The organism is Variovorax ginsengisoli (genome assembly GCF_030811835.1).
Taxonomy (GTDB): domain Bacteria; phylum Pseudomonadota; class Gammaproteobacteria; order Burkholderiales; family Burkholderiaceae_C; genus Variovorax; species Variovorax ginsengisoli_C.
The window spans coordinates 1-57,671 of sequence record NZ_JAUSRO010000015.1 but is presented as its reverse complement, the minus strand read 5'-3'; the positions used below and the strand labels follow the sequence as shown (position 1 = coordinate 57,671).

General features: G+C 63.2%; 54 protein-coding genes and 2 tRNA genes (1 of these 56 running past the window's edge). 5 read left to right on the top strand and 51 right to left on the bottom strand.

Going from position 1 to position 57,671, the window contains the following annotated elements:
- The 23 genes from mhpA to J2W36_RS20905 all read right to left on the bottom strand — a co-directional run.
- Positions 1-957 carry the 5' portion of a bifunctional 3-(3-hydroxy-phenyl)propionate/3-hydroxycinnamic acid hydroxylase MhpA gene (gene mhpA, locus J2W36_RS21015; protein ID WP_307691719.1) on the bottom strand. It extends 525 nt beyond the left edge of the window, so the window shows 957 of its 1,482 coding nt (coding positions 1-957); it begins with the start codon at positions 955-957; its stop codon lies beyond the left edge, outside the window.
- Between the two features lie 2 nt (positions 958-959).
- The gene (locus J2W36_RS21010; protein ID WP_307691718.1) at positions 960-1,493 is read right to left on the bottom strand and encodes a VOC family protein; all 534 of its coding nucleotides are present in this window, start codon (positions 1,491-1,493) and stop codon (positions 960-962) included.
- Between the two features lie 12 nt (positions 1,494-1,505).
- On the bottom strand, positions 1,506-2,081 hold the full coding sequence (locus J2W36_RS21005) for a carboxymuconolactone decarboxylase family protein (RefSeq protein ID WP_307691717.1): 576 nt from the start codon (positions 2,079-2,081) through the stop codon (positions 1,506-1,508).
- Between the two features lie 2 nt (positions 2,082-2,083).
- Positions 2,084-2,914, bottom strand: coding sequence for an SDR family NAD(P)-dependent oxidoreductase (locus J2W36_RS21000; RefSeq protein WP_307691716.1), 831 nt, complete (start codon positions 2,912-2,914; stop codon positions 2,084-2,086).
- Positions 2,915-2,929: 15 nt separating this feature from the next.
- Positions 2,930-3,640, bottom strand: coding sequence for a dienelactone hydrolase family protein (locus tag J2W36_RS20995; RefSeq protein WP_307691715.1), 711 nt, complete (start codon positions 3,638-3,640; stop codon positions 2,930-2,932).
- The gene (locus J2W36_RS20990; RefSeq protein WP_307691714.1) at positions 3,637-4,386 is read right to left on the bottom strand and encodes a carboxymuconolactone decarboxylase family protein; all 750 of its coding nucleotides are present in this window, start codon (positions 4,384-4,386) and stop codon (positions 3,637-3,639) included. Before J2W36_RS20990 ends, J2W36_RS20995 begins: the two co-directional genes overlap by 4 nt.
- 11 nt (positions 4,387-4,397) lie before the next feature.
- The gene (locus tag J2W36_RS20985) at positions 4,398-5,651 is read right to left on the bottom strand and encodes an acyl-CoA dehydrogenase family protein (RefSeq protein WP_307691826.1); all 1,254 of its coding nucleotides are present in this window, start codon (positions 5,649-5,651) and stop codon (positions 4,398-4,400) included.
- Complete coding sequence (locus J2W36_RS20980) at positions 5,651-6,913, bottom strand: acyl-CoA dehydrogenase family protein (RefSeq protein WP_307691713.1); 1,263 nt, start codon at positions 6,911-6,913, stop codon at positions 5,651-5,653. Before J2W36_RS20980 ends, J2W36_RS20985 begins: the two co-directional genes overlap by 1 nt.
- 268 nt (positions 6,914-7,181) lie before the next feature.
- Complete coding sequence (locus tag J2W36_RS20975; protein ID WP_307691712.1) at positions 7,182-7,967, bottom strand: helix-turn-helix domain-containing protein; 786 nt, start codon at positions 7,965-7,967, stop codon at positions 7,182-7,184.
- A gap of 214 nt (positions 7,968-8,181) precedes the next feature.
- Positions 8,182-8,685 (bottom strand): flavin reductase, encoded by a 504-nt coding sequence (locus J2W36_RS20970; protein ID WP_307691711.1) that lies wholly within the window; start codon positions 8,683-8,685, stop codon positions 8,182-8,184.
- Between the two features lie 512 nt (positions 8,686-9,197).
- Positions 9,198-9,629 carry an SRPBCC family protein gene (locus J2W36_RS20965; protein ID WP_307691710.1) on the bottom strand — a complete coding sequence of 144 codons (432 nt, stop codon included), beginning with the start codon at positions 9,627-9,629 and terminating at the stop codon, positions 9,198-9,200.
- Positions 9,630-9,944: 315 nt separating this feature from the next.
- A complete protein-coding gene (locus tag J2W36_RS20960; RefSeq protein WP_307691709.1) occupies positions 9,945-10,475 on the bottom strand; it encodes a carboxymuconolactone decarboxylase family protein in 531 nt (176 codons plus the stop codon).
- Positions 10,472-11,770, bottom strand: a complete 1,299-nt coding sequence (locus tag J2W36_RS20955) for an MFS transporter (protein ID WP_307691708.1) — start codon at positions 11,768-11,770, stop codon at positions 10,472-10,474. Before J2W36_RS20955 ends, J2W36_RS20960 begins: the two co-directional genes overlap by 4 nt.
- A gap of 134 nt (positions 11,771-11,904) precedes the next feature.
- Complete coding sequence (locus J2W36_RS20950) at positions 11,905-13,176, bottom strand: MFS transporter (RefSeq protein ID WP_370869365.1); 1,272 nt, start codon at positions 13,174-13,176, stop codon at positions 11,905-11,907.
- Between the two features lie 313 nt (positions 13,177-13,489).
- The gene (locus tag J2W36_RS20945) at positions 13,490-14,137 is read right to left on the bottom strand and encodes an NADPH-dependent F420 reductase (RefSeq protein WP_307691707.1); all 648 of its coding nucleotides are present in this window, start codon (positions 14,135-14,137) and stop codon (positions 13,490-13,492) included.
- A gap of 40 nt (positions 14,138-14,177) precedes the next feature.
- Positions 14,178-15,029, bottom strand: coding sequence for a fumarylacetoacetate hydrolase family protein (locus J2W36_RS20940; RefSeq protein ID WP_307691706.1), 852 nt, complete (start codon positions 15,027-15,029; stop codon positions 14,178-14,180).
- A 229-nt stretch (positions 15,030-15,258) separates the two neighbouring features.
- Complete coding sequence (locus J2W36_RS20935) at positions 15,259-16,662, bottom strand: 3-oxoacid CoA-transferase (protein ID WP_307691705.1); 1,404 nt, start codon at positions 16,660-16,662, stop codon at positions 15,259-15,261.
- Positions 16,659-17,087, bottom strand: a complete 429-nt coding sequence (locus J2W36_RS20930) for a Zn-ribbon domain-containing OB-fold protein (RefSeq protein ID WP_307691704.1) — start codon at positions 17,085-17,087, stop codon at positions 16,659-16,661. Before J2W36_RS20930 ends, J2W36_RS20935 begins: the two co-directional genes overlap by 4 nt.
- A complete protein-coding gene (locus tag J2W36_RS20925; protein WP_307691703.1) occupies positions 17,084-18,238 on the bottom strand; it encodes a thiolase family protein in 1,155 nt (384 codons plus the stop codon). Before J2W36_RS20925 ends, J2W36_RS20930 begins: the two co-directional genes overlap by 4 nt.
- A 102-nt stretch (positions 18,239-18,340) precedes the next feature.
- Positions 18,341-19,573: an MFS transporter gene (locus J2W36_RS20920; protein WP_307691702.1), complete on the bottom strand. Its 1,233-nt coding sequence runs from the start codon at positions 19,571-19,573 to the stop codon at positions 18,341-18,343.
- 40 nt (positions 19,574-19,613) lie between these two features.
- Positions 19,614-20,390: a helix-turn-helix domain-containing protein gene (locus tag J2W36_RS20915; protein WP_307691701.1), complete on the bottom strand. Its 777-nt coding sequence runs from the start codon at positions 20,388-20,390 to the stop codon at positions 19,614-19,616.
- A gap of 159 nt (positions 20,391-20,549) precedes the next feature.
- Positions 20,550-22,088, bottom strand: a complete 1,539-nt coding sequence (locus J2W36_RS20910; RefSeq protein ID WP_307691700.1) for a carbohydrate porin — start codon at positions 22,086-22,088, stop codon at positions 20,550-20,552.
- Between the two features lie 62 nt (positions 22,089-22,150).
- Positions 22,151-23,593 carry an MmgE/PrpD family protein gene (locus J2W36_RS20905; protein WP_307691699.1) on the bottom strand — a complete coding sequence of 481 codons (1,443 nt, stop codon included), beginning with the start codon at positions 23,591-23,593 and terminating at the stop codon, positions 22,151-22,153.
- A 499-nt stretch (positions 23,594-24,092) separates the two neighbouring features.
- Between J2W36_RS20905 and J2W36_RS20900 the strand changes: the two genes are divergently transcribed.
- Complete coding sequence (locus tag J2W36_RS20900) at positions 24,093-25,022, top strand: fumarylacetoacetate hydrolase family protein (protein ID WP_307691698.1); 930 nt, start codon at positions 24,093-24,095, stop codon at positions 25,020-25,022.
- A gap of 72 nt (positions 25,023-25,094) precedes the next feature.
- On the opposite strand, the gene J2W36_RS20895 is transcribed toward J2W36_RS20900, so the two are convergent.
- Positions 25,095-25,289: a hypothetical protein gene (locus J2W36_RS20895; protein WP_307691697.1), complete on the bottom strand. Its 195-nt coding sequence runs from the start codon at positions 25,287-25,289 to the stop codon at positions 25,095-25,097.
- Between the two features lie 202 nt (positions 25,290-25,491).
- Between J2W36_RS20895 and J2W36_RS20890 the strand changes: the two genes are divergently transcribed.
- Positions 25,492-26,256, top strand: coding sequence for an IclR family transcriptional regulator (locus tag J2W36_RS20890; protein ID WP_307691696.1), 765 nt, complete (start codon positions 25,492-25,494; stop codon positions 26,254-26,256).
- Between the two features lie 95 nt (positions 26,257-26,351).
- On the opposite strand, the gene J2W36_RS20885 is transcribed toward J2W36_RS20890, so the two are convergent.
- Entirely contained in the window at positions 26,352-27,275 is a 924-nt protein-coding gene (locus J2W36_RS20885; protein WP_307691695.1) for a LysR family transcriptional regulator, read from the bottom strand.
- Between the two features lie 98 nt (positions 27,276-27,373).
- On the opposite strand from J2W36_RS20885, the gene J2W36_RS20880 reads away from it, so the two are divergent.
- The 3 genes from J2W36_RS20880 to J2W36_RS20870 are packed head-to-tail and all read left to right on the top strand — an operon-like array spanning position 27,374 to position 30,042.
- Entirely contained in the window at positions 27,374-28,354 is a 981-nt protein-coding gene (locus J2W36_RS20880; protein WP_307691694.1) for a Bug family tripartite tricarboxylate transporter substrate binding protein, read from the top strand.
- 9 nt (positions 28,355-28,363) lie between these two features.
- The gene (locus J2W36_RS20875) at positions 28,364-28,612 is read left to right on the top strand and encodes a hypothetical protein (RefSeq protein WP_307691693.1); all 249 of its coding nucleotides are present in this window, start codon (positions 28,364-28,366) and stop codon (positions 28,610-28,612) included.
- Positions 28,609-30,042, top strand: a complete 1,434-nt coding sequence (locus J2W36_RS20870; RefSeq protein WP_307691692.1) for an amidase — start codon at positions 28,609-28,611, stop codon at positions 30,040-30,042. The genes J2W36_RS20875 and J2W36_RS20870 overlap by 4 nt, the downstream gene beginning before the upstream one ends.
- Before the next feature lie 55 nt (positions 30,043-30,097).
- On the opposite strand, the gene J2W36_RS20865 is transcribed toward J2W36_RS20870, so the two are convergent.
- The 26 genes from J2W36_RS20865 to J2W36_RS20740 form a co-directional block, all read right to left on the bottom strand.
- Positions 30,098-30,808 carry a GntR family transcriptional regulator gene (locus tag J2W36_RS20865; RefSeq protein WP_307691691.1) on the bottom strand — a complete coding sequence of 237 codons (711 nt, stop codon included), beginning with the start codon at positions 30,806-30,808 and terminating at the stop codon, positions 30,098-30,100.
- Positions 30,805-31,734: an allantoinase PuuE gene (locus J2W36_RS20860; protein ID WP_307691690.1), complete on the bottom strand. Its 930-nt coding sequence runs from the start codon at positions 31,732-31,734 to the stop codon at positions 30,805-30,807. Before J2W36_RS20860 ends, J2W36_RS20865 begins: the two co-directional genes overlap by 4 nt.
- 9 nt (positions 31,735-31,743) lie before the next feature.
- Positions 31,744-32,616 carry an HpcH/HpaI aldolase/citrate lyase family protein gene (locus tag J2W36_RS20855; protein WP_307691689.1) on the bottom strand — a complete coding sequence of 291 codons (873 nt, stop codon included), beginning with the start codon at positions 32,614-32,616 and terminating at the stop codon, positions 31,744-31,746.
- A 12-nt stretch (positions 32,617-32,628) separates the two neighbouring features.
- Positions 32,629-33,324: a cysteine hydrolase family protein gene (locus J2W36_RS20850; RefSeq protein WP_307691688.1), complete on the bottom strand. Its 696-nt coding sequence runs from the start codon at positions 33,322-33,324 to the stop codon at positions 32,629-32,631.
- A gap of 38 nt (positions 33,325-33,362) precedes the next feature.
- Complete coding sequence (locus J2W36_RS20845; protein ID WP_307691687.1) at positions 33,363-34,538, bottom strand: CaiB/BaiF CoA transferase family protein; 1,176 nt, start codon at positions 34,536-34,538, stop codon at positions 33,363-33,365.
- Between the two features lie 47 nt (positions 34,539-34,585).
- Positions 34,586-35,296 (bottom strand): ABC transporter ATP-binding protein, encoded by a 711-nt coding sequence (locus J2W36_RS20840; RefSeq protein ID WP_307691686.1) that lies wholly within the window; start codon positions 35,294-35,296, stop codon positions 34,586-34,588.
- A complete protein-coding gene (locus J2W36_RS20835) occupies positions 35,293-36,042 on the bottom strand; it encodes an ABC transporter ATP-binding protein (protein ID WP_307691685.1) in 750 nt (249 codons plus the stop codon). The genes J2W36_RS20840 and J2W36_RS20835 overlap by 4 nt, the downstream gene beginning before the upstream one ends.
- Positions 36,039-36,911 carry a branched-chain amino acid ABC transporter permease gene (locus J2W36_RS20830; protein WP_307691684.1) on the bottom strand — a complete coding sequence of 291 codons (873 nt, stop codon included), beginning with the start codon at positions 36,909-36,911 and terminating at the stop codon, positions 36,039-36,041. Before J2W36_RS20830 ends, J2W36_RS20835 begins: the two co-directional genes overlap by 4 nt.
- Positions 36,908-37,795 carry a branched-chain amino acid ABC transporter permease gene (locus tag J2W36_RS20825; RefSeq protein WP_307691683.1) on the bottom strand — a complete coding sequence of 296 codons (888 nt, stop codon included), beginning with the start codon at positions 37,793-37,795 and terminating at the stop codon, positions 36,908-36,910. Before J2W36_RS20825 ends, J2W36_RS20830 begins: the two co-directional genes overlap by 4 nt.
- A gap of 16 nt (positions 37,796-37,811) precedes the next feature.
- Positions 37,812-39,068, bottom strand: a complete 1,257-nt coding sequence (locus tag J2W36_RS20820) for an ABC transporter substrate-binding protein (protein WP_307691682.1) — start codon at positions 39,066-39,068, stop codon at positions 37,812-37,814.
- A 341-nt stretch (positions 39,069-39,409) separates the two neighbouring features.
- Positions 39,410-39,485 (bottom strand) — tRNA-Phe (locus J2W36_RS20815).
- A 53-nt stretch (positions 39,486-39,538) separates the two neighbouring features.
- Positions 39,539-40,237, bottom strand: a complete 699-nt coding sequence (locus J2W36_RS20810; protein WP_307691681.1) for a response regulator — start codon at positions 40,235-40,237, stop codon at positions 39,539-39,541.
- A gap of 59 nt (positions 40,238-40,296) precedes the next feature.
- Positions 40,297-42,621: a sensor histidine kinase gene (locus tag J2W36_RS20805; RefSeq protein WP_307691680.1), complete on the bottom strand. Its 2,325-nt coding sequence runs from the start codon at positions 42,619-42,621 to the stop codon at positions 40,297-40,299.
- Positions 42,618-43,184 carry a DUF4390 domain-containing protein gene (locus J2W36_RS20800; protein ID WP_370869364.1) on the bottom strand — a complete coding sequence of 189 codons (567 nt, stop codon included), beginning with the start codon at positions 43,182-43,184 and terminating at the stop codon, positions 42,618-42,620. The genes J2W36_RS20805 and J2W36_RS20800 overlap by 4 nt, the downstream gene beginning before the upstream one ends.
- Positions 43,185-43,257: 73 nt before the next feature.
- Positions 43,258-44,586: a 16S rRNA (cytosine(967)-C(5))-methyltransferase RsmB gene (gene rsmB, locus J2W36_RS20795; RefSeq protein ID WP_307691824.1), complete on the bottom strand. Its 1,329-nt coding sequence runs from the start codon at positions 44,584-44,586 to the stop codon at positions 43,258-43,260.
- 59 nt (positions 44,587-44,645) lie between these two features.
- On the bottom strand, positions 44,646-45,182 hold the full coding sequence (locus J2W36_RS20790) for a LemA family protein (RefSeq protein WP_307691678.1): 537 nt from the start codon (positions 45,180-45,182) through the stop codon (positions 44,646-44,648).
- 96 nt (positions 45,183-45,278) lie between these two features.
- Positions 45,279-49,508: a DNA-directed RNA polymerase subunit beta' gene (gene rpoC, locus J2W36_RS20785; RefSeq protein WP_307691677.1), complete on the bottom strand. Its 4,230-nt coding sequence runs from the start codon at positions 49,506-49,508 to the stop codon at positions 45,279-45,281.
- Between the two features lie 20 nt (positions 49,509-49,528).
- Positions 49,529-53,653 (bottom strand): DNA-directed RNA polymerase subunit beta, encoded by a 4,125-nt coding sequence (gene rpoB / locus J2W36_RS20780; protein WP_307691676.1) that lies wholly within the window; start codon positions 53,651-53,653, stop codon positions 49,529-49,531.
- 250 nt (positions 53,654-53,903) lie between these two features.
- Positions 53,904-54,278, bottom strand: a complete 375-nt coding sequence (rplL, locus tag J2W36_RS20775) for a 50S ribosomal protein L7/L12 (protein WP_307691675.1) — start codon at positions 54,276-54,278, stop codon at positions 53,904-53,906.
- Positions 54,279-54,320: 42 nt separating this feature from the next.
- Positions 54,321-54,851: a 50S ribosomal protein L10 gene (gene rplJ / locus J2W36_RS20770; RefSeq protein WP_307691674.1), complete on the bottom strand. Its 531-nt coding sequence runs from the start codon at positions 54,849-54,851 to the stop codon at positions 54,321-54,323.
- A 253-nt stretch (positions 54,852-55,104) separates the two neighbouring features.
- Positions 55,105-55,803 carry a 50S ribosomal protein L1 gene (rplA, locus tag J2W36_RS20765; protein WP_307691673.1) on the bottom strand — a complete coding sequence of 233 codons (699 nt, stop codon included), beginning with the start codon at positions 55,801-55,803 and terminating at the stop codon, positions 55,105-55,107.
- Positions 55,804-56,235: a 50S ribosomal protein L11 gene (gene rplK, locus J2W36_RS20760; protein WP_183024332.1), complete on the bottom strand. Its 432-nt coding sequence runs from the start codon at positions 56,233-56,235 to the stop codon at positions 55,804-55,806. It abuts the gene before it with no gap.
- Positions 56,236-56,368: 133 nt separating this feature from the next.
- Entirely contained in the window at positions 56,369-56,965 is a 597-nt protein-coding gene (gene nusG / locus J2W36_RS20755) for a transcription termination/antitermination protein NusG (protein WP_307691672.1), read from the bottom strand.
- Positions 56,965-57,348 (bottom strand): preprotein translocase subunit SecE, encoded by a 384-nt coding sequence (gene secE / locus J2W36_RS20750; RefSeq protein ID WP_307691671.1) that lies wholly within the window; start codon positions 57,346-57,348, stop codon positions 56,965-56,967. The genes nusG and secE overlap by 1 nt, the downstream gene beginning before the upstream one ends.
- Before the next feature lie 132 nt (positions 57,349-57,480).
- Positions 57,481-57,556, bottom strand: a tRNA-Trp gene (locus J2W36_RS20745).
- A gap of 18 nt (positions 57,557-57,574) precedes the next feature.
- The coding region (locus tag J2W36_RS20740) for an EF-Tu C-terminal domain-related protein (RefSeq protein ID WP_503169905.1) at positions 57,575-57,671 on the bottom strand (97 nt) is incomplete at its 5' end.

Here is a 57,671-nt window from a genome sequence, read left to right as displayed (position 1 = left end):
CCACTGAAGCTTCCACGCAAGATTGGCAGCATCGCGAACGCCCGCGCACAACCCCTGTCCGAGAAACGGCGGCGTCTGGTGCGCAGCGTCACCAGCAAGAAGAAGGCGACCACGGCGCCAGCACTCGGCGAGCGCAGCGCGAAAGGTATAGACGACAGATCGCTCGATACGCGCCTGCTGCGGTGTCAGCCACCGCTTGAGTTTCGGCCATACGTTGTCCGGCTCGGCGAAGGTCGCGGCGTCATCGCCGGGCATCAGCTTGATTTCCCAGCGGTGCCGGCCACCCACACATTCAATGCTGGTGATGGGCCGCGCGGGGTCGCAATACTGCACGGTCCCCGATGGCAGCGAAGGCACCGGTTCGGTGAGCAGCGCATCCACCACCAGCCACTGCGCCGGGTCTGCGAGCACCTCCACAGCAGAGCCCATCAAGGCGCGAACACGTGAATTCGCACCGTCGCAGCCCACGACATAGCGCGCATGCACTTCGCCACTTGTGCCGTCTGCCGTTCGGGTGTAGCCAGCGACGACCTGGTCCTCGTCCTCACGGAGCCCATTGAGCTCACAACCTGCGAGCACCACATGCCCTGGAAAGCGCCCCACGCCACTGCGCAGGATCATCTCAAGCTCTGGCTGATGAAAACGATTGCTGTCTCGCCAACCAGTGGGCCCTGGCTGCGTGGAACGAGTCCAGTCGATCAGCAGGCGCCCTTGCGCATTGATGAACTGCATCCGTGGATGCACGCCCAATGTCGCAGCCACGTCTTGAGCGAGCCCTGCTGTTTGCAAGACCCGCATCGCCTCGCCATCGATGTGGGTCGCTCGCGGCAAGCTGTAGGGGTCGGTATGGCGCTCGATGACAGCCACAGACAAGCCCGCGACGCCCAATAGATTGGCAAGCATCGCTCCAACAGGGCCATAGCCCACGATGGCGACATCGACATTCAACCGGGACATGGTCACGTGGCCTTCGCCGACTCGAAGCGGGCTGCAAGTTTGCGCTGATAGTCCTCGATGCGCTGAAAGCCGGGCCGCGCTCGGCACAGGGCCTCGGTGTCGCGGCGCAAAGCGTCTTCGGATTGCTCCAGATCGATGGGTGCGCGAAAGGGCTGGTCGATGTACCACGGCGTGTCGACAAAGGCCTCCATCCGATTGCCTTCCGGGTCGCGGAAGTAGATCGCCCAAGCAGTGCCATGGGTAATGATGTCGACCTCCTCAACCGGCTCCACTTTGATGGCGGCGCCCACGCGCTTCAACTCAGCGAGGCTCGACACGCGAAAGGAGATCTGATTGATGACGCGCGAGCGATCCTCGGGATCGCGCCCGCTGGCGAGCACGAACTGGTGATGGATCTCAGGCTGCGAGGTCAGGAATGCGATCGAACGATCCTCGCCGCGCTTGATGTCGCTGATGACAAAGCCGAAAACGCGCTGATAGAAGCCAAGCATGGCTTCGAAATCCCGCACATGAACACCCACATGTCCCAAATCCATGGTCGTCATCCTCTACAAGGAATTCCGCGCGTCGATCGCACGGACGGGAAGCGGAAACCGCTCCAGATAAGTTGAAAATTCTGGCTCCAGATCCACCTGGAGCGCCGCCATGATCCGAACCATGCCGTTGTATTCGCCGATGGCGATCAGAAGGTCGATGAGCGATTCGGCATCGAGCGCCTCGTTCAGGATGGCGAAGGTCTCGTCGCTCAAGCTCAACCGCTGCGTCAACTCACGTGCCGCACGCAGAACAGCGCGCGCGAGCGGCTCCAGTGATGAGTCCTCCCCGGCGCTGTCGGCGGCAATGGCCCGAATGTCCGCCTCGCTGACGCCGAATGACAGCGCGACATCGACATGGTGAGCGTATTCGTACGCGCTGCCCGTCGTGTATCCCACCTGCAGGATCGCCAGTTCCCGCAAGCGCGGATTGAGCTTGCTTTCGTGCCGAAGATACATCCCCAGGCCGGCCTTGTGCCGGGCGCCCCGTGGGCTGTTGGCAAGAGCGCGCGTGATGTTGGATTTCATGCGCGGCATGTCCTGATACTCCGGCGCCAGGTCCTCTTTGTCGAGATAGCGTACGCGTGCCATGATCAAACACTCCCACCAGTGATCAATGCGAGAGGGTCAAGGCCAGCTTGTGCGAACTCCACGATCTGTTCCTCGTAGCCCACCTGCGAACTGATCAGGAACTTCTCCTGACGCAGGCCCTCGATCAACACGGAAGCCGCAAATTCCGCGGTGGCAGGTTTGCCGCGCCGAGGGTCGACGCCTTCAAGGAACTCCGCGATGCTCGGTATCGCCGTGCCCGACGTAGTCAGGCTTTGGCCGCCGGGGCGGTCCGACGTGGCGGTGATGCTGGGGCAGAAGACCGACACCCGCACGCCATGTGGACGCAGCGCGTGCGCCATGCCGTAACCCATCCCGAGTTGCGCGCCCTTGGTCGTCGTATAGGGAATCTGAAAGCGCGTGGGGGGATCCGGAAGAATGGCAAGCGAAGACGCGGTGTTGACCAGGTAACCACTGCCGCGCTCCATCATCGCTGGGAGGACCGCGCGGATCATGCGCACATAGCCAAGCACGTTCACTTGCAGTGCGGTCTCCCACGCCTCGAACGGAATGTCTTCGATCTTTCCGGCGATCGGCGGCATCGAGGCATTGTTGATGAGCACGTCGACGTGACCGTACTTTGCAACGACCACTTCGATCAATGCCGCGACATCGTCGTCGCGTGTGACGTCGCAGTGCATGCCCATCGCTTCGCCGCCATCGGCTCGAATCGACGACGCTGCCTCCTCGGCCTTCTCACCGTTGAGATCCGCGATGACGATACGGCTTCCCAGCCGGGCCAGTTCCCTGGCGGTTGCACGGCCGATGCCGGTTGCGGCCCCGGTGATGAGGACTGTCTTGTTCTCGAATTCCATCATTCAATTCCGATGTCAAAAGATCTCAGTAAGAAACTGGCGCAGTTCCGCCCATGAGCGGCGATCGGACGATGGCGAGTAGCCGAAGCCCGGACGTGGATTGCTACCTGCTTCGGGGCTGGTGAAACCGTGGCCGGTGCCGCCGTACAGGTGGACTTGCCAATCGATCCCGGCAGCCGACATTTCCTCGCTGAACCCTGTCACCTGCTCGAGGGGCACCAGGGGGTCGGCCGCGCCGGTGCAGACCAACAGCTTTCCTCGGATCTGGCTCGCGCTGCCTTCCTGTGGCGAATTCAAGGCGCCATGGAAGACCGCGACGCCACGAAGCGCTGCGCCGGTGCGCGCGAGTTCCAACGCGCACCAACCACCGAAGCAGTAGCCGATCACCGCGAGCCGGTCGGGATCCACCTGAGGCGCGTCGGCCAGTGCTTGCAGCCCCGCCTGCAGCCGCCGGTACAAGCGCTCAGGTTGGCTTTTCAACAGGCCGATGCTCTCGAGCATGGTCTTCGGGTCCTCGTAGACCATGCCCTCCCCATTCACGTCCGCCGCGAGTGCAACGTAGTTCAACTGCGCCAGGGCAGCAGCGCGCCGTATGACATGTGGCCCGACCCCGGGGGCTTCCGGAAACACCAGGATGCCGGGAACCTTGCCTTGCCCATCGGGACATGCCAGCTGACCGCAGAAGGTGAGGCCGTCGGCGTCATAGCGAAGAGGTGTTGTGCTCAAGACTGCTTCTCCCACTCGTCAATGATCACCGGCACGGGCAACACGACAGCGTGCACGCCCATGCTCGTGATCAGCTTGCATACGTCCATGATCTCGTTGGGGGTGGCACCGCTGTCGAGCGCCGCGCGCATGTGCTGTCGCACGCCGGGGCCCGAGAGCTGCGTGCACATCGCGTAGGCGGCCAAGGCGATGAGATGGCTGTCCTTGCGTGAGAGCGGACCTTCTGCACCAACAGATGCCGAGGCAAAGTCCAGCCACACGTCGTAGAAGACAGGATCCACGCTGATGGCTGCCTCGACCTCCGGCAGCGCTGCACCGAGCAGCTGCAGATGCTTCTGACGGACCGTCTTCGCATAGGCCTTGTGATCGCTGGAAGTCAGGGCTCCCGGCACAAGTTCCTCAAGCGCAGCGGCCCCGAGCAGATAGGTCTGGATGCCGACGGTGCTGACAACCATGGCCACCGCGATCAGTTCCTCGAGCGAGGCTCCGAATTCCCGGGCAAACCGCGCATGCTGCCGCACGCCGCGCTCGAAGAAATGCGTGGGCGAACAGTTGGTCGCCACGTAGATCAACTCGCGCGTCTTGGGCGACAGGCCGCCGCGCTCAGCCGTATAAGCAGAGAGCTCCAGATATGCCTGGACATACGACGGGTTGATGTGCAGCAGCCGTTCCCATTCGCTGTTCCAGTACCCTCGCCGACGTTCGAAATCTTCCCGGATGCGAGAGAGCGCCTCTTTGGAGGACATGGCCACTCTCATCAGAACGGCGACAACGGCGCGAAACCGAAGTGCAGGCGCGCAAAGTTCACGGCGGTCCGGTCCATCTGCTGGGTGAAGTGCGTGCGCTGCACCGAGATGTCACGGTAGTAGCGCCCGAGCATCGATGCGCTCTGCCCTGTCTGGGTGCCGGCCGTCGTGAAGATGCGGTCCACCGCCTCGAACGCGAGACGCGTGGCCTGCTGAACCATCAGGAAAATGCGCCGGTCTTCTTCCTCGGAGAAGTCGACACCGCGCTCCGTCTGCGCCGTGCAGGCAGCCATGTAGTCCTGTGCCGCTCGGAGAAGCGCCGCATCAGCGTTGTCCAGCAGCGCCTGTGCCACGCCGAAGTAGTGCTGGAACTCGTGGTGTTCCATGAGCTTCGTCTTCGGCGCGAAGCGCATCGGCTTGTTCCGAAGCAGCTCGTCATACAGATCGAGCATGCCGCGCGCCGACCCCATCAACACGGCGCCGCCTTCGATCATGAAGAAGCCCGCCTTGCGTCCGTTGTACATCGGGTTGGGATGCACCTTCACGCCGTCGGACCCCACCCACATCGCGATCGGTGCGACTCGGTGCTCGGGAACGAACAGGTTCTCGATGGCCACGCGGCGTGAGCCGGTGCCCTGCATGCCGAGCATCTTCCAGTTGTCGATGATCGTGTAGTCCTTGCGATCGACCAGCATGAGCACCGGCTTGGGCGCCCCGCTCTCCTGAGGAATCAGCCCGCTCACCATGACGTGCGTCGCCACGTCGCAGCCGGAGGCATAGTCCCAGAACCCGGACACCACATAACCGCCCGGCGCACGTTGCAGGGGCACAGGCGCCCCCAGAGACGGGCACCGATACTCGCCGTCGCTCCCGTAAGCCTCGATCTGAGCTTGCTCGGGATGATCCGCCAGGATGATCGGGTGCCCTGACGTCAAGGCGAGTACCCAGCCACTCGAAGGGCAGCCGCGTGACACTTCGCTCATCACATTGACATAGGTCGGCAGATCGAACTCGTAGCCTCCGAATCGGCGCGGCTGTACCACGCGATAGAAACCCGCCTTGACAAATTCGTCGTTGGTCTCCGCCAGGATGCGGCCTGCGGCCTCGGTGGCTGCCTGACGATCACGCAGCGTCTGCCGCATCGCCGTCGCACGACGGATCATTTCCTGCGGCGTGAGATGGGCCTCGGGAATCGGGATTACACCGGCGACTGCCGATGCCGCTTGCAATCTCTGCCGACCGCTGGCTTGCTCTGCATTGATCATCACTGCTTACCCGCCTGGGATTGCTCATGTTCCGCGAACAGCTGCTTGGCCAGATCCGCGGCCTTCAGTTCGAATTGCAATCCTGGATTGGTGCGTGCCATCGAGATATCGCGGAAATAGCGTTGCATCCGTGTCCCGTTCTTCGCTGACGCACTGGTCGCGGCCGCGCGATACAGCATGTCGACCGCGTCGAAGGACAGTTGCGCCGCCTGCTGCATCCCCGCCTGGAGACGCATGTCGTCCGAACGCAGGTAGGTGCGTTTTCCTTCCATGGACAGGCGCGCAAGATCCATGTATTCCTGCGCCGCACCGAGCACCGCGTGACGCGCGGCTTCCAGCTTGCCGAGCGCAATCCCGTAGGGGCGCTGGTAATCGGGCGTCTGGGACTGAAGCGCGGCGTTGGGACCGAAGGCCTTGCGCACGGTCACGATGCTCTCGTACTCATCCAGTGCCGCATACCCCAATCCCACGATGATCGAGCTGATCTCGGTCTGGAAGAATCCGAGCGTGCCACCCGCATACATGGGGTTGCCATGCAATCGCGCACCTTCCGTCCCCTGGGAGATGTCCGGCGCAAAAAAGTCCTCCCTCACCAGGTAGTAGTCCGGAATCCAGGCACCTTGCATCTGCACGCTGTTGGAACCGCTGGCGCGCATGCCGATGAAGCCGCCCCAGTTGTCCAGCATCGTCCATTGGTCACGCGGTACCAGCGCTACCGCGGGCCGCGGCGGGGCGCCTTCATCGACGATCCGCACGCCAACCATGACGTGCGTCGAATAGGGTACGCCGGAACAATAGTCCCAGGTACCTTCCAGGCGCCAACCGCCGTCAGCACGGGTCGCGGTCCCCGACGGAATCGCACGCGCCGCTGCCGCAAAGTTCCCCTCCGGACCAAAGGCCGCAGCCTGCGCGCGCTCACCGAACAGCTGAGCCACGTTGAGCGAATGCCCGGATGCCAGGCACAAGCACCAGGCGCTTCCCGGACAGCCACGTGCAACCTCCATCACCATCTGCGAGAAGACCGGCACACCGAACTCGTACCCGCCATAGCGGCGCGGCTGCAAGGTCCGATAGAAACCAGCTTTTTCAAAGGCCGCATGCATTTCCGGAGAGTACGTCCCCCGTTCTTCTGCTGCGGCCTGTCCATCGCGCAATGCGCCGCGCATTGCCACCGCGCGCGCAACCAACTCCTCAGCGGTGAGGCCCGGCTCCGGTGGCAATATATCTTTGGTGATCTTTTCTTCCTGAAGCGTACTGACCATTGGTGTCTCCTGTGCAGTCTGTGGATAGCTACTCTGAGTTCGTACAGTAGTCCCCCGGTGCGAGAGCGGCAAGGTGCGGTTGCCGGCTGTCCGACCTGTGTATCTGCGATCCTGTCGCAAGGCGCGCGCAACGCAAGGTACGCCAGATGACTCTGGCACACGGGGGGTCGGCGAACTTGGCATGGAGGGCGGCGGGTTGCACCCTCCGTCGGCCGCTGCGCTGAGCGGCACCTGGATTGAATGTGGACCTATCTGAACAGCATCTCGGCTAAGCCTGCGAGCGCTGAAAGTCCATCTTGATCAGGCCTGCTTCCATATCGAGCTTGGTCTGAATGAGGTCTGGCAGGTAACGCGTGACCACCTCGTCATAGTCAATGGTTGCTGCAACCCAAACAATGTTGATGCAGGCGATCACATACTGCTTGTACATGACAGGCACGGCAATGCTGGCACACTTGACGTGCTCCAACTCCCGGCAGTTGCTATAGCCATTGGCACGCGAGCTTTCGATCATCTTGTCCAGAAATGCATCGTCACGGCTCAATGCGTTGTCCGGGTCCTGCGAACGTCGCAGTGAGGCGAGGATGTCCAACCTCTCTTCGTCAGGGCAGAACGCAAGATACGCTCGCCCAAGAGGACTTTTAAGAAGGTGGCGCTTGCGGCCGATCATGCCCACGTCGACAGAAAAAGGGCTGAAGCTGTGCGTGCTTTCCCGGATGACCATCGCATCGTCTTCAAAGGTCGCCAGATCGGTCGGCCACAAGACCTTCTCTCCCAGACGCTGCAGCAGCGGCGCGCCGATGGTGCGAATCCATTCTTCATCAATGAATCCTTCGCTCAAATGACGCACGGCGTTGGTCAAGCGAAAAACGCTGTCCGAAACGCTGCGGTAGAGAAGCCCGCGATCTTCCAGCGTCTCCAGGATTCGATACACGGTCGGACGCGGGAGCTTGAGCTCCGTGGCGATCTCGTGTGCCGTTGCCGCACGAACCGTGTTGAGATACTCAAGCACTTTGAGCCCGCGATCCAGCGAGCATATTTTCTTATAGGTCATGAGAGCGTCTTCCTGCGGTACCGTCAAACCTGGCGCTCGGGGTGCTGCAGAAACTGAGTGCGGAGAGCAACCACCGGCGCAAATCTACCTGCCGCCACGAAGCGTACACATGCAACGAGCAACGGTACAGCCGGGATTCCCTAGGATCGGTTCGAACGATGCGATACCCAGTTCACCCCACCAGCCCACCGTTGATATCCACCCTGCGCAAGCCTCACAACACCGGCAGACTCCGGGCGGCGCCAACGGGATGGTATTTGCGGCCGTAGTAAGCCAATCCAGGATGGTCTTCTGACTCTATCCGGACCGTGGCAATGCCGCACAGGAAAATGCTGTGGGTTCCTGCCTCGATGGTCTGGACGATGCGGGTGTCGAAATTGACCAACGCGTTCTGCAGCGCGGGTGCACCCGTTTCCAGCACGCTCCATCGGTCAACCTGAAAGCGCTCCTGAACCGTTGCGGCACCCGAGAAGGTCCGCGATATCTTTTCCTGATCCGCGGTAAGCACATTGACGCACAGGACGCCATTGCTGCTGAACACCGCATGCTGGCGGCTGTTGCGGTTCATGCAGACCACCAGCATCGGTGGATCGTCCGTCACGCTGCACACGGCCGATGCCGTGAATCCGCCAGGCCCGGCCGGGCCATCTGTGGTGATCACAGTCACCGCTCCGACGAGCCGAGACATGGCTTCACGAAAACTGAGTTGGTCAATCATGGGGGGTCTCCGCTTGGCTTAGTGCGAGTACAGCGCAAGCTCTTCACTTGGAACGATCCGAGCAATGGCTTGAACCTCGATCCAGACACTGTCTCTCTGCGAACCTTCAATTTCAAAACTCATGCGCTTCATCGGGTTGTCTCTCTGTCCTATTTCTGGCAATAAAGGCCGTTTTCAGGCCAAGGATGACGCATATAAATCATCGTCCAGGGCCGCGTTGGGAAACCAAGGTTAGCGCGCGACGAGTCCTTCGAACAAGTACGCGACTCCTTCTGTCCGGTCCGTGTATCGCGGCCTATCAGAGAGATGTCACCGACCATTTGCAGTCGGGGTATTTCCATCGCATCGGCAATGCAGCACCACGGGTGGACACTGCCGTGACGCGAGATGAGCCGTTGATGACCCGCATTCCCGTGGGTCGACCTGCAGGGGCGGCATAAGCAGGACGACAGGCAAACAATGAAATGGAGGCGCCGCGGCGATGACGGCGCCTCCAAGAGGCAAGCGCTTGTTCAGCTACCGAATTTCGTCGCCAGACCTGCCAATGCGCCATCGATATCGCCGCCGATACCCTTCGGCGCCAAGTCCACCATGGGCGGAGGAACGTCGGCTTCAATGGTGTACGTTACGTCGGAGCCTGAGCCGTCAGCAGAGACGACAAAAGTTGCGTCCAGGCTCTTGATGGGCGGAGCGCCAGGTGGCGTTTCCTGACCAGGCACCAGCTCGTATGTCAACGTCATCTTCCCGTCATCGAGAACCTTGATGCGATCAAGCATGGTGTTGCCACGCTTGAATAGCACCTTGCGATCGCCATTGGGAAGCATTTCAACGGAGTTGATATGGGGCTGCCATGAGGCGAAACCGCCAAAGTCCTTCACGAATTCCCAAACATCTGGCGCGCCTGCCTTCAGTTTGACGCTCTTGCTCACTGTGACAATCGTCATCGCTACTCTCTTTCGGTGGTTGGACTGCGACAGGCAGTCTCATGCGATACCCGGCAATCGTGACTGCACTATGCCGTCAAAGCGACCACCGGCAAATTTCCAGATCATCTCGATTCCAGAATCGTCTCGATCGAGACGAATCTCAGTCTAGCGCGCGAGCCCAACGGATGATGGCGCTTTCCGGCCGATGTCCGCAGGGTGTATCAGAGCCACGGCTGCCAGGATGACCTGGTGCGCCTGCTCGGTCGCAGCCGACGTTCCTTGCTCGAGGATTGCGGGTTACGCACGCGTCATGATCTTGTTGGCGCGTGAAGGCTAGTGTCCGATATGAAGCGCCACCAAAAAGCGCGAAACCATGTTGTAGGCCGCCACGGTGGCCACGAACTCCACCAGTCGCTCGTCGTCGTAGCGCTGCTTGAGTTCGACCATCAGGCCATCCGGCACGACGATGTCGCGCGTCATCGCATCTGTCAATGCGAGTACCAGGCGTTCTTCGGGGTTGAAGATCTCCGCGATGGCAATCTCTGACACCGCCACGATCTTCTGTTCGCTCACGCCTTCACGCAAGGCAATCGGCGCATGCGCCTCGAACTCAAACGGCGCGCCGTTCAGCACGGCGACTCGCAAGATGATGAGTTCGCGAAGTGCGGGTGGCACACCTGTCTGGTTGCGCACAGCGGTCAGCATGCGTTCCCAGCCGCGGGCAATGGGCGCGCTGTTGAGCAACACCTGGTAGAGCAACGAAACACGACCTCGTTCTGCAAGGATGCAGGCTTCGATATCTGCAAGTGCGGGCCGCGTTCCCGGGGTCACAAGCCCTGCGCGACTGCTGTGAGCGGTGATCATCGGACGGTATCCTCCAAATGTGCTTTCGATGTGGTTTGGGAAACGGTCACCGCCGCCAAAGAGATCAGGGCGAAAACCGCGATGTAGATACCGATGCCGAACGAATGGTGGTACCGGCTCATGATGGCCTGAGCGATGGTCGGGGCGAAGGCGCCCCCCAGGATCGACCCCAGCGCGTAGCCCGTTGAAATGCCTGAATACCGCACCTCGGCCGGAAATAGATTCGCCAGCACAGCCGCCTGCGGCCCATAGGACAGCCCCAGCGGAATGGCGAGAACCAACAACGCGCACAGAAAGCTGGAGATCGTTGCGGTATCGATCAAAAGCCACATGGGCACTGCCCACAGCGCCAACAGCAGGTAGCCAATTTGCAGCGTTCGGGCTGCACCTATGCGATCTCCGATCCAGCCCGAGGCGAAAGTCGAAACGAGCCACAGCAAGCACGCGGCAATGGAGCAGCTCAACAACTGGCCAACCGGCAGGTTCAACACGGATTGGCCATAGCTGATGGTGAAGGCCAGGAACAGATAGCCCGCTGCGCTGTTGCCCACGCAGATCAGCGCAGACTGCCAGATCAGCCGGAAATGCGACTTGAACACCTCACGCAAAGGTGCCTTCGATTCGAGTCGCCGGCTTTGAAGCGCCTTGAAGACAGGCGATTCCTCCACGCGTTGCCGAATCACCCACCCAGTGACGGTCAGAACGATCGAGAAGAGAAAAGGTATCCGCCAGCCGTACGCCAGCATCTGCACGGAATCGAACGAGGCCGACACTGCCAGCATCGCTCCCGTGGCGATCAGCAGGCCGATCGGCACGCCCGCCTGCGGGAAGGCGCCGAACGACGTCCTTCTGGAAGGTGGTGCATGCTCGACCGCCAACAAGGCCGCACCGCCCCACTCGCCCCCGGCGGAGAAACCCTGCAGGATCCGCAGCAGGATCAGCAAGATCGGCGCCCAGATGCCGATGCTCGCATAGGTGGGGAGCAGGCCGATCAAACCGGTCGCGCTACCAATCAGCGTGAGCGTGATGACCAGCATGGCGCGTCGGCCAAAACGGTCGCCCAGGTAACCGCAGATCACCGCACCCAGCGGCCTGAAGAGAAACGCTATGCCAATCGTGGCCAGCGAGAAGATCTGGCCCACATCGGGGTCCGAGCGTGTCGCCGGGGTGAAGAAGAGTGGACCGAATATCAGGGCCGCCGACTGGGCGTAGATAAGATAGTCGTACCACTCGATAGAGGTGCCAACGATGGTCGCCGCCAACACGCGTTTGTCTTCGGTGGAGGGCTTTTTCACGGCCATGACGCGGTTGTCTCGTCCATTGCATTCTTTTTTTGAAGCTCGTGCGTGACCATTCAGTCAAGTTGAAGCGGCGGCATGCTCGACCAGCACATCGCATCCGGCCGGCCATCTTTCCAGAGCCGGCCGGCTCAGTGCGTGGGGTGCGCGCCGGTGTGCACACCGGCGTCCTCTCCAGCAGGACGCGCTTCAACACTCTTGGATTTCGGCGGGCCGATGACGCGCAGCAAGACCATCGAGACAAAGACCATGGCGACAATGACGAGCAGGACTGGTTCGTAATGGCCCGTACGGTCGAAATAGATGCCAGCCGAAACAGGGCTGACCGCGGCACCAGCCGTTTGCATCAGCAGTCCGAAGGCCGTGAGCATCGGAAACACCTTGAGGTCCCAGTAGCTGCTCAATAGCACCATCGGGCCCACTTGAACGGCACCAAATCCCACGCCGTAGATGACCGCATAGCCATACAAGCCCACTGATCCGGTTGCATAAGCCAACGTGAGAAGGCCGAGCGCGAACAAGGTCAATGCGCCGAAATAAGATAGCCGAGGGCCCACTCGTTGCGCAATGGAGCCTATCCCCAGATTGCCTGCCACCAATGCTGCGGAGATGATCCCTATGGTCGCCGCAGCAGCCACGGGCGAATGGCCCAGATCACGCAAGTGAGCCTGCGCATGCGCAATCACAAACGATGAGCCGCAGGTCGTGGCAAACATGCAAAAATAAATCGCCCATAACGCGGGTGAGCAAAGAGCGTCCCGCACTCGCAGATTGGCCCCGTTCGACTCACCGGGGGGCGGAAACTTCAGGCTTGAGCGATGCCTTGAGAAACGTTCTTTGTCGGCGTTTTCCCAAACTTGAAGTTTCTCGGCAGCCGGTTTGTCGCGCACCAAGAACAAGGCGACCAAGAGCCCCATCACCGAGAAGCCGAAGAACACCCAGCATCCCATTCGGTAGCCAATGGAAGAGCCCTGGATCGCCCCAGTCACGACCCACACGAACACAAACCCGCCGAGCCCCACAGCGGCAAAGAGCACGGACAAGACAAAGGGGCGCCTGTGGCCGAACCAGGCGGCAGCTGCCGTCTGACATGGGATCACGCTGATAAACGCGGCAGCCAACCCCATCACCCCAAATGCCAGCGCAGCCTGCCATGGCGCAGTCACCCAGGTGGCCAGCGCAATCGATGCAGCGCCCATCAAGATGCAGCCGATGACCAAACACCTGCGGGCGCCGATTCTCGTCACCAGCGCTGCAACACAAGGTGCAGCCAGACCATCGGCGGTCATGTTGGCCGCGATGAGAAGTCCCAGCGCACCACGCTCCCAGTGCAGTTCAGAGGTCATATAAGTGCCGAGAACGCTGCCCCCGTAAATGGGCAGGGCCAAACCGACACACATCATGAAGCACAGAGCACCCAGGACGCTCCAACGAGATTGCATACTTATTTTCATCAAGGACCTGCCAGTCAAAACGGAGGCTCATCCAATCACTCGGCGGTGGCTGGACGTATTACTGAGTGAAATCTCTACGCAACGTGCGGGCCGCACAGGACAGACCGTGGCCTGGCGTGCGCGGAATAGACGGTTGCCATTTCGATAGATAAGCCGGAACATGGCTGCACGGAGATTACGCCGATCGATCGACTTGGTTGTCCACGATGCCCGACGAGGAGGTCGCGCACAGCGTTGCGGCCGATCTCCTTGTGTTCGCTTGCTACTTGTCGGGATGACGAGCCGTATCGAGCAGCGCTTTTGCTTCCTTGGGGGACAGCAATTTCAACTTGAGTGACAGCGGCCCGCCCATGCCATGCAACTTACCGCCCTCCGCCAGCGAGCCCGCATCGATCGGCTCCCCCCCAATGTCGCGGATCAATTGCGCCGCTTTCACCTTGGCTCGATCATCATCTCCCGAAAAGAAGATCGCACCGCTGTCTCCCTCAGGTGGCAGGCCTCCGGCAAAAACCGGAATCGGCTCGTAGTTGAACGTTTTCACGACATGGGCCCCGGGAATCAGCTCTGCGACGACCTCACTGGACCCACGACCACCAATGTCGATCAGATCTTCCGGACGTGGGCCGCGGCGATTGTTGGTGGTATCGATGACAACCTTCCCTGCCCACGAACCTGCGGCAGACACGGCGGCAGCAGTTTTTTCCCACGGCGTTGCGAGGATCACCAAGTCGGCGTCGGCCAGCATCTGTTTCGAATCCGCTGCGCTCACACCGGGTCCCATCTTTTCCACAAGCGCTTGCAACGACGCAGCCCCCCTGGAATTGCTAAGGACAACGCGATGCCCGCCCGAAACCAGCTTTGGCACGAGCATTTGCGCCATTTTCCCAGCACCTAGAATTCCGATAATCATGATATTTGATCCTTTGCGATTGAATGGGCGTGTACAGCAGTTACGCTTCTCTTTCGACGACGTTGCGCAGAACGCCAATCTCCGAAATTTCCACTTCGACGACATCGCCATGCTTCATGAACAACTGAGGCTTGCGGCGCACACCCACACCTCCAGGTGTTCCCGTCACGATCACATCGCCTGGCTCAAGCGCCGTGAACGTAGAGCAATACGTGATGAGTTCAGCAATCGAAAAGATCATTTGCCGGCTGGTCGCACGCTGGACCTCTACACCGTTCAATCGTGTGCTGAGATGAAGCTCCGGATCGTCGCCAAATTCATCGGCCGTGCTCATCCATGGCCCGAACCCGCCGGTGTGCCAGAAGTTCTTGCCGGGCGTCCACTGCTGCGTGTGGCCTTGCCAGTCGCGGACCGATGCATCGTTGTAGGGCGCATAGCCAGCCACATGCTTCCAGACTTGATCTGCAGGAATGCGTCGTCCGGCCTTACCGATGATGACTGCGATCTCACCTTCGTAGTCGAGCTTCTCGGACTCGGGCGGCAACGCAATGACGCCCAAGTGCCCCACCTGTGAGTTGCTGAAGCGACCGAAGACCGGGGGCTTGAGCGTGGGCTCACGTTCGGTTTCCGAACGATGTTCTTCGTAGTTGATGCCGATGCAGATGATTTTCGGCGGCTTGGGGATCACCGGCAGGAACGTGATCTGCTCAGCGCTGAAGTCAGCCTTCGCGCCTTCTACAGCCACAGCAATTTCCTGAAGCGCACCGGCTTGCAACACGCTCAGCAGGTCAGGGAATTTGTCGCCGAGACGGTACGTCAGATCGACGACCCCGCCTTCTACCCAAGCACCAAACCTTTGCGAACCTTGAACTTCAAAACTCAGTAGCTTCATGGCTTTGTCTCTCTTTCGTATTTTTTAAATGAGGGGCTCTTCGCACAACGCATACATCTCAAACATCGCGTTGACTCAATCACCTGAATCAAGAATAGCGCGCCGCGAGATCTTCAAACAAGCACGCCATCCGTTCTGTCCGGTCTGTGTATCAGGGACTGTCCGAGACGCACACGGGCAGCCCAAACGCCCCCGTCGCGGTCCGTTCCCGGCCGTGGTGATCGTGACGTCACAGAGGTTTTGGGTCGGGCTGCATGACGCGCACGTTGTCCGCGATCAGGAGTTCCATGTCGGTCAACTTCTGGATCTCATCGACGGAGAAACCCGGCGCAACTTCTTCGAGCACAAATCGATCACCTCGGCGCACGAGCAACGCGAGGTCGGTGACGATCACGTCGACGCACCGGGGCGCCGTGAGTGGGTAGTTGCACTCGCGAACAAGCTTCGAGCGACCCTTGCTGTCGCTGTGCTCCATGACGACGATCAGCTTGCGGGCGCCGGCGATCAGATCCATCGCTCCGCCGATGCCGCCGCCCACCTGGCCCGGCACACTCCAATTGGCGAGATCGCCGTTCTGTGCCACCTGGTACGCGCCCAACAACACGGCGGACAGCTTGCCCGAGCGAGCCACTTCGAACGACACCACACTGTCGAACAATGCGCCACCGTCCCGCATTTCAATGAAGCCGCCAGCAGCATCGAAGAAGTCGGGGTCAGGGATGCCGTCGTCTCTGAGCAGCTCATAGCCCAACGCCCCATTCTCCGCATGCAGCGTGATGCTGCGACCGGAAATGTGCGAAGCGACCAATGTCGGCAAACCCGAACCCAGGTTGACGTAGCCATGCTCGGGCAACAGCGCTGCAGCGCGTTGAGCGAATTCCATGCGTGACAGTGCTGGCTTGCCAAAGTAATCGCGCCGGCTGTCCGGGGCTCGACGCCTCATGGCCCCCTTTGGCACGGCCATCTTCTTGGTGGCGAGCACGACGCGGGCTACAAAGATGCCAGGCAATCCCACCCGCTCCGGTGGAATGGCACCCGCCTCGACAATCTCCTCGACCTCGACAATGGCGATGCGCGCCCCCTTGGCGAAGCTCGGATGGAAATGCATGCTGCTGCCGCGAAACTCGACGTTGCCATTGGCGTCCGCACGAAATCCTCGAATCAGCGCATAGTCGACAGGGAGCGCCTTTTCAAGCACATAGTCTTTGCCGCCGAACTCGCGCAGTTCTTTGCCCTGCGCCAATGGCGTGCCGACAGTCACGGGGCTGTAGAACGCAGGCAGTCCAGCGCCAGCGGCACGCAGGCGTTCAACAAGGATCCCCTGCGGCACCATTTCGAGCTGCACTTCACCGGCTGCAGCACGTTGCTCCACGAGGGACGGGAATCCAGGCCGCGCCGAGAAAGACAGGATGACCTTGCTGACTTGCCCATTCTCGAGCAGCAGTTCCGGCCGGTACTCGCCGGCACCCAGCGAATTGGCGACCAGACACAGGTCATGTGCGCCCTGATCTTTGAGCGCAATCACCAGGCTGTTCGGATAGCTGTGTCCAACGCCGAAGCCGGCGATGGCGATGGTCGCGCCGTTCGGAATGTCGGCAACGGCGGCTTCGGGCGATGCGAATATTTTTGTCATGGCTGCTTGTCAGTAGTGAGTGGCCGGAAGCGCAGCAACGCTGCTTCATCCCCCGCATCGCAGAACACTGCGCTGACGGGCTGGCCCATTTGAAGTTGCGCAGGATCGCAGTCGATGATGTTCGTCAGCACGCGCGGGCCTTCTTCGAGCTCGACAAATGCGAGCACATAAAGCGGCGTCTCGCGGTAAGCGCCTTCGCCGCGCCGGACACTGGTGAAGCTGTAGATCGAACCGCGCCCGCTGGCCTCGAACCATTCGACGGCGTCGTGACCGCACTCCGGACAGAACTGCCGTGGATACCAAATGACAAAGCCGCATTTGAGGCAACGCGGCAGCATCAGTTTGCCTGCCTTGGTTGCATCCCAGAACGGCTTGGTGTCTGGGGTTATGGCCGGTGCAGGCACCGGAAGTTCAACGCCGCTCATGCATCACCTCGACCAAGAATTAGGGTTGCGCTGCACAGGCGCGAGACACCGCCGCCGGTGCCATGCGCCAATGCCAGCTCGCAATTTTTGACCTGCACCTCGGGATGGGCCTCGCCGCGCAGTTGTCGAACGGCTTCGATGATCTTGACCATGCCGCCCTGATAGCCGGGGTGGTTGTTGCACAGGCCACCGCCATCGGTGTTGACCGGGAGCCGGCCACCAACTCGCAATGCGCCGTCGGCGGCAAACGCGCCGCCCTCGCCTTTCCTGCAGAACCCGAGGTCCTCGAGCGTCATCAGCACCGTGATGGTGAAGGAGTCGTAGATGGACGCATAGTCGATGTCCGCCGGTGTGACGCCCGCCTCCTTGAACGCAGCCGGACCTGACCACACGGCCGCGGTGTAGGTGACATCCACACGGCCACCCATGGTGTGTTTGATCGCTTCGCCATGACCGAGGACCTTGACCGAGCGGCGCGTCAGGCTTGCTGCAATCTCCGGCGTGGTGACGATGACCGCACCGCCGCCATCGGTGACGACGCAGCAATCCATGCGACGCAACGGATCGGCGACGAAGGGTGACGCAAGCACGTCGTCGACTGTGACGGGCTTTCGCAGCAAGGCGTTCGGGTTGTATTGAGCGTGGAAGGAAGCGGCCGCTTTCACCTCGGCCATTTGCCGCGCGGTCGTTCCATACTCGTACATGTGCCGCTGCGCAGCCAGTGCATATATTCCGATGTTCGTTTCACCGTAAGGCGCTTCGAAGGGGTACTCGGGTGTATCCGGTGGCAGTTTCGCGCCACGTACGATGCCTCGAACGCGCGCGCCTTGCGTCACCAACGCGATCCGGCACTTGCCACTCGCTACCGCCAGCGCTGCGTGGCCGACATGACACAGATAGGACGAGCCCCCGGTAAAGGTCGAATCGGTGTAACGCAGGCGCTTGAGGCCTATGTATTCCGCCAGGGAGATAGCACCGAACCCGAGTTGGCCATTGCAGAAATAGCCGTCGATGTCCTGCAACCCGAGCCCCGCATCGGCGAGCGCACCCCTCGCCACTTCTGCGTGAATCTGGGCCGCTGATCGATCCGGCAGGTCTCTGCCGGGGTGCTCATAGGCACCTATGATGACTGCCTTACCATTCAAACTCACACGCTACTCCACGACACATTGCGATATCACTAGGTTATCGACGTCGCGCCGTGGCTGCCCGGCATGTCGCGCAAGTGTCCGCCGTGTGAACCGCACCCCCACCTAGCGCCGCTGTCGGGCGATGGACGTGACCGTATGAATGTCGTCTGTTCGGCGCAGCGGCGCGACCAGCATCGCAATGACACCGACCGCCGCCACGGTGGCCGCGCCGCCGAGCACGATGGCGGGCACCGTACCGAACCAATAGGCGGTCAGGCCCGATTCGAACGCGCCGATCTGGTTTGAACTGCTGATGAATATGCCGTTGACCGCCCCGACCCGCCCCCGCAATTCGGCGGGCGTGCGCAACTGCACCAACGCGCTGCGGATGTGGATGCTCACCATGTCCGCGCCCCCGATGGCGGCGAGCAACACCAAGCTGAGCGGAAGGCTCCGTGACAAGCCGAAGGCGACGGTCAGAGCACCGAACACGGCTGTCGCGCTCAGCAGCACGGTCCCAACGCGCCGTGCCACAGGGCGATAGGTGAGCCACACGCCGACTGCGACCGCTCCAATCCCGGGCGCAGCGCGCAGGAACCCCAGCTCGACCGGCCCGACCCGCAACACGTCGAGCGCGTAGATGGGCAACAGGGCTGTCGCGCCGCCGAGCAGCACCGCCAGCATGTCGAGGAGCATGGCTCCCCCGAGCACACGGTCGCGCCAGATCACATGAAGGCCGGCGAAGGCAGCACGCAACCCGGAGAGTTGCGCAAGCTTTTCTGAACGACCCGGCAACGTCGCCGCCAACAGCGCGGCGACGATGAACAAGCCCAGCGCCCCGCCATACGCGACCTCAGGCGCCATTGCGTAGAGCGCGCCGCCGATGATCGGCCCGACCATCGTGCCGATCTTTGCGACGGACGTGACCCAGGCAACCGCCCGGGACACGTCCCCTTCGGCAACGACACTGGGTAGCAGTGCGGTATGAATCGGGTGCTCGAAAGCGCGCGTCGCCCCGGTTGCCAGCGCCGCCGCATAGAGAACGAGGACGATGCTGACGCCAGCTGGCACAGGCAGGAGCAGCGCCCCCGCAGCCAACGCGTTGAGCAATTGGGCGAGCATTGCAATGCGACCGGGCGCAAATCGATCCACCAGTTGGCCGGCGGGCAGCGCAAAGGCCAGGCTGGGAACGAACTGGACGAGGCCCAGGAGGCCGAGATCGAGCGCCGAGCCACTGACCTGGTAGAGATGCAGCCCCAATGCGAAAGCGAGCAACTGGCTGCCGAGCGTCGAGCAGCCGCGCAGCAACCAGACGGATCGGAAAGCGCCTCGTAACGGCGAGAAGGGTGCCGTCACTTCAGCGACCGGCCGGACTCGGAATACGCAACGCCGCGCACTACCAGTCGATGCCTGCGGTTTCGAGGTTGTGTTCTATTTCCGCTTTGGCCTCGCGCAGCACGGGCAGGAAGCGCGAAATGGCAGCGTCTTCGGCGATCAACGAGGACGGCCACACCGTGCTGATGCAGCCGAACACCCTGCCCCGGCAAAGCACCGCCAACGCGACGCTGCTGCAACGTTTGTACGGGACCTCATCCGACGCGCAATAGCCATGCGCCTGAACCGATCGAATCATGTGAATGATGTGGTGCGAGTCCCGCGCCACGCGATCTTCAGGCGCCTGGGACTTGCGCAGATGCGCCAGGATCTCTCGTCGTTGCTCGTCGTGAGAGAAGGCCAGATAGGCCCATCCCAATGGCGTAGACAACATCGGAATCCGCCTGCCGACGGCCCCCAGCCCAATCGACTGCGGACTGAAGCGGTCCGTGCTTTCGCGCACGACGATACCGTCGTCCTCGAAAGTAGAGACTGCACTTGGCCACTTCAATTGCTGCCGGCGTCCAAAGAGCACCGGCGTAGCGACCGAGACGAAGATGGATTCGCAAGTCGTTCCGCCGCTCAAACGACGTACCGCGATGGTCAGTCGATAGACATTTTCGTCGGGATTCACTCGCTCGACAAAACCGCCGTCGGCAAGCGTCTCGATGATCCGGTACACCGTCGGCAAGGGCAATTTGAGCGCTTTGGCGATATTTTGCGCCGAGGCGATCCGTACTTTGTTGAGATAGCCTAGAACGTCAAGTCCACGGTCAAGTGTTCGCAATGGTGTTTTCATGTCTCCTCCAGCTGATTCAGCCACCAGTGAATGCGCAAGCGTCCGGACATGCCTGCACCATCGTTTGTCGCGTCGGCGAGGCGGTGGCGAAAGATTATGAGGTAACGAAGAATAAATTGCTCTCTCACTGGCACGGTTGTCGGCCACGGCGCGATCCTGCTACTTCAGACCCGTGATACGGCCAAGATCGACGACGAGAAATACGCCGAACAACCAGCCACTACGGGTATTCCCTGTCGAAAGAGAAGACCCCATCCTGTTCGGATTCAGAAAATACTGGAGTGAAGCGTTGATCAAAACTCCCGGTGCAAGCCCATACTGACCGTGCACATCGAATGCGAACGTGTCTCGGTGAACTTGATTGCTGCCGTAGCCATATTGCTGTTCGAACGCGGCCCGTCCTTTGCTCAATTGCAAATAGCGCCAAGTTGATCCGACCGATGCGATCGGATTGTTTTTGAGAAAGCCACCATATTCGACACCTGCAAACGCTTCGATGGGAAAAGCCTGGCCAGCGCCTGGCGTGACGTAGGCTCCCCCATAGAGTGCAACATTGGGAGGGAAAGGGCCTTGAGCATCTGCTTCTTTCCAGACCACCTTTCTGGCCTGCCCATAAAGGCCCCATGTGCCACCGTCATGTGTCTTCACGGGAATCAGAGCGCCATCAGGCCCGGGAACAGGCGTAGGAAAACTGCCGTCATCGACGTACGGCTTCGTATTGTGATATACGCCGACCTCGGCATTCAATGGGAGTTGGCTGTTGGAGAAATCCGACTTGTACATCAGATTTCCGACACCGATCCAGCCCTTTCGGGTGTCCGAGCCATTCCAATTCCAACCCGTGGACGTGGTTTGAAGATCGTAATTATCTTCGACGACGGCGAACCCCAAACGGGTACGATCCGACAGCGCATACGACATTCGCGCGCCCCACAGTGACTTATCCCGCGGCGGCACGCCCAGCGTGATAAGCGGTGTCGCAGCAAAGCATCCCGTACACATGTTTGCCACCATGAAATCATCCGTCAGATTCATGCGGCCGTATTCAACATGAAGCTTCTCGTCGAAAAATTCGTGAGACAGCGTCAACTTAACGAGATTTGAATTCGTTTGCGTCGGCGGAAATGGCGCGAGGCCGGCACCAACTTGCGACGAGAAATTTGCAGTATTGTTGGAGGGTGGCTGCCACAGCTCCGTGAAATGGAGTTTTGTGTTGTAGATGCCTATGAGCTTTTGCAGATCGGCATTGGCCGAAAAGCCCAGTTCAAAGTAGTCGACGGACTTACCCGTCGAGACACCGACCGAGGGGTTGGCGAAATGCCCATTTGCAAGATACAGGCCGAGCTCGACCCCATGCGCTTCAAGCGCATCGCCAATCCCGCTCAGCGGCCCCGTTCTGGCAGGCGGGGCACCGGGCGGAGGCCGCGCGCCGATGTTCGCAGCACTGGGCGGGTTCAACTTGGTTTCATTCTGATCCGGCAGGAAAACGCCTTTGACGGATCCCGATCCGCTCGCGGGATCACGTGGCTGATGGGCCGTGGTGGGAGCGCCTGCATCCTGCGCGGTGCCTGTCGCGTCAGCCTGTGCAGTGACTGTCTCCAGGTCCGTGCCGGCAGCCATCGCCGCAGTGAGGGATGAGAATCCCAACGCCACGAGAACCGTTCTGGCATGACACGTGAGGTCCGTAAATTGTTTCATGTCTCTCTTTCCTTATAGTTAGCTTCACTGGGACGGGATCCCTGATGCCGGCTCGCCGCAGGTCACAGCCGCGTCGGCGCGTCACTGGGAATGTGGGAAACGGGTCTTTGCCTGTGCGCCTTGTCGATGCCTGTCAGGACGCCCCATAGCGCCTGCGGGGCAGTGGCGCTGTCGAACAAGCCGCTGCACAGGGTCTCGACCTGCGCGGCGACCTGGTCATCGATCACGCCTTCTGTGAGCCGCCTGAACTTCGACTGGGCGGCCACCATGTCGAAGGGCAGCGTTGGATCGCCCCACGCGTCGACGACGGTCTTGCAAGCCACCTTCTCTTCGCCGATGAAGAGTTCGACGGTGGCGGGGTAGGCCTGCGGGGTGAGGCTTTGCAGTTGCTCGTCTGCCACGACTTCGACCTTGCGAGCCAGCAGCGACATGCCTGCGCTGCGCACCGGCTCCTGCCGCTGGATGTCCAGCAGGTGCTGCGGGCTCACGCCAGCCAGCGCGATGTTGTAGGCGCAACTCGTGATGCGAGAAAGCCGACTCGTCTCGATGTCGTGATGCCCCACCATGCGGGCATGGGCGGGCGGCAGCTTCACCCGGATGCGGCTCAGGCTCGCGTGCGCGATGCCCTCCTGGAGCATCTGCTTTAAGGCCTGTACCGCCGCAACGTTGTGCTTGGCGATGCAATACGGCTTGATGCTGGTGCGTTGCACCGCGGAGCCCTGGCGGAAGAAACCTTCCATGAATTGCGGCGCGAAGGCAATGCCGTGCAAGGCTGCCGGCGCTGAACCGTCGAGCAACGTTCGATCGCCGCTGAATCCCCGTGCTGCGCTCAAGGCGGCTGCGCACCCAGTCCGGGCAGCCATGCCAAGCAGCAACCACCGCGCCGACGTCCCTGGGCCGGCCGCCACACCTGCGCTGGCACTGCCGCCGGGTCGACCATTGGATGCCGTGAGCGCAATGGCCAGCGCGTTGGCGGTGCGCTCGACGTCCAGACCCAGCAGCTTCGACGCCACCGCCGCGGTGGTGACGGGTGCCAGCAGCAGCGTCGGCCAGATGCCGTTGTGCAGGATTTCAGGCCCCGACAGCGCCTCGCCCAGGCATGTCATCACCTCATAGCCCGCGTGGATGCTCGCGGCCAGACGACCCGAATCGCTCGCGTTCAAGGGACCTGATGCAGCGTCAGCTGCAAGCGCCAGGGCGCTGAGGATCGCGACCGCCCCCGGCGTGGTGCAGGAGGCCATGTGGATGTCGTCGACTTCGGTCAGCCGCGCGGTCGCCGTGGCCAGAGCGATGGCATCGAGCACGGACCCGTCGAAGACCGCCGGCAGGCGAGCGTCACGCTCTTTCAACTGGGCGAGCTGCACGCCTTCACCGGATGCCCTGCCCGCGATCCACGCCCCGACCGTGTCGAGCAGATGGACAGACAAGGCCGGCCCGCCATCCTCCATTGCGGCGGGTGACGGGGCGCAGGCGATGCATTGCGCAATCGTGTCGATACGGGTCATGAGGTCGGAAGCGTTCGTTGAGAGACGCCCGGGTCGGCGTCATCCATGAATTTGAACTCAAGTCTCATATTACGAGACTAGGTGCAAACACTAACGACATCCAACCGACAGAAAGCCAAGAAATCCCGCAGAATACCCCGGCAAAAGTCAACAAAATCAACAGCTTATTCAGTTTTTATGTTTTCTCCTTAATCGAGATTGACATCAAAATCTCATAATGATAGATTTGTTCAAAATCGAATGCCGAGGCGTGCACGCGGCGCGGCCGCCTTCATGGCGCCACATGGCTTGTGCGTCGAGCAACCACCGTGGACCGCCTGCTTGCGAGCGTGCAGCGATGAAGGCAAGTGCTGCGTGGACGCGCTCGGCTTCGTCGTGGCGGACCAGGCCCCCAAAAAGAGCCAGTCGAAATATCGATGGTGCTTTTGGGGGCTCCGAGTGTTCAACGGTCCGCCTCGTTATCGCACCTACATCGATTCTTTTATCAAGGACCCCTTCCATGAAATTGGCTTTTTTCGATTCTTATCGCCTCGGGCTGGTTGTCGACGATGCCATCATCGATATCTCCAACGAAGTTCCCGCCTATACCGAGGCCGCTGCAAGCCAAGCCATGATTTGGCTCATCGAAAACTTCGACGATAAAAAGCCTTCTTTGTCGAAGGCCGCAGAACAAGGCGAGCGCATACCGCTCGCCAATGTTCGGCTTCGTCCACCGATCCCCAAGCCCGGCAATATCGTTTGCATGGCCGTGAATTACATGGAAAACGGCACGTTGGCCGAGCGCCCGCTGATCAACGCGTTTCACAAGGCGTCCTCCGGCGTGATCGGCCATGGCGACACGATGGTGCTACCGGATATGGCTGCTTCGGTATTCGAGGCCGAAGCTGAAATTGCGCTGGTCATCGGCCGTCGTGCAGACAAGGTTGCTGCTGCCGACTGGCAAGACTACGTCTTCGGCTATGTCGGCTTTATCGACGGCTCCGCGCGGGGCGTGAAGCCCGACAGGAATACCTTCTTTCAGATGAAGTCTCGTGCGACGTTTGCGCCTCTCGGCCCCTGGATCGTGACGGCGGACGAGATCGATGACCCCCAGAACCTGAATATCGCCATGCGCGTCAATGGCACACTTCGGCAGGATTTCAATACCGACGACATGGCGCACAGCATTTCAAAATCCATCGAATGGCTCAGCCACATTCATCCGCTGGAGCCTGGCGACATCGTCGCGACAGGGACCAACCACCGGGGGCTGGGCGCCGTCCAGCATGGCGACCGCCTGGAGCTTACGGTCGAGCGCGTCGGCACTCTTTCGGTCGTCGTCCAGGATGATCTGCGACGAACCTGGTCGACCGAAACCCGTCTGGAGCGCCAAACCAAGGGACTGCCGGCCCTGTCACCCCAGCTTTCAGGGAAATACACCCCCAGCTAACCCGCATCGGCTGGCCGAGCCATAAAAAAAGGACCGCTACTGCGGTCCTTTTTCCAGTGCCAAACGCCGGCGTTATTCGCTCAGCGGCAGGCGGCCAGCCGTGGCCCACGTCGCCATGTGATTGGCGAAATGCAGCCAGCTTGCGCGCTTGGGAGCGGCAACGGTGGCCTGCACCCGCGCAGTGGCAGGGGACTCAGCGAGACAGCGAACAGGTTGCGACTTACGGTCGTCAAGTGAGCCGCTGGCGGTGAAGGTGGTGGTGCTCATGTGGAACTCCTGTACGTACCATTGCAGGCTTGAGACACAAGCCACTTCGCGCGTAGCTCCTCAAGGATTGACCCTAGTTTAGGGGAAAACCCTAAGCCATTGCAAGTGCAAGCCCATGCCTCGGACGCCTTGCCACCCCCACGCCGCCTCGCGCAGGGTCAGCTAGCATGCTCGATTCACAACGACCCGGCAAAAGATCGCAATGTCCAGTCTGAACAAGATGCTGTCTTTACTCGAATTTTTCTCGATCGAGCGACCGGTTTGGTCGCCCGAGGAACTGTTGAACCACAGCGGACTTTCACGGCCTACGGGATACCGGTATTTCAAGGAACTCTGCGATTCCGGCTTGCTGAGGCGCGCGGAGAACGGATATTGCCTGGGGCCCCGCATCATCGAAATGGATTACTACATCCGGCAGAGCGACCGATTGCTGATGGCCTGCCGGCCGGTGATGAGCCAACTGGCGCAGGAAACCGCCTGCGACGTGCTGCTCGCCACAATCTACGGCGCACGCATTCTGGCCGTCCATCAGGAGATCGGCGCAAAATCCGGGCCTCTGGCGTTCGGCCGGGGCCGACCGATGCCCTTGTTCAGGGGTGGCGGCTCCAAGGTGATCATCGCTTCGCTGTCGATGGCCAAGCACAGACGACTCTACGAAACTCACGCTGCCGAAATCGCACAAGCCGGGCTGGGTGCGACCTTCAAGGATTTCCGCGCCCGAATGGTGCAGATCCAGCGCGATGGCCATGTGCTGTCCGTCGGGGAGCTCGACCCGGAGGCTGCCGGCGCAGCCGTTCCGGTGTCCTCGGGCACCTCGATCGAACCCTCCGCCATGATCATGGTGACCACCCGGCCGCACTTCGCGCTCATCGATAAGCCCATGCTGATCGAGCGCATGCAGAACGCGGCACAGCAGATCGAAATGGCTTTGACACCTGTCAGCGCGCCCCCCACGGCAGGCCTCTAGCACGGGCATTTCATTCAGTGGCTCGCAACGCCAGCGATCCGCTTCAAGTCACAGGAGGCCATCGAGCATTGCGTCCTGGCCGCCCGACGCACATCTCACGCAGCCGCAGCCGATGCCGACGCGGCAGCACGCCGCAGCGCACCGGCCACCGCCAGCACGCGCCGGTCTTCGGTGTCGCTGCTGCGAGCGACCAGCGCAATCTGGCGCGACGGCGCGTGCGGGCCCAGTTCGATCAAGCGCACGGCGTACGACGCCAGCATCGCCGCACGCGGACGCGGCACCACTGACACGCCCAGACCCTCGGCCACCATGGCCATGATCGCGTCGGTTGAGGTGACTTCAAAGCCCGGCCTCGGACCACGGCAGATGCGCCGGACGTAGGCCGCCGCGATGCGACCACCCGTGAGTTTGGTGTCGTAACGGATCCATGGATGGCGTTCCAGAAGTTGCGCCGGTGTGCCATCGGGCGTGCCGCCAAGCGTCACCGGTGGAGCCAGCAGCACGAACGACTCGCGCATGAGGTCATACCAATGCAGGCGGGTCGAACCGCCCGACTGAGGCCGAACCGCCACGGCCGCATCGATGCGTCCGGCCTTGACCGAGTCCACCAGCGCACCCGAGACGTCGAGGCTCATCCGCACAGCCAGTGCCGGGTGCTCGGCTTGCAGCAGGCTCAGGGTTCGCGGTAGCACGCTCTTCTCGACACTGGCGATGACGCCCAGCCGAAGAATGCCTGTGGCCGACAGCACGCGCGGGTTGCGCAACCCGTCGATCAGCGCCATCGATTGCGCAAGAGACGCGGCCGACGCCCGCGCAAAGGGCGTCGGCCGCGCGGTACGGGCGGAGCGGTCGAACAGGAGCTGTCCGAAGTACTCCTCGAGCTGCTTCATCTGCAGACTCACCGCACTCGGCGTGAGATTGAGCTGCTTGGCGGCACCTGCAAAGCTGCCGGTGGCAAGCACGACCTGGAAGCTGCGGAGCGTGTCGATCTTCATCAACGAATGATAAGAAAAACTCACTTCTTCATTGATGAAACGTCGTTTTTCTTTTGCTTCAAGGGCATCGATATTGCATGGATGCTGCGTTCCAACTTCACCGAAGCTCCGAAAGGCTCTCCATGCGCCGCAGACAGTTCCACCGCTATTTCTCCCTTGCCGCCGCGGCTGCCCTGCCAGCTCTCAGCGGCATGCCGGCCCATGCGGCCGACCCGTGGCCGAGCAAGCCGATCCGCCTGGTGGTGCCGTTCGCGCCGGGTGGCAGCAACGACGTCATCGCGCGTCGGCTGGCGATGCAACTGACCACATCGCTGGGCCAGTCGGTCGTTGTCGACAACCGCGCTGGCGGCGGCAGCACGGTCGGCTCGAACGTGGTGGCGACCGCGCCGGCCGATGGCTACACCCTGCTTTTCGTCTCCGGCTCGCTCGCCACCACGGCGGCCGTGCAGAAGACGCCCTACGACCCGCTCACGGCCTTCATGCCGATCTCTCGCGTGGCGAGCGCGCCCTTCGTCGTGCTCACGCGCGACGGCTTCCCGGCCAAGACGATGGGCGAATTCATCGCCTATGCCAAGGCGAACCCCGGCAAGATCAACTACGGCAGCGCCGGGCTCGGCGACAGCACCCAACTCGCCACCGAACTGCTCAGCAACGTGGCTGGGCTGAAGATGGAACCGGTCGGCTACAAGGGCATCTCGCCGGCCCAGATGGATCTCATCGCGGGTCGCCTGGACGTCGTGATCACCACCGTCGCCTCGATCCGCGGCACGCCCGCCGAGAAGCTGCCGATGCTGGCCTTCACCAGCGAGAAGCGAAATGCCGACTACCCGCAGGTGCCCACCGTCAAGGAAGCGACGGGGCTGGATTACGTGGTCGACGTCTGGTGGGGCACCTTCGGCCCCAAGGGCATGCCCACAGCGATCCGCGATCGCCTGAACAAGGAGATCGGCGTTGCGGTGGTCCAGCCGGAATTCGCCACTTTCCTCAAGGCCGCCGGGGCTGTCGCCGACCCGTCGACACCGGAGGTGCTCCAACGACTGCTCGTGAACGACGTACAGCGCTGGACCGACACCGCCAGGCACGCCGGCATCGCCGTGCAATAGGGCCGGGCCGTGTTCGAACGTCTTTTGAGCGATGCGGGCGACATCGATGCCATGACGGCAGCGCTGGCCGGCACCGCCGAGCGCCTGCACGGCATCGTGTCGCGGACCGACAGCGCGCGCATCGCGGCCGAGGTGCTGCGCCTGAACGACGCGGTGCGTGCCGCCGTCGAGCCACACCTGCCCTGCAGCGATCCGCCCGGCGCCTACCTGCAAGCACTGCTGGACCTGGCGGATTCGACCCACGGAGCGACGACATGAGCGCCGATGCACTCCTCGATGTGCCGCTGACCGAAGCCGCCGCCGCGGTGCGCGCCGGCGCGGTGACGTCGGAACAGCTCACGCGTGCCGCGCTGCAGCGCGCTGACCACAGAAGGGCACGCGTGAACGCCTTTGTGCGCGTGCGCGCCGACGAGGCGTTGGCCGAGGCCCGCGCGCTCGACCGCGAAGCGGCGGCTGGCCGGTGGCGCGACCCATTGCACGGCATTCCGCTCGCACACAAGGACTGCTTCGAGCGCCCCGGCGACACCATCACCCTCGGCTCGCGCGTGCCCGGCCCCGTGCCCGGCCAGCGACGCGCCAAAACACTCGAGCGCCTGGCCGCGGCGGGCGCCGTCGACATCGGCGCATTGAACCTCAGCGAAATGGTGGCCGGCCCGACCGGCCAGAACCCGCACTTCGGTGACTGCCTGAACGCCTGGGATGCGGATCGCATTTCCGGTGGCTCGTCGAGCGGCTCGGGCTCCGCCGTCGCCGCCGGCATCGTGCATGGCTCGCTCGGCTCCGATGCCGGCGGCTCCATCCGGCTGCCGGCGTCCATGCAAGGCCTGTTCGGGCTCAAGCCGACCTACGGGCGCGTGTCGCGCAGCGGCTGCTTCCCGCGCGCCTTCTCGCTCGAATGCGTCGGCCCGCTCGCACGCACGGCGCGCGACTGCGCGCTGCTGCTGCAGGCGATCGCGGGCCACGATGGCACCGACGCAACCAGCCTGCCCGCGCCTGTGCCCGACTACCTGGCGGCGCTGCCCGACGCGGCCGAAGGCAGCCGCATCGGCGTGCTCGCGGCCGACCGCGTCGCGCTGCACCCCGAGGTCGAAGCGGCGTTCGCGCATGCGGTCGGCGTGGCGTCCGCGCGCTACGGCGCCGCACCGCGCGTGGCCTTCGAAACGCTCGACGCCTGCTATGCAATGGCCGACGTCTTCTCCAAGGTCGAGGCCGCGACGCTGCACGGCCCCTGGATGCGCGCCCATCCGCAGTTCTATTCACAGGCGGTCTATTCGCGGACCGAGCCCGGTCTTCATGTTCCGGCCGTGCGCTATCTCGAAGCCCTGACCGTGCGGGCGCGCATCCTGGCGGACTTCGTCCACGGGCCGCTCGGACGGGCCGACGTGCTGATGCTGCCGACCCTGCCGGTGCGGGTGCCGACGCGTACCGAAGCCGACGTCGAATCGCCAGGCAGCGTCTTCGGTGTCGTCGCATCGCTTACGGCGCTGACCCGGCCCTTCAACTACCTGGGCGTGCCGGTGCTGAGCATGCCAATCGGGCTGGACTGCAACGGCATGCCCATCGGCATGCAGCTGGTCGGACGGCCACTCGGCGAAGCACGGCTGCTGGCGATGGCCGATGCGCTGTCGAACGACCTCGGCTGGACGCCGCTGACGCAGCGCCGCCCCATCCAGGCCACCCCCCTGTGACGACACCTTCCAACGCCTCCTCCTTCACCCTGCCCTGGACGGGAGGGTACGTCGTTCAGCGCTCGGGCGTACGACGCGGCCGGCGCTCGACTGCAGGTGCAGGTGTCGATGTCGGTTGCATAGGGAACAGGCTGGACGCTGCAGCGATGTTGCGCACCACGTGCTCCTCGATCGAGCGGGCGGCCTCCTCGATCTTGCCTTTCGACAAGAGCGCGATGATCTGCGCGTGTTCATCCATCGCCGTGCTCTTGCCCCATCGATTGGCGAGCAGTGCGAAGCGGATGGGCTGCGCCATCTCGTTGAGTGGCTCGATCGACTTTCGCAGCGGCTCGTTGTCGGCGGTCCTCATGATCGCGTCGTGAAAGGCGATGTTCGCCTCCAAATAGCCCTCGATCTGGCGGGCAGCGAAGTGGGTGGCCATGGCGTCATTGGCCTGCTTCAGTTCGCTCAGCAAAGGTTCAAGCGGCTTGCCGGCCAGTGCCTCCACGGCATGCCGCTCCAGCAGGCCACGCAGCCGGTAGATCTGCTGTGTGAGCTCAACCGAATATTCGCGCACGCGAAAGCCTCGCCGAGGCTCGTGCAGCACGAGTCCGCGAAGCTGCAGAAGCCGCATGGCCTCGCGCAGGGGCCCACGGCTGGTGCCGTATTCGGCCTCGAGCGCCTGTTCACGCAGCGCGCTGCCAGGCGGATAGCGACCGACGATGATGCCCTGGCGGATCTTCTCCATCAGGAAGTACGGGATGGGCTGGGGGACACTATTGCTCATGTACCGAAGGGGTGCTCGCGCAGCCAGTGCTGAGCGACGTCGATGCGGCGGCACAACCAGACGCGTTCGTGCTGGCGCACGTGGTCGAGGAAAGCCGCCAGGGCCTGCGCCCTTGCCGGCCGGCCCGTGATGCGGGGGTGCAGGCCGACAGACATCAGCCTCGGCGTGTGTTCGCCCTCCTCGTACAAGCGGTCGAACGTGGCTTTGAGGTAATTCTCGAAGTCGAACGGCGTGCCGAAGCCGCTGGGCGAGGCGAACTTGCCGTCGTTGGCATCCATCGTGTAGGGCACCACCAGGTGGGGCTTGGCATCGACCTCGACCCAGTAGGGCAACTCGTCGTTGTAGGCGTCGGAGTCATAGAGGAACCCGCCCTCTTCGACCAGCAGGCGCCGCGTGTTCTCGCTGGCGCCATAGCGGCAATACCACCCCTGGGGTCGAGAACCCATGGTGCGGGTGATCGACGCGATGGCGAGCGCCATCCGCTCGCGCTCCTGCTCTGCGCTCATGCGGAACACTTCTTCCCAACGATAGCCGTGGCAGCAGACATCGAAGCCCGCCGTTGCAATGGCCTCGGCCACGCGCGGATTGCGTTCGAGCGCCACCGCGCAGCCGAAGACGGTTGCTGGGACGCCGCGCTCGCGCAGCACCTGCAGAAGCCGCCAGAAGCCCACGCGGCTTCCGTACTCGTACATGCTCTCGAACGCCATGTCGCGCTGCCCCGCAGGAACGCGGCCACCCGGCGCCTCCGCAAGGCCGAGTTCGGTACGCGCATCGCCGTCGGCGTTGTTGTATTCCGAACCTTCCTCGTAGTTGATGACGATCTGCACGGCCACCCGGGCGCGGTCGGGCCATCGGGCAGGAGGCGGTGCATCGGCGTAGCCGATGAAATCTCGCGCGGGGGTCCAGCGCTGCGTCGGGTTGGTCATGGAGAAGGATCAGATCATGCCAAGGCGCTTTGCCAGCGCAACCGTTCGCTCGGCCTGCACGATGAAAGGCCCATCCACGAGCCGCCCATCAACAGTGAAGGCGCCTGTTCCCCGGCCCAGGTGGTGGTCTGCCGCCTCCACCACCCGCACCGCGTGGCGCACCTCGACCTCGGAAGGCATGAACACCTCGTTGGCAATGCCGATCTGCGACGGATGAATGCAGGAGCGTCCTGTGAAGCCCAGCTGCCGTGCGGCCTGCGAATCGCGCCGGTAACCTTCTGGATCGTCAATGTGGACATAAGCGCCATCGTAAGCCTGGATACCGGCCTCGCCCGCCGCCAGTCGCACAGCGGTACGCACAAATTGCGTTGCCGAAGGTTCGGCGGACGCGATCCCCAGAGGGGCGAAGAGATCACCGTAGCCGATCTGCAGGCCCATCACCCTCGGATGCGCAGCGGCGATCTCGGCGGCCAGGCGCAGGCCGCGCGCCGACTCGATGTTGGCCAGAATGCCGATGCGCCCGACGATGCCGCGCTCGCGTTCGATCGCCTCGATCGCATCCGCCGCTGCTTGCACGGATGCAGCCGACTCGACCATCGGCAGGTTCACGATGTGCAGGCCGGGCCAGACGACAGCCTCCAGGTCGGCCGCGAAATACGGTGTATCCAGTGCGTTGACGCGCACGATCAGGGTCTTGCGCGCCGCCTCTGGCGTCGCATGCGTCAACCCTTCGAACAGCGCCCGCAGGTGGCTGCGCGCCTCGGGCTTGGCATCTGGTGCGACGGCGTCTTCCAGGTCGAACGACACCGCGTCGGCTGCACCGTTGAGCGCCTTGGCGAACAACGCCGGCCGCGAGGCCGGGACGAAGAGCTTGCTTCTCATGGCGTCGTCCGTTCAGACCACCGTGCCATCACGGGCGCGCGCCAGGTAGTCCAGCGTCTCCTGCACCGTCACCACATCGGCGAACTGGCGGTCCATGTCGAAGAGCGAGATCGCGTGCGAAATCGGGATCCGGTCGAACACGGCCTCCTGCGGCACGATGGTGCGGAAGTTGTACGACGAAGCATCGAAGACCGTCGAGCGGATGCAGTTGCTGGTCGCGCCGCCCAACACGATGACCGTGTCGATGCGCCGCTCGACCAGGTAGCCCAGCAGCGGCGTGCCGTGAAAGCCGCTGGGCTTCTTCTTGACGAACACCACGTCACCCTGGGCCGGCGAAAGTTCGGGCACGAGTTCGGCGCCGCGCGAGCCCGCGAGGCACCAGTGCTCGCTGTCCAGCAGGTCGCGCTTGCGGCCATAGACCCCAATGTCGCTGCCGTCGCGATCGAGTGCAAAGAGTGTGAAGAAGCAGGGCACGCCCACGCCCTGTGCAGCCTGCACGACGCGCGCGATCTCCTGCACCGCGCGGCGACCAACGTCCGAACAGCTCGACGGCCAGGCCGCGTCGTTGCCCGGCTCGCCGACCATGTAGCGCTGCGCATCGATCACGACCACGGCGGCGCGTTGGCCAAAGCCCATGCGGCGACCGAAGCGGCCGCGGGCGATGACCGCGCGATCTTCGTCGGTCAGGAAGTTTTCCCAGGGTTTCATTCGATTCTGTCCTTCTCGGTTGAACGCAGGTTGCGGTCTCAGGCGGCGGCGCCCGCGTCAAGCAGGGCTTCGATCTCTTCCGCGCCGTAGCCGGCGCCAGCCAGCACCTGCCGGGTGTGCTGGCCGAAGGTCGGCGCAGGTGCCGGCGACTGCGGCTCGGCGTCGCCGAACTTCACGGCCCGTGACAAGCCGCGGTAGCGGCCCACGACCGGATGCGTGAACTCGTGGACCATGCGTTCGGCGAGCACCTGCGGATGGTCGAACATGTCCTCGATCTCGAGCGCTGCGGCACACGGCACGCGTTCGCCGAAGTGCTGCTCCCATTCCGGCGCGGACCGCGCCGCCAGGGCGGTGCGCACCTGCGGCACGAGTTCGTCCGCATGCTCGGCGCGCAGGCGCACGGTGGCGTAGCGCGGATCGGTCGCCAGCTGCGGCAACCCGATCAGCTCGCACAGCGCGGTCCAGAAATGGGGCGTATTGGCCGAGATGTACAGGCTGCCTTCGCGCGTCGGGTACAGACCGGTGATGCCGCCGGAACGCATGTCGCGGTACGCGCCCCGCGGCTCATCGGCAGCCCAGACGAAGCGGGCCGACTGCATCGCGAGCGCGCTGCGCAGCAGCGACACCCCGACGAACTGGCCCTTGCCGGTGCGTTCACGCTGGTAGAGCGCAGAACTCACGCCGCCCGCGAGCAGCGCCGCTGCATAGTAGTCCACGACCGAGCCGTAGACAATCTGCGGCGACTCGGGCGTGCCCTGCAGCGCGCAGATGCCCGCCATCGACTGCAGCACCTGGTCGTAGCCGGCCTTGTCCTTGAGCGGTCCACTCTCGCCGTAGCCGGTGACCGCGCAGTAGACCAGCCGCTCGTTGAGTGCTTGCATCTGCTCGAATCCGATGCCCAGCCGTTCCGGCACACCAGGCCTGAAGTTGTGCACCAGCACGTCGGCATCGCGCACCAGGCGCGCAAACACATCGCGCGCAGCCGCCAGCTTGAGATCGAGCACGATGCCGGACTTGCCCCGGTTCACACCGAGAAAGGCGCGGCCTTCGCCGGGCAATGTCGAAGGGTACTTGCGCAGGTTGTCGCCCTGCGGCGGTTCCACCTTGATCACCTCGGCGCCCTGATCGGCAAGCAGCGTGCAGCCGTAGGGCGCCGCGATGTAGGCGCTGAGATCGAGGATACGGATGCCCGCGAGGGGTCCTGAACTTGTCACTGGAATGGTCTCCGTTTTCGGTGATTGGGTTGTGGCTGCGCGGTCCGCTACAGCCCGAGGTAGGCCTTGCGCACCCGGTCATCGCCAGCAAGCGTCTCGGCCGAACCTTCGATCGCAATGCCGGAATGCTCGAGGACGTAGGCGTACTTCGCCAGCTTGAGCGCCTGCGCCACGTTCTGCTCGACCAGCAGCACGCCGATACCGCGCTCGGCGATCGTGCGAATCACCGACATGACCTGCCGGACAACGATCGGCGCCAGGCCGAGCGAAGGTTCATCGAGCAGTAAATACTTGGGCTGCGACATGAGGCCGCGCGCAATCGCGCACATCTGCTGTTCGCCACCGGAGAGCGATCCGGCGTTCTGCGAGAGGCGCTCCTTGACCTTCGGAAAGATGCTGAACAACCAGTCGAGAGTCTCGGTTTCCATGCCGCGCCCGCGGGGCGAATAAGCGCCCATCTCGAGATTCTCGCGCACGCTCATGAAGGGAAACAGATGGCGGCCTTGCGGCACATGCGCGAGCCCCGCCTCGACACGCTCATGCGCGGGCAGCCGGCCGATGTCGACACCGTCGAGGAGGATGGACCCCGCCTTCACTTCGGTCAGCAGACCCGAGATGGCATTGAGCGTGGTGGTTTTTCCTGCGCCGTTGGCACCGAGCAGGGAAACGATACCGTCCTGCGGCACTTCGAAGCTCACGTCGCGCAACACGACGACGTCGCCATAGCCAGCGCTGAGGTTCCTGATTTCGAGGCTCATTCGTCATCACTCCCGAGGTAGGCGGCGATCACCTTCGGGTCCTGCACCACGACCTTGGGCAGATCCTCCGCGATCTTGACGCCGTAGTCGAGCACCACCACACGGTCGGCCAGCGACATGACCGCATGCAGGTTGTGCTCGATCATGATCACGGCGAGGCCGTCGGCGCGCGCGAAGCTCCGGATCAAATGAATGCTCTCCTCGATTTCCGACGGGTTGAGGCCCGCCAGTATCTCGTCGAGGAGCAGCAGCCGGGGCTGCACAGAGAGAGCGCGCGCGAGTTCCAGGCGCTTGCGCGATTCGAGCGTGAGGCTGCCGGCCAGGCGATCCATCAACGGGCCCATGCCAACGCGTTCGACGATCGCAGCGGCCTGCTTGCGCGCCTGCGCTGGCTTGTTCTTCAGCAGTGCACCGACCATGACGTTCTCGAGCACAGTCAACGAAGTGAGAGGCTTCACGATCTGGAAGGTGCGCCCGACGCCCGCCTTGGCCCAGCGCGGCGCACGCGCATGGGTCATGTCGCTGCCGTCGAACTCGATACGCCCCTCGTCGGCCTCAAGGTGGCCGCTGATGATGTTGAACAAGGTGGTCTTGCCCGCGCCATTCGGCCCGATCAGGCCGACGATCTCGCCAGGCCCGACCTCGAATGACACCTTGTTGACTGCGACCAGTCCCCCAAAGCGGCGAAGGAGTCCCTCGACCTTGAGCAGGGGCGGCAGCTTTGCCGTGACTTCGGTAGGATTCATTTACGCCTCCTTGCCTTGATCGCGCCGACCACGCCCTGTGGCGCGATCAGAACCACACCCAGCAGCACCGCGCCATAGATCAGCAATCGCGGACCGCCGCCCAGAAAGGTGCTCAGGATGCCGTCGAGCGGCGTCATGATGAAGGAGCCGACGATCGGACCGAGCGGCGTGCCCAGGCCACCGATCAGACTGAACAATGCGATCTGAACCGAGACACCGATCGAGAACACGCTGGGTGGATCGAGGAACAGGATGTACTGCGCGTACAGGAAGCCGCCGAGCGAAGTGAGCGCCGCGCTGATCATGGTGACGACCAGCTTCACGCGCACTGGCTCGACGCCCATGCTCTCGGCGGCATCCTGGTCATCTCGCACCGCGATCAGGTAGAGCCCGAGCTTGCCGCGGTGCAGCCAGCGCGTGATGCCATAGACCAGCATCATCAAGGCGAATGCGGCGAGCACATAGGCCCAGCGAGATTCGAAGATGAAATTGCCCAGGCCCGGCTTGAAGGGCAGCGCGATGCCGGTGGAGCCGCGGGTCACGTCGGTCCAGTTATTGGCAACGATCTCCATCACGATCGGGAAGACCAGCGTCGCCAGCGAGAAGAAGGCACCGCGCAGCCGAAAGCACGGCCAGCTGATGAGCACCGCGGTGGTGGTAGTGACCACCACGCCGGCGATCAGGCCGATCCAGGGCGAGATGCCAAAGGTCGCATAGAGCACTGCGGTCGCATAGGCGCCGATGCCAAAGAACGCTGACTGCCCCAGCGAGACCAGCCCGCCGTAGCCGGCCATGAGATTCCAGGCACCGCTCAGTGCGGCCCACAGGAAGGTCATGACGATGATGTTGAGGTAATAGTCGTTCATCATTTCATGCCCAGGTCTTCGGTACCCTTGCGCCCGAACAACCCCTGTGGCCGCACGAGCAGGATGACGATGAAAAGCAGCAGCGCCACGACGTCCTTGAACTCGACCGACAGGTAGAAGCCAGTCAGCGTCTGCGCCACGCCAATGATCAGGCCGCCGACGACCGCGCCGGCCACGCTGCCCATGCCGCCGAGGACGACAACGACGAAGCCGGTGATGATCAGGTCCACGCCAACGGTTGGGAAGGTGTAGTACATCGGCGTCAGGATGCAGCCGCACACCGCCGCACAGGCGACGCCGCAACCGAAAGCCAGGCGGTTGAGCTGCTTGGTGTTGACGCCCATCAGACTGGCCGCATAGCGGTTCTGCACCATCGCCCGCAGCGCACGGCCACCGCGGGTGAAGTGCAGGAAGCCGATCAGTCCGGCGGCCATCAAGATCGCCGCGATGAAGGCGAAGAGCGACGTCGCCGAGATCGACAGGCCTGCCACCGTGTAGGAGAGAGAGGTGTATGCCGTGCTGACCGAGCGGTAATCCGGGCCCCAGAAGGTCAGGGCCAGGTTCTGCATCAAGACCGACAGACCGAAGGTGGCAAAGATCTGCATCGAATGCGCGGCAAAGAGAATGCGCTGGATCACAAACCGCTCGACCAGCATGCCCAGCAGGAAGATGGCGGGCACCACGATGATCGCGCAGAGGTAGGGATCGATTCCGAGCAGGACGTTCGCCCAGAAGGCGCCGAACATCGCCAGCATGATGAATTCACCCTGCGCGAAGTTGACGATGCGCAGCACGCCGAAGATCAGCGTCAGGCCAATCGACAGCAGCGCGTACACGCCGCCGATCAACAGACCCGAGACCAGCAATTGGGGAAGGATGGCCAACATGGATCGTCTTGGACGGTCAGCGTTTGTCCCAGGCCGGCAGCGGCACCAGGATCGCGGCATGGGTCTTCACGGTGTCCGGGCTCACGACCACCAGCTTTCCACCTTGCCACTGCTGTGCGACCGGAAAGGCACGCAGGTTCTGGCCGCGGGCCGGATCACTCTCGCCCGCAAACTTCACGCCCCAGCCCAGCGCCGTGCCCCCATCGGGAATGTCGACTGCTGCGGCGGCTGCGCGCACTTTCTCCGGGTCGAGCGAGCCGGCCTTGCGCAGGACGTTGTCCAGCAGGACAAAAGTGCCAACGAACCCCTGCGTGCCGACATACGAAGGCGGTTTTCCGTACATCGCCTGAAAGCGCTTCTTGAACTCTTCCAGTTGCTGCGCCGATTCCTTCGACAGCGCTGACGTGTTGATGCCCGCGGAGCCCTCCGTGTCGAAGATGCCGTTGACCGCGCTGCCCAGGCCTTCCGCGAAACTAGGCAAGCCGTAGATGCCGCCAGTCCCGATGAAGGCATCGACGTTCACACCGAGCTGCTTCATCTGGCGTTGCACCAGGAGCGCATCGTTCGCATACGAGGACGCGATCACAATGTTCGGCGATTCGGCCTTCATGCGCAGAACCAGAGAAGACAGATCGGTCGTGGTGGCTTTGTAGGCGACCCGACCTGCGACCTTGAAACCGAGCTCCTTCGCCTTGAGCTCGGCTGCGGTGGCGACCGAGGTGCCGTAGTCGGAGTCCTCGTGGATCACCATGATCTTGATGTCCTTGGGCTCCTTGCCGAGCTGCTTGGCGATCACGTCCTTGGACAGGTTGGCAGCAAGCTGACCGTTCTGCGAAGCGGTGAAAACCACCCGGAAGTAGTTCTTGAAGCCGCGCTTGGTCAAGCCGTCCGAGATGCCACCAGTCTCCCAGTAGAGCCCCCCACGTCGCTCGACCACCTGACTGGCAGCGTAAGAAAGGCCGCTCGAATAGGTGCCCGAGATCACCTTGACGTTTTCAAGCGAAGACAGGCGCTCGGCTTCGGATTGCGCCTTGTCCGGCGTGGAGGCATCCCCCGTCACCAGCTCGATCTTGTGGCCGGCAACGCCGCCCCGCTCATTGATCATCTCGACCGCCACCTTTGCGCCGTTGAGGTTCTCGGTGCCAAGCAGCGCCAGGGAGCCGGTCAGCGGGTAGAGCGCGCCGATTTTCCAGGTCTCCGGCGTTTGGGCGTGCAGTGGACCCCACAAGCATGCGGAAGCCATCGTGGCGATGAAAGCTCGTCTGAAGTTCATGGTGAGTTCCTGTAAAGGGTGATTTCTGAGTTCCGGGGCAGATCCACCACACCAACTTTAATGACGTTAATGTAGATTGTCTACATTTTTATGAGGCGCGTTTTCACGCGGTGCGACTGCAAATGGGAGCGCTTTGTGGGGCGGGCGGAGGGGAGCCGCGGTCTTTTGCGCCGCGAGGATCAGGCAGGCGTGCGACCAGCCGCCAGCGGAAGACATCCAGCAAGGCGCCGCCGACCCAAGGGCTCACGCAGCACCGGCATCCCTCACACAGCGCTGATTTCCACCGCGGGAAAACGACAAAGGCGCTGCAACTTTGCTAGCTGCAGCGCCTTTATGGATACTGGTGGCCTGGGTCGGAATCGAACCAACGACACGCGGATTTTCAATCCGCTGCTCTACCAACTGAGCTACCGGGCCTTCGTACTTCGAAGCTGCAAGCAAAGCTTGAACGTTCGAAGCAGAGCCTCGAATTATACAGCGCTTTTTCGCCCCCGCGAGAGGTCCACGCCAAGTTGCTTGAGTTTTCTGTACAGGTGAGTGCGTTCGAGGCCGGTCTTCTCGGCCACGCGTGTCATCGAGCCGTGTTCCATGGCCAGGTGGAATTCGAAGTAGGCCTTCTCGAAGCCGTCTCGCGCATCGCGCAAGGGGCGGTCTAGGTCGAAGCTCTGCACCGACTGCGGGCCGGGGTCGGCGACAGCGACGATGGTCGGGAGCATCGGCACCGGGCTGTTGTCGCCCACGATGGTGACCACCGCGCCATAGGCACTGGGCGACGGCACCACGGCCGCAGCGGCGCGGCGGGCGGTCTCTCGTGCCAGCCCTTGCTCCACGGCCTTGAGCAGCTTCTGCAGCGTGATCGGCTTCTCCAGGAAGGCGAAGGCGCCGATGCGGGTGGCGTCGACGGCAGTGTCGATGGTCGCGTGGCCGCTCATCATGATGACGGGCATGCTCAACAGTCCGGTGGTCGCCCATTCCTTGAGCAGCGACACCCCATCGGTGTCGGGCATCCAGATGTCGAGCAGCACGAGGTCGGGCCGGGCGCGCAGCCGCGCGGCGCGCGCTTCGGCAGCGTTCTCCGCGAGTTCCACGTTGTGGCCTTCGTCATTGAGAATTTCGAAGAGCAGGTCTCGGATGCCCAGCTCGTCGTCGACCACGAGGATGTTTGCCATGAATGCTTGTTGCTTGTACCTGGTGAGCCCGTCCCGATTGGCCAGCCCTGCTGAGCGACTCAGACGACGGACGGTTTCGGATCTTCGGAATGAACGACCGCTCCCTGCGGCTCGCGTGCCAGAGCGAATGATAGCGAGACTTGAGCACCTGCCACCGAACCGTCCACGATGCGGTTGGACAGCTCGATGCGGGCGCCGTGTTCGTCGGCAATTTTCTTCACGACCGCCAGCCCCAGCCCGGTGCCTTTGGTCTTGGTCGTGACGTAGGGCTCGAAGGCGCGCTTGAGGATGTTCTCGGCAAAACCGGGGCCGCTGTCCTGCACGGTCAGGCGCACCCGTTGCCCCGAATCGCCCAGCCGCGTGCGCAGCACCACTTCCGCGCGGCGTCCGGTGCCGACCACGGCCGCTTCGGCCGCGTCCTGAGCGTTCTGCAGGAGATTATGGATCACCTGGCGGATCTGCTGGGCGTCGCCGCGGATCGGCGGGCAGCGCTCGTCGAGTTCGCAGCGCAGCATGCTCGAGGCGTGCTCGCCGCCATAGAGCTGGAACACGTCGGCGACCAGCGAATTCAGGTCGACCGGCTTGAGGTCGGCCGCCGGCAGGCGCGCATAGTCGCGGAACTCGTTGACCAGCCGCTTCATCGCATCGACCTGGTCGACGATGGTCTTGACCGACTTGGTGAGGATGGCCTGCTCCGGCCCAGCCACCTTGCCCGAGAGCTTCATCTCCAGGCGCTCGGCCGACAGCTGGATGGGCGTGAGCGGATTCTTGATCTCGTGCGCCAGGCGGCGGGCCACTTCGCCCCAGGCCTGCGCGCGCTGCGCCGAGACAATCTCGGAAATGTCGTCGAACACCAGCAGGCGGGCGGCGCCCGGCAGCTCGGCCCCGCGCGCGACGATGTTGATCGAGTCCTGCGACATGCCCGTGCCGCTGGCGTGCAGCTCGAAGGCGTGCTGCCAGTGATCGAGCCCGTGCTGGGCGCGCTCGACCTCGAAATCGTCGAACTGCTGCTGGATGTTCTGCGCGAAATGCGCGAGCCCGGGCACTTCGGCCAGCGCGCGTCCTTCAAAGGCGGCCAGCGGCGCCCGCAACACGCGGGTGGCGCCCGGGTTGGTCGACAACACGGTGCCGTGGGCGTCGAGCACGATGACGCCGGATGTCAGGTTGTCCAGGATGGTCTGCAGGTTGGCGCGCGCGGCGTCGAGTTCGCCCACCGTTTTCTCCACCGCGCCGCGCGCATCGGCGAGCTGCTGCGTCATGACGGCAAAGGACCGCGTGAGGCCGCCCAGCTCGTCCTTGCCATGCAGCACGGCCGTGGGCCGCAAGTCGCCGGCGGCGACCTGCCGCACGCCTTCGGCCAGCACCAGCAACGGTCGCGCCAGCGCATTGCCGAAAAGCACCGCCAGCAAGACCGCGCCGAACACGGCCAGGAACAGGCTGAGTGTCAACGTGCCGATGTACATGCGGCGCAAGCCATCGCGCGCCAGCGCACGCTCCTGGTACTCCCGGTTGGCCTCCTGCACAGCCAGTGCATTGGCCACGACGGCCGTCGGCAGCGGCCAGGTCACCTGCAGGAATCGGGGCTCGGTGTTGAAGTCGAAGCCCGGTCGCTGGACCAGCGCGATGGCACGCACACTGGCCGGCGGCGGGCCGGTGCCGGCGGCGGATTCGTCCAGGCCCTCGATGTGCGCCACCGCACGGTCGGCGCGCACCTGCCGCAGTTGCTGCTGCGTTGGCCGCTCGGGGTTCAGCTCGAAGCGCGACGCGCCAGCACTGGCCACCAATTGGGCCGATCCCGTCCACAAGATGACGTCGGTCGCCCCCAACTGATCGCGGATGCGTTCGAGCATCAGGCCGGCACTCGCATCGGGAATGTCGGCCAGCTGGCTGCTGGCGACCCGGGTCTTGGCCGCCAGATCTTCCGACAGCGAATCGAGCGTGGCGCGCCCGAGGTTCAAGCCAGCGTCGAGTGCGCCCTCGACCTTGACGTCGAACCAGCTCTCGATCGAGCGCGCGACGAACTGGTAGGACACCACGTAAACCAGCACCCCTGGCACGACACCCACCAGCGCGAAGATGGCCGCCAGCCGGATCAGCAGCCGGCTGCCGAACTTGCCCTGGCGCAGCCGCCGCACCAGCCGAAAGGCGATCCAGCCGATCACCAGGCTCAACAGCGTCGCCACCACCACGTTGATGCCGAAGAGGCGCGCGTAATTCTGCTCGTAGAGCACCCGGTTGTTGGTGGCCACGGCCAGCAGGAACATCAGCACCAGGCCGATGGCGACCACGGCGGCCGCCCCCACGCCGATGGCCCACCGCATGGCGCGCGCGCGTCTGCTGCGGGGGGGACCTGCGGGGCCGGTGTCGCGGGGTGCAGTGCTCACCGCAGCCGCTCCACCGGCAGCCGGGCGCTGCGCTCGACCGCAATGTCCCAATCGGCCTGGCCCACCACACCGATCTGGAAGGGCCTGGGCAGCTGCGATGTGTCGAGCCGGAACCGGAAAACCACACCGTGCGAAGCGTCGTCGCCGATTTCCGCAACGTCGCCCAGCCGCAGCCGGCCGATGCGCTTGACTGCATCGAGCGCCTCACCGAGGCTGTCGAAGTTCTGGTTGAGCGACACGCCAAAGCCGGTGTTGCCCGTGATCGGCACCGGCGCCACGTTCAGGCGCCAGCGACGGGTGAGGGGTTGGTAGGCCAGGCGCATGTGGCGTGCGGCCTGCGCCAGTTTGCGGTCGGTCCAGTACCAGCGTTCGCGGTACAGCTCGGCCTCGGCCACGAAATAGATAGCAATGCCCTTGTCGAGCACATCCTCGACCAGCTGGGGCAGCTCAAAATCGACCGCGGCGCTCAGGTAGACGCCGTCGTCGGCCTGCTCCAGCCGCATCTGCGTGACCGTGGCGCCATGCGCCTGGGCGGCCGCAGGCGGGGAGGTGACCAGCCCCATGACGCACCACAGCAGCAGCTGGAGCAGGACCGCCGCAGGCCGAACGATCACGCGCGAAAACCCCGCGCGCGCTTCAGAGGGCGGACTTTTCGAGCAAGGCGTAGAAGAAACCGTCGTGATCACCCAGAGGATTGTCCGGGACGCTGCGCCGATTCCCGGCGCTTTGCGGCAGCAAATGACCCGGCGAGGGTCGCAATCGGGCGTCAGTGTTGTGTGCAAGGAACGCATCGATCTGGTGCGAACCTTCTTCGCGGAAAACCGAGCAGGTGCAGTAGAGCAGCCGCCCGCCCGGTCGAACCAGCGGCCAGAGCGCCGCCAGGAGCATGGCCTGCTGGAGCGCAAGCTGTGCCGTATCGCTCTCGCGGCGCAACCAGCGCACGTCCGGATGCCGCCGGACGATGCCCGACGCGGTACACGGCGCGTCGAGCAGGATGGCGTCGAAGGGCGCGCCGTCCCACCAGTCGGCCGGACGGCCGGCATCGGCGACCACGACGCGCGCCTCACGCCGGATGCGCGAGAGGGTTTCGCCGATGCGCCGGCTGCGCTGCGCATCCACCTCGAGCGCCACCACCTCGATCTCGCCTGCCGGCATCATTTCGAGCAGGTGCGCCGTCTTGCCCCCCGGCGCGGCGCAGGCGTCGAGCACGCGCAGCGGCGCACCGCCGGCCGGGCGCTGCAACCCTTGCAAAAGCAACGGCGCGGCGAGCTGTGCAGCGGCATCCTGCACCGAGGCATCGCCTTGGGCAAAGCCCGGCAGTTGCTGCACCGGACGGGCACGCTCGAGCTGGACGCCGCTTGCGCCCACCGCCCTGCCCTGCAGATCGACGGCCGCCAAGGCATCCAGATAGTCGGCCACGGTCGTGTGCCGCACGTTGACCCGCAGCGTCATCGGCGCCTGCATGTTGTCGGCCGCGAGCACGCGCTGCCAGTCGCGCGGGTGGTCGCGCTTGAGGCGCTCGATCCACCAGCGCGGGTGGTTCCACTGGGCGACCGGTTCGGTTTCGGTGGCCGCCACGAGTTCGTCGCGCTCGCGCAGGAAACGGCGCAGGCACGCGTTGATGAAGCTGGCCTGCGCACGGGTGGCCGGATTGCGCTTGGCCGCCTCCACGGCCTGGTCGACCAGGGTGAACGGTTCGTAGGGCGCGGCTTCACCATCCCAGGCCAGGGCCAGGGCGGTGCACAGCAGCGCATCGGCCGGTGGTGGTGGCGTGCGCTTGGCCAGATGCCGGCGCAGGGCTTCGGCACGGCCGAGCCAGCGCAGCACATGGAAGCCCAGCGACTGCACACCCGGGCGCAAGGCCGGCTCCACGGCATCGAAGGCCACCGAGCCGGAGACGCCGCTGCGAATGGACGCAAGCGCGCCGGCCGTCAACTGCAACTGGCGCCACAGCGGCGGTTGCAGGGATGAAGGGGAACGGGAAGGGTCAAAGGTATCTTGTTGCAACGGAAGTCGATCGTAGTTCAGCCCAGCGTGGCGGCGGGCCGGAGTTGCATCACCCATGCCACCAGCACGGCCGGGAACTGCCGGATGGCAGCGTTGTATTGGGCCACGTTCAGATTGAACTGGGCGCGGGCGGTTTCAGGCAGCGCGGCAGGGTCGGGCCACGCCATCGCCGCGGCCTGGGCATCGCCGCCGGACGCCTGCAGACGCGTCCAGGTTGCCTGCATCACCTGCAGTGCCGTTCCCTGCGCGGCCATGCCGGCCGGGTCGAGTGGACGCACCCGCGTGGCACCCAGCACGGTTCGCAACTGCTCGGCAGTGGCACGCAACGATGCCAGCCCCGCCTCATCGACGCCACCGGGAGGCGGCGCCTCGGTGCGTGCGAGCACATGGGACTGAATGGCATCGACCTGGCGCACCAGCGCCGCATCGAGCGTGACGTAGGCCTGGAGCGCCGCCGAGCGCAGCCGCACGAGGCGGTTGTGTGCACCGACGAACCAGAACAGCAGAACCGCAGCGGCCAACCAGCCGCCCAGCGAATCCGGGAGGTGGCTCATGCGCACCTCCACGGCAGAAAAAAAGCCCCCCGGCCGCGAGCGGAAGGGGGGCGTTTCGGGCCTGTCATGGCCTTGGAACCGGGCGCTGGCGCCGCATTATTCCGTCGCGGCGCCTTCGCTGGCATCCGCCGTGCTGGCGTCGTCGGTCGAGGAACCTGCCAGTTCGGCAGCTTCCGACTCGGCGATCGCGCGGCGCTCGGCTTCGTCCATCGCGTCCTTGACCTTGCGGGCCTGGTGGTACGCCATGCCGGTGCCGGCCGGGATCAGTCGACCCACGATCACGTTTTCCTTCAGGCCACGCAGCTCGTCGCGCTTGCCCATGATGGCAGCCTCGGTGAGCACGCGGGTGGTTTCCTGGAAGGAAGCCGCCGAGATGAACGAGTCCGTCGACAGCGATGCCTTGGTGATACCGAGCAGCAGGTTGGTGAACGTTGCGGGGATCTTGCCTTCGGCGCGCAGGGCGTCGTTGGTGTTGAGCATTTCGCTGCGTTCGACCTGTTCGCCCGAGATGTAGTTCGTGTCGCCGATGTTGTCGACCACGACGCGGCGCAGCATCTGGCGAACGATCACCTCGATGTGCTTGTCGTTGATCTTCACACCCTGCAGGCGGTACACGTCCTGCACTTCGTCCACGATGTAGCGCGCCAGTTCTTCCGAACCCAGCAGTCGCAGGATGTCCTGCGGATCCGCCGGGCCGTCGACCACGGACTCGCCCTTGTTCACCACCTGGCCTTCGTGCACCAGGATGTTCTTTTCCTTGGGCACGAGCTCTTCATACACGCCGCCTTCGGGGTCGGTGATCTGAAGGCGGATCTTGCCCTTGGTTTCCTTGCCGAACGACACGGTACCGGTCATCTCGGCCAGCATGCCCTTGTCCTTGGGCGAGCGGGCTTCGAACAGCTCGGCCACACGCGGCAGACCGCCGGTGATGTCGCGCGTCTTCTGGCCTTCGACCGGGATGCGGGCCAGCACTTCGCCGGGGCCCACGTCCTGGCCGTCGCGGATCTGAACCAGCGAGCCGATCGGGAAGCCGATGGTCACCGAGTGATCGGTGCCCGGGATCTTCACTTCCTGGCCTTGCGCGTCGATCAGCTTGACCTGCGGGCGAACGATCTTGGCAGCGCCACGGCGCTTCGGATCGATCACGACCAGGGTCGACAGACCGGTCACTTCGTCCACCTGCTTGGCGACCGTCAGGCCTTCCTCGACGTTCTCGAACTGCGCCTTGCCGGCGAACTCGGTAATGATCGGGCGGGTCAGCGGGTCCCAGTTGGCGAGGATGACGCCGGCCTTGACGGCCTGGTCTGCCTTGACCGCCAGGATGGAGCCGTAAGGCACCTTGTGGCGTTCGCGTTCGCGGCCGTGTTCGTCGTGAATGATGATTTCACCCGAACGCGAAATCACGACCAGCTCGTTCTTGCTGTTGGTCACGTAGCGCATCGTGGCGTTGAAGCCGATCGAACCGTTCGACTTGGCTTCCACGCTGGAGGCAATCGCCGCACGCGACGCTGCACCACCGATGTGGAAGGTACGCATCGTCAGCTGCGTGCCGGGCTCGCCGATGGACTGGGCAGCGATCACACCGACGGCTTCGCCGATGTTGATCAGGCCGCCGCGGCCCAGGTCGCGTCCGTAGCACTTGGCGCAGATGCCGAAGCGGGTTTCGCAGGTCAGCGCGGTACGCACCTTGACCTCGTCGACGCCTTGCGCCTCGAGCTCTTCGATGTTGTCCTCGTCGAACATTTCGCCCGAAGGCAGCAGCACGGCACGGGTTTCCGGATGCAGCACGTCCTCGGCAGCCGAGCGGCCCAGGATACGGTCGCGCAGCGACTCGATCACCTCACCGCCTTCGACGATGGCGCGCATCATCGAACCGTGGTGCGTGCCGCAGTCCTGTTCGATCACGACCAGATCCTGCGTCACGTCGACCAGGCGGCGCGTCAGGTAGCCCGAGTTCGCGGTCTTCAGCGCGGTGTCGGCCAGACCCTTACGGGCACCGTGGGTGGAGATGAAGTACTCCAGCACGTTCAGGCCTTCGCGGAAGTTCGCGGTGATGGGGGTCTCGATGATCGAGCCGTCGGGCTTGGCCATCAGGCCCCGCATGCCGGCCACCTGGCGGATCTGCGCTGCGGAACCGCGTGCGCCCGAGTCGGCCATCATGTAGATCGAGTTGAACGACTCCTGCTCGACGTCGTTGCCATGGCGGTCGATGACGCGCTGCTTGGACAGCTTGGCCATCATCACCTTGGACACTTCGTCGCCGGCCTTGCCCCAGATGTCCACCACCTTGTTGTAGCGCTCGCCGGAGGTCACGAGACCCGAGACGTACTGCTGCTCGATTTCCTTCACTTCCTTGGCCGAGCGATCGATGATGCCGTGCTTTTCAGCAGGCACCAGCATGTCGTCGATGGCGATCGAGATGCCCGCCTTGGTCGCAAGACGGAAACCGTTCTGCAGCAGCTTGTCGGCGAACACCACGGTCTCTTTCAGGCCGCACTTGCGGAACGAGACGTTGATGAGCTTGGAGATTTCCTTCTTCTTCAGCGCCTTGTTCAGGTTGGAGAAGGGCAGGCCCTTGGGCAGGATCTCCGAGAGCAGCGCGCGGCCCACGGTCGTATCGACGAGCTCGGTGTTCGGCGTGAATTCGCCGGTTTCCTTGTTCTTCGTGTACTCGGTGATACGCACGGCCACCTTGGCGGTGAGCTCGACCACGTTCGCGTCGAGCGCGCGCTGCACTTCACCGATGTCGGAGAAGATCAGGCCCTCGCCCTTGGCATTGATGCGGTCGCGGGTCGTGTAGTACAGACCCAGCACCACGTCTTGCGACGGCACGATCGACGGTTCGCCCGATGCGGGGAACAGCACGTTGTTGGAGGCCAGCATCAGCGTGCGGGCTTCCATTTGCGCTTCCACCGACAGCGGCACGTGGACGGCCATCTGGTCGCCGTCGAAGTCGGCGTTGAACGCCGCGCAGACCAGCGGGTGCAGCTGGATTGCCTTGCCTTCGATCAGGATGGGCTCGAAGGCCTGGATGCCCAGACGGTGCAGCGTAGGCGCACGGTTGAGCATCACCGGGTGTTCCTTGATGACCTCTTCCAGGATGTCCCAGACCACCGGCGTGCCCGATTCGACTTCCTTCTTGGCAGCCTTGATCGTCGTCGCGATGCCCATGGCTTCGAGGCGCGAGAAGATGAAGGGCTTGAACAGCTCGAGCGCCATCAGCTTGGGCAGACCGCACTGGTGCAGCTTGAGCGTCGGGCCCACCACGATGACCGAACGGCCCGAGTAGTCGACGCGCTTGCCCAGCAAGTTCTGGCGGAAACGACCGCTCTTGCCCTTGATCATGTCGGCCAGCGACTTCAGTGCACGCTTGTTGGCGCCCGTCATGGCCTTGCCGCGACGGCCGTTGTCCAGCAGCGAGTCGACCGCTTCCTGCAGCATCCGCTTTTCGTTGCGCGCGATGATTTCCGGGGCCTTGAGCTCCAGCAGGCGGCGCAGACGCGAGTTGCGATTGATGACGCGGCGATACAGGTCGTTCAGGTCGGAGGTCGCGAAGCGGCCGCCGTCCAGCGGCACCAGCGGACGCAGGTCCGGCGGCAGCACGGGCAGCACCTCGAGCACCATCCACTGGGGTTTGATGCCCGACTTCTTGAAGGCTTCGAGCACCTTGAGGCGCTTGGAATTCTTCTTGACCTTGACTTCGGAGCCGGTCAGGTCGCCACGCAGGCGTTCGATCTCGCTGTCGAGTTCGATGCCTTCGAGCAGATCCTTGATGCCTTCGGCGCCCATCTTGGCAACGAACTCGTCACCGAATTCCTTGCGCTTGGTGTCGTAGTCGTCTTCGGACATGATGCCGAACTTCTTCAGCGGGGTCATGCCGGGGTCGGTGATGACGTAGGCTTCGAAGTACAGCACGCGTTCGATGTCGCGCAGCGTCATGTCGAGCACCAGGCCCAGACGCGACGGCAGCGACTTCAGGAACCAGATGTGCGCGCACGGTGCGGCCAGGTCGATGTGACCCATGCGCTCGCGGCGAACCTTGGTCTGCGTGACTTCAACGCCGCACTTCTCGCAGATGACACCGCGGTGCTTGAGGCGCTTGTACTTGCCGCACAGGCATTCGTAATCCTTGATGGGGCCGAAGATCTTGGCGCAGAACAAGCCGTCGCGTTCGGGCTTGAAGGTGCGGTAGTTGATCGTCTCGGGCTTCTTCACCTCGCCAAAAGACCACGAACGGATCTTTTCGGGCGAAGCCATGCCGATCTTGATGGCATCGAAATGCTCATCGGGCGTGAATTGCTTGAACAGGTCGAGTAATGACTTCATGTGACTCTTTCCTTGTCTGCTTATGAACGTTCGAGTTCAATGTCCAGACCAAGGGAACGGATTTCCTTGACCAGCACGTTGAACGATTCCGGCATGCCGGCTTCGATGGAGTGTTCGCCCTTGACGATGCTCTCGTACACCTTGGTACGGCCCTGCACGTCGTCGGACTTGACCGTCAGCATTTCCTGGAGCACGTAGGCCGCGCCGTAGGCTTCCAGCGCCCACACTTCCATTTCGCCGAAACGCTGGCCACCGAACTGCGCCTTGCCGCCCAGCGGTTGCTGCGTGACCAGCGAGTACGGGCCGGTCGAGCGTGCGTGCATCTTGTCGTCCACCAAATGGTGCAGCTTCAAGAAGTGCATGTAGCCCACGGTGACCGGACGTTCGAACTGGTCGCCCGTGCGGCCGTCGTACAGGTAGGCCTGCGTCCGCGTGTCGGTCAGGCCCTTGACCTTGGCGATGTCGTCCGGGTATGCCAGCTTGAGCATGCCGCGGATTTCTTCTTCGGTCGCACCGTCGAACACCGGGGTCGCGAAGGTAGCGCCGTCGGTCAGGTTCTTGGCCATGTTGAGCACGTCCGCGTCGCTCAGCTGGGCCAGGTCTTCCTTGCGGCCGGCGCCGTTGTAGAGCTGGTCCATGAAGGCACGCAGTTCGGCCACCTTGGTCTCGGCCTGCAGCATGTCGCCGATGCGCTGGCCGATGCCCTTGCCGGCCCAGCCCAGATGCACTTCAAGCACCTGGCCCACGTTCATCCGCGAAGGCACGCCCAGCGGGTTCAGGCAGACGTCGCACGGCGTGCCATCGGCCATGTGGGGCATGTCTTCGACCGGAACGATCTTGGACACCACACCCTTGTTACCGTGACGGCCGGCCATCTTGTCGCCGGGTTGCAGGCGGCGCTTGACGGCCAGGTAGACCTTGACCATCTTGAGCACGCCCGCAGGCAGCTCGTCGCCTTGCGTGAGCTTCTTGCGCTTTTCTTCGAACGCGAGGTCGAAGCTGTGGCGCGTCTGCTCCAGCGAGTTCTTGATCGACTCGAGCTGCGTGGCCACTTCGTCGTCCGCCGGGCGGATGTCGAACCAGTGGAACTTCTCGATCGACGACAGGTACGCCTTGTCGAGCTTGGTGCCCTTGGCCAGCTTGTTCGGGCCGCCATTGGCGACCTTGCCGGTCAGCAGCTTCTCGATCCGGTCGAACGCGTCGGCCTCGACGATGCGCAGCTGGTCGTTCAGGTCGAGGCGGAAGCGCTTGAGCTCGTCGTCGATGATCTGCTGGGCGCGCTTGTCGCGGGTGATGCCTTCACGGGTGAAGACCTGCACGTCGATCACGGTGCCCTGCGAGCCCTGGCTCACGCGCAGCGAGGTGTCCTTCACGTCGGAAGCCTTCTCGCCGAAGATGGCGCGAAGCAGCTTCTCTTCAGGCGTCAGCGTGGTTTCGCCCTTCGGCGTGACCTTGCCCACCAGCGTGTCGCCCGGCTGCACTTCGGCGCCGACATAGATGATGCCGGATTCGTCGAGGCGGTTGAGCTGCTGCTCGGCCAGGTTCGGGATGTCGCGCGTGATTTCCTCGGCGCCCAGCTTCGTGTCGCGGGCCATCACCACCAGTTCCTCGATGTGGATCGAGGTGTAGCGGTCTTCGGCGACCACGCGTTCGGAGATCAGGATCGAGTCTTCGAAGTTGTAGCCGTTCCACGGCATGAAGGCGATCAGCATGTTCTGGCCGATGGCGATCTCGCCCAGGTCGGTCGAAGCGCCGTCGGCGATCACGTCACCCTTGGCCAGCAGATCGCCGCGCTGGACGATCGGACGCTGATGGATGTTCGTGTTCTGGTTGGAACGCTGGTACTTGATGAGGTTGTAGATGTCCACGCCCACTTCACCGGCCACGGCCTCGGCGTCGTTCACGCGCACCACGATGCGGGTGGCATCGACATAGTCGACCACGCCGCCGCGGGTCGCAGTGACCACGGTGCCCGAGTCCACGGCAGCCACGCGCTCGATCCCGGTGCCGACCATCGGCTTCTCGGGACGCAGCACAGGCACGGCCTGGCGCGACATGTTGGCGCCCATCAGCGCGCGGTTCGCATCGTCGTGCTCCAGGAAGGGCACGAGCGAGGCCGCCACCGACACGATCTGCGCCGGCGACACGTCCATGTACTGCACGCGCTCGGCGCTCAGCAGCGTCGATTCGCCTTGTTCACGCGCGGACACCAGGTCGCCGGTCAGGCGGCCATCCTTGTCGAGCGCGGCGTTGGCCTGGGCGATCACGTACTTGCCTTCCTCGATGGCCGACAGGTAATCGATCTGGTCGGTCACCTTGGCGTCCACCACACGGCGGTACGGGGTTTCGATGAAACCGTACTCGTTCAGGCGTGCGTACAGCGCCAGCGAGTTGATCAGACCGATGTTCGGGCCTTCAGGCGTTTCGATCGGGCAGACGCGGCCGTAATGGGTCACGTGCACGTCGCGCACTTCGAAGCCGGCACGTTCGCGGGTCAAACCGCCCGGGCCCAGGGCCGACACGCGGCGCTTGTGGGTGATTTCGGCCAGCGGATTGGTCTGGTCCATGAACTGCGACAGCTGCGATGCGCCGAAGAATTCCTTCAGTGCAGCCGAGATCGGCTTGCTGTTGATCAGGTCGTGCGGCATCAGCGGCTCTTGTTCCGCTTGGCCCAGACGTTCCTTGACGGCCTTCTCGATGCGTGCCAGACCGGTGCGGTACTGGTTTTCAGCGAGCTCGCCCACGCAACGCACGCGGCGATTGCCCAGGTGATCGATGTCATCGACTTCGCCGTTGCCGTTGCGCAGGTCCACCAGGATCTTGACCACGGCCAGGATGTCCTCGTTGGACAGCACCATCGGGCCAGTCGACTCTTCGCGACCGATCTTGGCGTTGAACTTCATGCGGCCCACGCGCGACAGGTCGTACGTGTCCGGGTTGTAGAACAGGCGCTGGAACAGGGCCTGAACCGCGTCTTCCGTCGGTGGCTCGCCAGGACGCATCATGCGGTAGATGGCCACGCGCGCGGCAAACTCGTCGACCGTTTCGTCGATGCGCAGCGTCTGCGAGATGTACGCGCCCTGGTCCAGTTCATTCGTGTAGATGACCTGCACGTCCTGAACGCCGGCCGTGCGCAGCTTCTTGAGCAGCGCTTCAGTCAGTTCGTCGTTGGCCTTGGCCAGGATCTCGCCGGAGTCGGCGTCCACGATGTTGCGGGCGACCACGCGGCCGACCAGGAAGTCTTCCGGCACGCTGATGTGCGTGGTGTTCGACTGTTCCAGTTCGCGGGTGTGGCGCGCGGTGATGCGCTTGTCCTTGGCGACCACGACCTTGCCGGCCTTGTCGGTGATGTCGAAACGGGCGACTTCACCGCGCAGGCGTTCGGCGACGAACTCCATCTGCGCGCCGCTGTCCATCAGGCGGAAGTTGTCGTTGACAAAGAAGTTCGCGAGGATCGATTCCGGATTCAGGCCGATGGCCTTGAGCAGGATCGTGACCGGCATCTTGCGGCGACGGTCCACGCGGAAGTACAGCATGTCCTTCGGGTCGAACTCGAAGTCGAGCCACGAACCGCGGTAGGGAATCACGCGCGCCGAGAACAGCAACTTGCCCGAGCTGTGGGTCTTGCCCTTGTCGTGCTCGAAGAACACACCTGGCGAACGGTGCAGCTGCGACACGATGACGCGCTCGGTACCGTTGATGATGAACGAACCCTTGTCGGTCATGAGCGGCACTTCGCCCATGTAGACCTCTTGCTCCTTCACTTCCTTGACCACCTTCGACTGCGAAGTCGACGACTCGCGGTCATAGATGATCAGCTGGACCTTGGCGCGCACGGCCGACGCGAAGGTCAGACCGCGGGTCTGGCATTCGCGCACGTCGAACGCAGGCTTGGCCAGGTTGTACTCGAGGAATTTCATTTCCACGAAACCGTTGTGCGAAACGATCGGGAACGCGGCGGTGAATGCGGCTTGCAGGCCTTCGATGGTGCGCTGTTTCGGGGCGATGCCCGCTTGCAGGAACGCGGTGTACGCGTCTTTTTGCATCTGCAGCAGGTAAGGAATTTCAACGACGCTGTCGCGGCTGCCGAAATTCTTTCGGATGCGCTTGCGTTCGGTGTAACTGTACGTGGACGTTTGGGCCATGAGAGCTCCGGGGCTTGAGATCTTGCGCGACTTGTCAGCGGTGCTTGCGCACCACTGCTTGGCGGCTGGCCACTACCAGCCGTTGGCGGACAGTGATGCGTTGCACATCACCCGAACCAAGGGGTCTTCTGCAGTCGGGGTCAGAAGACACTCAAAAGCCGCGTTGGGACGTCGGCTTTTGGGTGCGCTCTGAAAGCGGCAAAGGCTGGAGGGCTCTTTCGAGCACCTCCAGCCCTTCAGGGGGTCTGAATTACTTCAGTTCCACCTTGGCGCCGGCATCTTCCAGCTTCTTCTTTGCGGCTTCAGCGTCAGCCTTCGACAGGCCTTCCTTGACAGCCTTGGGAGCGGCTTCCACCAGATCCTTGGCTTCCTTGAGGCCCAGGCCGGTGATTTCGCGCACGGCCTTGATCGCCGAAACCTTGTTCGCGCCAGCTTCCATCAGCATGACGTTGAATTCGGTCTTCTCTTCTGCGGCCGGAGCAGCAGCGCCGCCGCCAGCTGCAGGAGCCGACATGGCGGCTGCGCTCACACCAAACTTCTCTTCGATGGCCTTGACCAGGTCGTTGAGTTCCAGGACCGTCATGCTGTCGAGCGCGGTCAGAAATGCGTCTTTATCGAATGCCATTTTTGTTTCCTAACAATTGGGTTGAATTTGTCGATCTCAAGCTCAAGCGGCTTGAGCTTCGGCCGGAGCCTCGGTCGGTGCTTCGCCACCACCGCGCTGCTCGGCCAGCGCCGCGAGCACGCGGGCGGTACGAGAGATCGGGGATTGCATCAAGCCCAGCAATTGCGCCAGCAACACTTCCTTCGAAGGGATGTTGGCCAGTTGCTTCACGCCGTTGACGTCCAGAGCCTTGCCACCGAATGCGCCACCGCGAATGACCAGCTTGTCGTTGGTCTTCGCGAAATCGGCCACCACCTTGGCGGCGGCCACAGCGTCTTCGGAGAAGCTATAGATCAGCGGGCCGGTCATCTGGTCACCGACGACTTCAAAAGCGCTACCTGCAACAGCACGGCGAGCCAGCGTGTTCTTCAACACGCTGAGCGTCACGCCCTGGCTGCGCGCGGTATTGCGCAATTTGGTCATGTCGGCAACCGTGATGCCACGGTATTCCGCCATCACGAGCGTTTGAGCTTTAGCGGCGAGGCTGGTGACGTCACTGACGACCGCTTCTTTCTCACTGCGATTCAGACTCAAGGTCTACTCCTTTTAATGCACCCCTGGGCCGAGGCCTCGAGGTGCGCTTCATGCAGCGACCAACTGTTTCGGAAACGAATTCCTTGCAGTGGGATCGCCATCTGCGCTGGTGATTCCCCGAGAGGAGTCGATTAAGTGCAGCGAACTGCACGCCAGCGGTCTTGGATGGCCCAACCGATCCACCGTCCTGGGGACGGCTTCGCGGTGGCCCACCACATCGCCGCGCCCCGAAGGGTGCGGCAAATACTTCACATCAGGCCGATGCGATCGTTTGGGTATCGACGCGAACGCCCAGACCCATGGTCGACGACACGGCGACCTTGCGCAGGTACACACCCTTGCTGGTGGCCGGCTTGGCCTTGACCAGCGCGTCGACCAGTGCAGCCAGGTTGCTTTGCAGCTTGTCGGTGTCGAACGAACGACGGCCGATCGTGCCGTGGATGATGCCGGCCTTGTCGACGCGGAACTGGACCTGGCCAGCCTTGGCGTTGCGCACAGCCTGAGCCACGTCCGGCGTCACGGTGCCCACCTTGGGGTTGGGCATCAGGCCGCGCGGGCCGAGGATCTGGCCCAGCGTACCAACGACGCGCATCGCGTCGGGTGCGGCGATCACGACGTCGAAAGGCATGTCGCCAGCCTTGACCATCGCAGCGAGGTCGTCCATGCCGACGATGTCGGCGCCGGCTGCCTTGGCTTCTTCAGCCTTGGCGCCCTGGGCGAACACAGCGACGCGCTTGGTCTTGCCCGTGCCGTTGGGCAGCACGACGGCGCCACGCACGACCTGGTCCGACTTCTTCGCGTCGATGCCCAGTTGCACGGCCACGTCGATGGATTCATCGAACTTGGCGGTGGCGGCTTCCTTGACGAGACCGATCGCATCAGCCAGCGCGTACAGCTTGTTGCTGTCGACCTTGCCGGCCAGCGCCTTTTGCTTCTTGGTGATCTTGGACATTTAAACGCCCTCCACAGTCACGCCCATCGAGCGGGCGGAGCCGGCGATGGTACGAACGGCGGCATCCAGGTCGGCTGCCGTCAAATCCTTCATCTTGGCCTTGGCGATCTCTTCGAGCTGTGCGCGCGTGATCTTGCCGACCTTGGCAGTGTGCGGCGTGGCCGAACCCTTGTCCAGCTTGATGGCCTTCTTGATCAAGGTGACCGCAGGCGGCGTCTTGATGATGAAGGTGAAGCTCTTGTCCGCGAACGCGGTGATGACCACCGGCAGCGGCAGACCCGGCTCGACGCCTTGGGTCTGGGCGTTGAACGCCTTGCAGAACTCCATGATGTTCAAACCACGTTGGCCCAATGCGGGACCGATCGGTGGTGACGGGTTGGCCTTACCAGCTGGCACTTGCAGCTTGATGAAGCCGACGATTTTTTTCGCCATGCTTTGCTCCTTGCGGGTGATGACGCCACGGCATTTGCCATGGCTCCCCGGGGGTTAGGACTCTTCGATCAAAGCTGCGCGCCGAGTCGGACCACGCGCAGCCGGGGATGGGGCCGGTCTTTCGACCGGCGGCTCAGGTCTTCTCGACCTGGCTGAACTCGAGCTCGACCGGCGTGGCACGACCGAAGATCATGACCGACACGCGCACCTTGCTCTTTTCGTAGTTGACTTCCTCGACCGTGCCGTTGAAGTCCGTGAACGGGCCTTCCTTGACACGAACGAATTCGCCGACCATGAACTCGACCTTGTGACGAGGCTTTTCCGTGCCCTGCTGCATCTGGCTCACGATGTCCTCGACTTCCTTCTGGGAAATCGGTGCCGGACGGTTCTTGGCGCCGCCCACGAAGCCGGTGACCTTGTTGGTGTGCTTCACCAGGTGCCAGCTCTCGTCGTTCATGATCATTTCGACCAGAACGTAACCCGGGAAGAAGCGACGCTCGGTGGTACGCTTCTGGCCGTTCTTGATTTCGACGACTTCTTCCGTCGGCACCAGGATGCGGCCAAACTTGTCCTGCATGCCGGCGCGATTGATGCGCTCGGTGATGTTGCGCTCGACTGCCTTTTCCATGCCCGAATAGGCATGCACCACATACCAGCGGAGGTCAGGGTTGGCTGCGGGTGCCAGGATCGGCGTGTTTTCTTCCGGCGTGGTTTCGACGACGTCAGTCATTATTTTCTCCAGCCCAGAATGAGGTCAAAGAACACCCATTCGAGCGTCTTGTCGGTGAGCCAAAGGAATACGGACATGATCGCCACGAAGGCAAACACGTAGGCCGTCATCTGCATGGCCTCCTTGCGGCTGGGCCAGACCACCTTGCGCACTTCGCGCCAGGAGTCGCGGCCAAACGCCAGCAATTGCCGACCACTCTCCGAACTCGCGAAGGTGCCCACCGCGGCAGCCAGCAGCACCAGCAGCGCTGCCCATTGGGCCAGCGAGCCTTGGCGTGCCAACAGATAGTACGCCACGATGGCGCCCACTGCCAGCAGCACTGCGGCGGCCAGCTTGGCCTTGTCAGCACCGGTGCTCACGGTTTCGATTTGAGATGTAGCCATCTTCGGCAAGTTCCTGCGACCCTGAGGCCTTCAATTCATTTGCGCCGCATCAGACGCCGAAGCCCGTCGGGTCACGACGGGCCTTGGATGACACCGCCAGCTGATGCGGCGGGTCTTGGTTGCCACCTTAGGTGGCAGGGGCAGTAGGAATCGAACCTACAACCTTCGGTTTTGGAGACCGACGCTCTGCCAATTGAGCTATACCCCTCCGCAAACTTTTTGGCTTTTAGGCGAGAACCTTGGCGACCACGCCCGAGCCCACGGTACGGCCACCTTCGCGGATGGCGAAGCGCAGGCCTTCTTCCATGGCGATCGGGTTGATC

Excerpts from the sequence above, each read along its gene's own strand:
- J2W36_RS21010 (WP_307691718.1), bottom strand. The coding sequence starts at position 1,493 with ATGGATTTGGGACATGTGGGTGTTCATGTGCGGGATTTCGAAGCCATG.
- J2W36_RS21005 (WP_307691717.1), bottom strand. The coding sequence starts at position 2,081 with ATGGCACGCGTACGCTATCTCGACAAAGAGGACCTGGCGCCGGAGTAT.
- J2W36_RS21000 (WP_307691716.1), bottom strand. The coding sequence starts at position 2,914 with ATGGAATTCGAGAACAAGACAGTCCTCATCACCGGGGCCGCAACCGGC.
- J2W36_RS20990 (WP_307691714.1), bottom strand. The coding sequence starts at position 4,386 with ATGTCCTCCAAAGAGGCGCTCTCTCGCATCCGGGAAGATTTCGAACGT.
- J2W36_RS20985 (WP_307691826.1), bottom strand. The coding sequence starts at position 5,651 with ATGATCAATGCAGAGCAAGCCAGCGGTCGGCAGAGATTGCAAGCGGCA.
- J2W36_RS20980 (WP_307691713.1), bottom strand. The coding sequence starts at position 6,913 with ATGGTCAGTACGCTTCAGGAAGAAAAGATCACCAAAGATATATTGCCA.
- J2W36_RS20975 (WP_307691712.1), bottom strand. The coding sequence starts at position 7,967 with ATGACCTATAAGAAAATATGCTCGCTGGATCGCGGGCTCAAAGTGCTT.
- J2W36_RS20970 (WP_307691711.1), bottom strand. The coding sequence starts at position 8,685 with ATGATTGACCAACTCAGTTTTCGTGAAGCCATGTCTCGGCTCGTCGGA.
- J2W36_RS20965 (WP_307691710.1), bottom strand. The coding sequence starts at position 9,629 with ATGACGATTGTCACAGTGAGCAAGAGCGTCAAACTGAAGGCAGGCGCG.
- J2W36_RS20960 (WP_307691709.1), bottom strand. The coding sequence starts at position 10,475 with ATGATCACCGCTCACAGCAGTCGCGCAGGGCTTGTGACCCCGGGAACG.
- J2W36_RS20950 (WP_370869365.1), bottom strand. The coding sequence starts at position 13,176 with ATGATGTGTGTCGGTTTGGCCCTGCCCATTTACGGGGGCAGCGTTCTC.
- J2W36_RS20945 (WP_307691707.1), bottom strand. The coding sequence starts at position 14,137 with ATGATTATCGGAATTCTAGGTGCTGGGAAAATGGCGCAAATGCTCGTG.
- J2W36_RS20940 (WP_307691706.1), bottom strand. The coding sequence starts at position 15,029 with ATGAAGCTACTGAGTTTTGAAGTTCAAGGTTCGCAAAGGTTTGGTGCT.
- J2W36_RS20935 (WP_307691705.1), bottom strand. The coding sequence starts at position 16,662 with ATGACAAAAATATTCGCATCGCCCGAAGCCGCCGTTGCCGACATTCCG.
- J2W36_RS20930 (WP_307691704.1), bottom strand. The coding sequence starts at position 17,087 with ATGAGCGGCGTTGAACTTCCGGTGCCTGCACCGGCCATAACCCCAGAC.
- J2W36_RS20915 (WP_307691701.1), bottom strand. The coding sequence starts at position 20,390 with ATGAAAACACCATTGCGAACACTTGACCGTGGACTTGACGTTCTAGGC.
- J2W36_RS20910 (WP_307691700.1), bottom strand. The coding sequence starts at position 22,088 with ATGAAACAATTTACGGACCTCACGTGTCATGCCAGAACGGTTCTCGTG.
- J2W36_RS20905 (WP_307691699.1), bottom strand. The coding sequence starts at position 23,593 with ATGACCCGTATCGACACGATTGCGCAATGCATCGCCTGCGCCCCGTCA.
- J2W36_RS20900 (WP_307691698.1), top strand. The coding sequence starts at position 24,093 with ATGAAATTGGCTTTTTTCGATTCTTATCGCCTCGGGCTGGTTGTCGAC.
- J2W36_RS20895 (WP_307691697.1), bottom strand. The coding sequence starts at position 25,289 with ATGAGCACCACCACCTTCACCGCCAGCGGCTCACTTGACGACCGTAAG.
- J2W36_RS20890 (WP_307691696.1), top strand. The coding sequence starts at position 25,492 with ATGTCCAGTCTGAACAAGATGCTGTCTTTACTCGAATTTTTCTCGATC.
- J2W36_RS20880 (WP_307691694.1), top strand. The coding sequence starts at position 27,374 with ATGCGCCGCAGACAGTTCCACCGCTATTTCTCCCTTGCCGCCGCGGCT.
- J2W36_RS20870 (WP_307691692.1), top strand. The coding sequence starts at position 28,609 with ATGAGCGCCGATGCACTCCTCGATGTGCCGCTGACCGAAGCCGCCGCC.
- J2W36_RS20865 (WP_307691691.1), bottom strand. The coding sequence starts at position 30,808 with ATGAGCAATAGTGTCCCCCAGCCCATCCCGTACTTCCTGATGGAGAAG.
- J2W36_RS20860 (WP_307691690.1), bottom strand. The coding sequence starts at position 31,734 with ATGACCAACCCGACGCAGCGCTGGACCCCCGCGCGAGATTTCATCGGC.
- J2W36_RS20855 (WP_307691689.1), bottom strand. The coding sequence starts at position 32,616 with ATGAGAAGCAAGCTCTTCGTCCCGGCCTCGCGGCCGGCGTTGTTCGCC.
- J2W36_RS20850 (WP_307691688.1), bottom strand. The coding sequence starts at position 33,324 with ATGAAACCCTGGGAAAACTTCCTGACCGACGAAGATCGCGCGGTCATC.
- J2W36_RS20840 (WP_307691686.1), bottom strand. The coding sequence starts at position 35,296 with ATGAGCCTCGAAATCAGGAACCTCAGCGCTGGCTATGGCGACGTCGTC.
- J2W36_RS20835 (WP_307691685.1), bottom strand. The coding sequence starts at position 36,042 with ATGAATCCTACCGAAGTCACGGCAAAGCTGCCGCCCCTGCTCAAGGTC.
- J2W36_RS20830 (WP_307691684.1), bottom strand. The coding sequence starts at position 36,911 with ATGATGAACGACTATTACCTCAACATCATCGTCATGACCTTCCTGTGG.
- J2W36_RS20825 (WP_307691683.1), bottom strand. The coding sequence starts at position 37,795 with ATGTTGGCCATCCTTCCCCAATTGCTGGTCTCGGGTCTGTTGATCGGC.
- J2W36_RS20820 (WP_307691682.1), bottom strand. The coding sequence starts at position 39,068 with ATGAACTTCAGACGAGCTTTCATCGCCACGATGGCTTCCGCATGCTTG.
- J2W36_RS20810 (WP_307691681.1), bottom strand. The coding sequence starts at position 40,237 with ATGGCAAACATCCTCGTGGTCGACGACGAGCTGGGCATCCGAGACCTG.
- J2W36_RS20800 (WP_370869364.1), bottom strand. The coding sequence starts at position 43,184 with ATGGGGCTGGTCACCTCCCCGCCTGCGGCCGCCCAGGCGCATGGCGCC.
- J2W36_RS20790 (WP_307691678.1), bottom strand. The coding sequence starts at position 45,182 with ATGAGCCACCTCCCGGATTCGCTGGGCGGCTGGTTGGCCGCTGCGGTT.
- rpoC (WP_307691677.1), bottom strand. The coding sequence starts at position 49,508 with ATGAAGTCATTACTCGACCTGTTCAAGCAATTCACGCCCGATGAGCAT.
- rpoB (WP_307691676.1), bottom strand. The coding sequence starts at position 53,653 with ATGGCCCAAACGTCCACGTACAGTTACACCGAACGCAAGCGCATCCGA.
- rplL (WP_307691675.1), bottom strand. The coding sequence starts at position 54,278 with ATGGCATTCGATAAAGACGCATTTCTGACCGCGCTCGACAGCATGACG.
- rplA (WP_307691673.1), bottom strand. The coding sequence starts at position 55,803 with ATGTCCAAGATCACCAAGAAGCAAAAGGCGCTGGCCGGCAAGGTCGAC.
- rplK (WP_183024332.1), bottom strand. The coding sequence starts at position 56,235 with ATGGCGAAAAAAATCGTCGGCTTCATCAAGCTGCAAGTGCCAGCTGGT.
- nusG (WP_307691672.1), bottom strand. The coding sequence starts at position 56,965 with ATGACTGACGTCGTCGAAACCACGCCGGAAGAAAACACGCCGATCCTG.
- secE (WP_307691671.1), bottom strand. The coding sequence starts at position 57,348 with ATGGCTACATCTCAAATCGAAACCGTGAGCACCGGTGCTGACAAGGCC.